Genomic DNA, 57,671 nt, shown 5'->3' on the forward strand with positions numbered 1-57,671 from the left:
AAGATCGGCGAGTGCAGCGACGCTCTTCTTGATTGAATCGTTCCAAAGCCCTTGGCGCAGTCGTTGAAGATTGGCTTCGTGTATCGAGATGGCTTTCTCCTCGAAAGGATTGGCCTGTTCTTCTAACAGAATGTTGTATTGCTCCAGCGCATCGCCTTGGAGCTGTGCAGGGCGAGGGGAATCCAGCAAGGCACGACCGAAATCGCGATAGACCATCCCGATTTCATAGGTTGCGGCTGTCGTGACGTTTGCATATCCGTAGCTCGCTGCACGCTCGAAACTCGCAATCGCGACCTCAGTGGCACTCTTACGCTTAGGCAAGCTTTTATTAACCGGCATGCTCAAGGCCAGTGCACGTGCTTTTGCGGCAGCGATCTGACCGATTTCAAGATTGGCCTGTGCTGCCATTTGCTTCGATACATCAGTGCGCGCTGCTGCGGAGGTATCCGCGTCAATCAGTTCACGCAGCCAGCGTTGATAGAGCGCATCGTCGCGGCTGTTGGTGTGTGCGAGATCGGCAAGACGGCGACGTGCTGTCATTGCACGATCCAGCGGCTGCGGGAAGTTGCTGACGTAATACTCATAGGCGCGAGCAGTTGGCGCTGTGGCGTTTGCCTTGTCGCTTAACTGTGCAGCGAGCCATGCGGCGTCACGACGGGTGTCTGCGGACTCGGTGCTGCGTGCGGCAATGCGTGCATAGGCTTCAGATGCTTGCAGTGGCCGGTTGTCTTTTTGATAGGCAAACGCCAGCTTCTTGTCAGCATCCGCAGCTAAAGCGTTCTTTGGATAACGCGACAGGAAAGTTTCGAGCGTGGATTCGGCGTTCTTCCAGTCTTGCAAGTTGATGAATGCGGCGGCTGCGTCATAGTCGGAGTTGGCTTGGATGCTGGTTCCGGGCGCTATACGAGCAACACGCTGAAAGTGATTGGCGGCAGCGCGCAGATCGCCTGCTTCACGAGCGGCTTCGCCTTGTTTGTAAATTGAGGCTGCAAGCTGTTCGTTGGCTACAGAGCGTTTTGCATCCGTGGTTTCGAGCAGTGGCAGCAGTGCTGTATATGCTATTTCAGCTTGTGGATATTGCTGTTGCGCGAAATAGGCATCAGCCAGAACGCCCTGTGTTTCTCGACGCAATTCTGTCGCCATCGACTTCTGCATCGCGCGTTGCGCAACGACGATAACCTGCGGATAGTCTTTGATTGCGTAAAGATCATTAGCAGCGCGCGCCAATACCGCTGAGAGCTTCGGATGCTGTGGGAATGTATCGGCGAGTTTCAGGCTGGCCGCAATGGACTGAAGCAGCGCAGGGGTTTGTGCAGTTTCTGGTACTTCACGCGCCAAACGTTGCCATGCCTGAACGCCTGCATAAGCCGCTTCTGCTGCTTTGGGATTGCCAGTATTTGTATAGGCGGTGACGGCATATTGCTGAGCTGCGGCTTCAGTTTGGCCGCCGTCATACAAAGCATCGGCGTAGAGCATGCTCGTTGCCGCAACCTGAGGAGCATCAGGGAATGCTTCAATTGTTTTTTTGTACCAGCTGGCGGCCTTTGAGAAATCAGCTTGACGCGAAGCCGTTTCGGTTAAAGGCGTTTTCTGTGCTCTGGCGTGGTAGTAACTGCCAAGGTCGCTGAGGTCCTGTCTCACTTCTGCAAGAACTTTCGCAGGAGGTGCAGTTTTCCCCCAGTAGGCGGAGCCTGGCGCATAAAGATTGACGTAAGTTTCCTTCGCGGAAATTGTCAGCTCATTAAAGCCACCTTTGCGATAAGCAGCGATAACTTGAGTTTGGAAGTCTGGTGCCAAGGTGTGTTTCGGATAACGCGCTATGAATGAGGCGTAGGTTTCAGCGGCGTCTGTATAGCGCTGGCGATCCATCAACATGCTGCCGAGATCGCTGTAGAGCAGGGCGTAGTAACGCGGATCGCGGCCGGATTTGGCAAAGTAATCGTTGATTGCTTTGCCCCCACCAAGTGCTGCGAAAGACAGGCTGGTGACGCGTAGTGTTTCTGCGACGTACGGGCTGCCTTTTACTGTTGGCGCAGCTTGGAGGCTAGTGGAATCGGTCAACTCTCCTGCAGGAAGATCGCGATCCAATATCGGGATAAAAATAGCCAGAGCCTGCTCGTATTTGCTCTGCTTGTAGAGCGTCCAGCCATATTTGTATTCGCCGGTGCGATAGAGCGGGTTTTCTTTTCCGAGGTTGAACACGGCTCTGTATAAAGGTTCGGCCTGATCGTACTTGCCGCTAGCGAAGAGCAATTCCGCAGAGCGAAAAGCGGCGTCACCAATACGCAAGGAATCTGGATAGCTTGCGACCAATGTCTTCAGGGAGTTGATTGCAGATTCGTTATCGCCAGCCAACTGATAAGCGCGCGCGAGCTGGTACAGCACCCGATCATTGTGTTGGTAAGTCGGAATCTCGCTCAGCAATCTCTTGTAGTTGAAGATTGCTTTGCGCAGCTCTGCTTCATTGAAGTCGCCGGAGGCATCGATCATCTGCACACGTAAATCAGCCGATCGGCGCAAGGCTTCAGCGAGAATCACGGGATCTGGATTCAGCTCAATAAGGCGGTCATATTGGATGAGCGCTTCACGTGGGTTTGGGGGCAATGGTTTCGACGTCGTAACGCGCAGAATCGTCGGCGTCGCGATTTGAAGTACGCCGTTGCTGTTCAATCCGTTGTTGTGAGTGATGCTTCCAACTGTTGAAGGCTTGTTATCGGCCGCGCTGCTGACGACGCACTGCAGGGCGAGGATTGCTGCTGCTGAATACTTTAGTAGGCCGGCTTGTTTCATTGTGCTGACGCCAGTTCAGGGCGATCGTAGATGGTCGCCAGTGCGAAGCGGGCTTCGATCAAATATTTATCGAGCTGTTTCTTTTGTGCAGTCAGATTGGTAACGGCAATGCTTTCAAGTTGCGTGCGTTGTCCAGCAATCGCAGCAGAAAGGCGACTGTGCAGCTCATCGTTGGAATTCTTGATGGCACCGTCAGCCAGCATCAGGTTTCGATAGGCCTGCAATGCTTCGGCAAAATCGTTGCTGAGTAACAGACGCTCAAAGTAAAAAGTGTCAGTAACGTTTTTCGGTGTCTCAGGCGTATCACCCTGCCACCAACGAGCGCGCGCTGGTGGTAGAGAGGCGTTTACTTGGGCCCATCCACTGTCATTGACAGCGTCTCTGGCATTGATCGCCGCGATCATGCCGCCACTGCGGATGCTCGCAATGGCGTTGTCATACCATCCACGAACCTTGTCGAATTGGTCTGCTGCACGGTTGTAGTCGACTTGTGCCTGCGCATATGCACCAAAGTGATACAGCGTCCATGCGATCGCGAGCATGCCTTCTTGCACTGTCGGATCGGTTGGATCGCGGCCAATGAGTTCTGTCCAAGGTACTAGTGCTTTGCGTAGAGCAGTTTGCTGAAACTTGCTGGCAGAAGGCACGCGCGGTGCTTGTTCTCTCTGAAGCGCGACGATGTCCGCGGTGAGACGCGGAGTCACAATCGTCGGATATCTTGCAGTGGTGATTGGGCTGGCAACACCTTCGCGATTGACTGGAAGAAGTAATGCCCAGCCCAAGCCAAGCAGACCGCCATTGGAATACGGCCCTGGGCTACGAATGCGTTCGAATACCGGAATGGCTTTGTCGCCCTGACTTTGATTCAGAAAGTAGTAAGCCAACACTAAATTCGCTTGATCACGCAGCGTTAGCGCAGATGATTCTGTGACTTCTGAGAGCCCAATAGCATCTAGCTCTGTCGTCGCTTCAAATCCTTTGCCCTGTTGAATCAGCAACAACGCTTGGTTGAAGCGAATCGTCAGTGGATCACTACCGATTTGTGTAGATTCAATGGCCTGCAATCCCAAGGCTGCGCGGCATACGCTGAGTCGTTTATTAATTGCTTCGACAAGCGTGGCGTCCTGGTTGTTTGCCATTAAACGCATCAGGACTGATGCTGCTGAAAAATACTCGCCGTCAGTCATCATGAAATCGACTGCACTTAATTGGTTCCCTAAGGTGCCAGCCGTTGATTCGCGAATTGAAACATCAAACGACGCATCGTTGATGAGGGTCGCCTTGCTCAGCGTCAGTACCAGCGTGACGCCAGATGAACCACTGCTAAAGCTCTTTGTTAGCTGGCCCTGTTTGAATACTTTGATGCCTTTATCCGAGGCAGTGGCCGTATGAAAATCAGCACGCAGTTGATTAACGCCTTCTTTGATTCCGCTAAGCGTTACTTGATATTGAGCGTTGCGTTGTAGTGCGCGTGATTCTGAGTCACTGAACTCGTAGCGAACCGGCGCGCTGTCATTAAGGCGCAGCGTGATGTCGCGTATGAAAGGAGCCTCAGCTGTGCTGCCGATATAGGCCTGTGCACGAGTGATATCAGTGCTCGTGTTCGTGCGAACAGCAGCAGCGTCTACAGTGAGCGCTTCGTTGATTAAGACGGCTGAGCTACTCGTTTGTTGCGCCTGCACGCCAGATGCAGCCATGAACATCAGGCTCGCCAATATCCATCTTCGCTGCATTCTCATATGTCTCAGCGCCTCCGTTGACGAGTCAAACGGTTTTCCTTGAGCCAAAAAAAAGTCCACGCCATCGGGTGGATTCGATGGCGTGGACGTCGTTGTCCGTATGTTCTGATCTTCGTCGATCAGGTGGAGTGCTCTTTAAAGGAGCAGTCTTGGGTTTAATTAAGCAAACGCCATGCCATGTTGAGTTCGCGACGGGGGCGCCTAAATTTCAAAACGTCATATTCAATCACTAGGATGCCGGGTTATTTAGGCCTCGCAGATGATTTGAGGGCGTGCTTTGAAGCGTTTTCTGTTTTTAATCGTGGCCCTAGTCGGCCTGGGGATCGCCTGGCTGAAGTGGCCGCAGGCATCGGTGCTTGATGCGGTGTTGCCTGCTGAGTCAACGATGCAGCCATCACCTGTTGCTGTACGCGAGCAATTGCGACATCTCGACGGGTGGTTGGTGGATCGCCAGGGCAGGGTCGTGATCCTGCATGGCGTTAACGCGGTTTGGAAAATTGCGCCGTATTCGCCTCCCGATTCTGCACAGGGTTTTACGGCACAAGACGCCGACTGGCTTGTCGCACACGGATTCAATGTGGTTCGACTCGGCGTGTTGTTTGCCGGAGTGATGCCAGACAAAGGTCAGATCAATCAGGATTATCTCGACAAGATTGATCGTATCGTGAAACTTCTGGCATCACGCAAAATTTATGTGATGCTGGATTTTCATCAGGATCTCTACGGCAGCGCTTATCTGGGCGAAGGGTTTCCTGCGTGGACGGTGAGGCCCTCGCGCTTTGATGATGTGCTGAAGGCGGGCTTTCCACTCGGGTATGTCACCCCGCGTGTCAGCATTGCTTTCGACAGATTCTGGAATAACGAAGACGGCATGCACGATCATTTTCGTGATGCATGGATGGCTGTTGCTACGCGCTGGAAAGATCAGGATTACTTGATGGGTTACGACATCATCAATGAGCCATGGAGCGGCAGTGTGTGGCCTGTTTGTGCAAGACCGATGGGCTGCGCTGATTTTGAAAATAACAAGTTGCAGCCATTTTATGAGCATGTGCTCAAAGGCATACGCGAAGTAGACCCATACAACATTGTTTGGATTGAACCGCAGGTGCTGTTTGAATTTGGCGCGCAATCGCATTTGGGTAGCCGACCCATTGCGGATGAACAGCTCGGCTTGTCATGGCATAACTACTGTATCGCCGCGCCGATGATGAAAGCGTATGGCATTAAAGCAGCAACTTGCGCGCGGCTGGGTGAGCGCGTGGACAAGAATGCGGTAAAGCTTGCTGCACGTCTGCGCTCTGCAACGCTGCTGAGTGAATTCGGCGCGAGCGACGACACCGTCGAGATTGCACGCATCACAGCGAATGCAGATCGTAATTTGGTTGGGTGGACTTATTGGTCCTATAAAAATTGGGGCGATCCAACCACGCAAGCGCAAGGCTCCGGCGCTCAAAGCATCTTCACGAGCGATGTGGACTTTAACTCCGCTAAAAACGCGAAGCTTTCGATATTGGAGCGTCCGTATCCGCAGGCAGTTGCAGGCGTTCCCATTGCGTTTAATTTTGATGCTGCGGAACGTGTGTTCACGCTGACCTATTCAACAACAATGCTCACAGGCATCGCTTCGCCAACTGCAGTGCTGACGCAAATTTATGTGCCGACACTGCATTTCCCTAGAGGTTACGTCGTCGATATTCAGGGAGGACGCGTGGTCTCTGAGGCGAATGCGGCGCGCTTGTTGATTGCGGCGGAGGCGGGCGCTGATCAAGTTGAGGTGCGTATCTCAGAACTTGAGACGGAACAGGTTCTGGAAAATTAATTTGGTTTCAACTGTCACAAATCCAACATAAGAAATTCACAGAGAACTTGTGTATCACTGTTTCTATGTTGTGCATAAGGTATAAAAAACCATGTTGAATCAGTGCGCTTCTGTAGATTGATTAAATAATAATCGGCGCGGTTATCGCTGTATATTTTATGAGCAATACGCGCTCGCGCAGCGCAAATACTGCTTGCATTTGCCGCAGAAGTTTTTACTTCTGGATGTTTTTATTGTTGATGTTGTCACTCGACGGATAAATGATCGGGCCGGCCTCATCCCAAAGTCGCAGCCACTCATCTGCATATTGCTGCGCGATCTTGGGCTCTCCGCGAATCACGATCACGTTTTCTGCATTGCGCTTCGCGGCTGATGCGGTGAAGTTGAAGCTGCCGGTTTCGACGGTGTCAGTTCCGATCACGATGAACTTGTTGTGCATGATGGCGTAACGGTCGGCAAACCGAATGGGAATGCCTGCTGCAATGAGGCGTTGAGTCACATGGTTGCGGCGATTCGATTTTTCATCCGCAACGATACGAACATCCGCGCCGCGGTGATGAGCAGCGATCAATGCAGCCTCGATCGGTTTCGACGTCAGCCCGTAGGCGGCCATCCACAAGCGCTGGCGCGGTTTGGTTTGATCAATCGCTTGCAGAACCAAATCCAAGGCGCAGACGCGGCCTTCCCAGCAAGGCGAGAAACCGATTTGGTGCTTGAGCGGTTCAGCTGCCGTCGAGGCCGCGCTCAACAAAAGCGCAGCAAGGATCAGCGGTATCCGAGGTGACATAGCCTTCCTTGGCTAGATTTTTTGAGCCCTTTAACTCTTTGGCTTCAAAGCATCCAGTAGTGCCGCGCCGAGTGAACCCGTGACTGGCGCGCGTTCGTTGCGTCCTTTGGCAGGCGGTGGCGCGCTACGTGGCTTTTGACGATCAGTATCTGAGCGTGCTGCAACGGGCGGGCGCGGTGCGGAATCTTCTTTACGCATGGTCAGTGCAATGCGTTTGCGCTTGGCGTCGACATCGACCACACGCACTTTGACGACGTCGCCAGCTTTGACCACTTCGTAGGGATTCTTGATGAACTTGTCGGCGAGCTGCGAGACGTGAACCAAGCCGTCTTGATGTACGCCGATATCAACGAATGCGCCGAATGCCGCGACGTTGGTGACGGTGCCTTCGAGAATCATGCCAGGTTTCAGGTCAGCGATTTCATTCACGCCATCGGCAAAAGTTGCCGTGCGGAATTCTGGGCGCGGATCGCGGCCAGGCTTTTCGAGTTCAGCAATGATGTCTTTGACGGTAGGCAGACCAAAGCGGTCATCAACGAATTGCTTCGCATCAACCGACTTCAGCAGTGCGCTATTGCCCATCAGTGTGCGCAAATCGCGGCCACAGGCTGTCACGATCTTGGCGGCAACATCGTAGGCTTCTGGGTGAACGGATGAAGCGTCTAGCGGCTCGATGCCATCGCGAATGCGCAGGAAGCCGGCGCACTGCTCAAATGCTTTGGGGCCGAGGCGGGGAACGCTGAGTAGGTCCTTGCGTGATTTGAACGGACCGTTCTGATCGCGATGCAGCAGGATCGCATTTGCCAACGAACCACCGAGACCGGAGACGCGCGAGAGCAGTGAAGCGGACGCCATGTTCACATCAACGCCGACAGCGTTCACTGCATCTTCAACCACGGCATCGAGCGCGCGTGCCATGCGGTATTTATCAACGTCGTGCTGATACTGGCCAACGCCAATCGCTTTGGGCTCGATCTTCACCAACTCAGCCAGCGGGTCTTGCAGACGGCGTGCGATAGAGACTGCACCGCGCAATGACACATCAAGATTCGGGAATTCCTGTGCAGCAGTTTCAGATGCGGAGTAAACCGAGGCGCCAGCTTCGCTGACGACAACGCGTGTCGGTTTGTTCGAAGGCAGCGCAGCAATCACTTCTGCAACAAGCTGATCGGTTTCGCGGCTGGCAGTACCGTTGCCGATAGCGATCAGTTCGACATTGTGTTGCTTGATCAGGCGAACCAACTCAGCTTGCGAACCACGCACATCATTGCGTGGTTGGAAAGGGTAGATCGTTGCGGTTTCCAACAGCTTGCCCGTGCCATCAACCACAGCGGCTTTAACGCCGGTGCGAATGCCCGGATCAAGGCCCAGCGTTGTGCGCGAACCTGCAGGTGCAGCCAGCAGCAAATCTTTGAGGTTGCGCGCAAAAACCTGAATCGCTTCTTCTTCCGAGCGTTGACGCAGTTCCATCATCAAATCGACAGAAAGCGACAGTGAAAATTTAACGCGCCAGGTCCAGCGTGCAACGTCGAGCAGCCATGCGTCAGCAGCGCCTGCTTGACCGGTGATGCCATAAGCATCAGCCACCATTTTCTCAGCAGGTTTGATGGCGGAGAGATCTTCCGTGTCCACTTCGATGTCGAGCATCAAAATGTCTTCGTTGCGTCCGCGCATCATCGCGAGTGCGCGGTGGCCAGGTACGGTAGACCAGCGTTCGTGGTGGGCAAAATAATCTGAGAACTTAGCGCCCTCAGCTTCTTTGCCTGTTGCGACAGTTGAGCGCAGTACGGCATTGCGGCGCATGTATTCGCGCAGGCGGCCGATCAGTTCCGCGTTTTCAGCGAAGCCTTCCATCAAAATGTCGCGTGCGCCTTCGAGGGCGGTTTTGACGTCGAGTACTTCTTCAGTGATGTAGGCGGCCGCCGCATCCGTGGGGACGAGCTTGCGATCCGTCATCAAGGCTTCGGCGAGTGGCCCCAAACCTTTCTCACGCGCAATCTCAGCACGGGTGCGGCGTTTGGGCTTGAAAGGAAGATAAAGATCTTCCAGCTCGGCCTTGGTTGCGACCGTGGCAATTTTTTGTTCCAGATCGTCTGTCAACTTGCCTTGTTCGCGAATGGATTCGAGCACCGCAGCGCGGCGCGCTTCCAGTTCGCGCAGATAGCCCAGACGCTCTTCCAGATTTCGCAGTTGAGTGTCGTCCAAGCCGCCGGTGACTTCCTTGCGATAGCGCGCGATGAAGGGAACGGTGGCGCCTTCGTCCAATAAATCAATCGCGGTCAGCACCTGTTGAGGCTTGGCTGCGATTTCAGAAGCAATAAGGGTGGCAATGCGATTGGCGACAGAGGACATGTGCGGAAACGAAAAAGGTTGGGCGGCGACCTTAACCAAAAGATCGTTGATTGCCAACGTAGATAATGCGCTCTAAAACTGGTAGCGGGTTTGGGTTTTGAATATGTACTTTACTTATTCAAGTTTGGAAGGTTCGGGACTTGTGACGGTGCCCTTGCGTTCCAGCTTGCCCCAGCCGACCAGTGCGCCAGCGCCCGCAGAGAAGATGGACTTCAACACGACGTAATAGAGAATCTGTCGATAGCCGAAGCGTTGCAGGGCAACCAGCAATAGCAAACCCCATTCCTCACGTTTCTCCATTGCAAAGGCAATAGCGACTGTCGCGGTATCCAGCGCCATGAACGCGATGAAGTAGATCGTCGTGAGATAGAGATTGCTTGGATCAAATTGGTCGCGATGCTGAATGTAGTCGAGGCCGGTTTTGAAGATCTGGAAGAACAGACAGAGATCGAGCAGTGGTGAAATCACCGCCAGTACAATCTGGAACAGCACGACCTGTGGCAGCGCAATAAAGCCCAGCGTGCCATAGCGTCGCGCGAACAAGGCATCGCGATGTTTCCACAGACACTGCAAAGTGCCGAAGGCCCAACGGAATCTTTGTTTGACCAAGCCTTGAACGGTGTCAGGTGCTTCGGTCCAAGCAATGGCTTCGCTGTCGTACAAGACTTTGTAGCGCGCTTTTTGAACGGCGATGGTGAGGTCCTGATCTTCTGCCAGCGTGTTGTCAGGATAGCCGCCGAGTTCATCCAGCAAGGAGCGGCGCCAAGCGCCAACAGCGCCGGGCACAACGGTGATGCAACCCAATAGATCTAGTGCGCGGCGCTCGAGATTTTGTGCGCTGACGTATTCCAGCGCCTGCCAGTTGGTAATCGTGTTGACGCGATTACCGACCTTGGCATTGCCGGCAACAGCGCCGACTTTCTCATCAACAAACCAGCGGGCGAGATAGCTGATGGTTTCGGTTTCAAACTGTGTATCCGCATCCAGCGCAACAACGATGCTGCCGCTCGCTTTCTTCAATCCGATGTTGAGTGCTTTAGCTTTGCCGCCGTTGGGCACCGTAATAAGCGTGACGGATTTATTCGCGCTGAAATTCTCATTGACCAAAGCGCTGGTTTCATCCGCGGAACCATCATCAATCACGATGACTTCCAACTTGGGATAGTCACTGCTCAAGATGCGATGTATCGAAGCCACGATCACTTTGGCTTCGTTGTGCGCGGGGATCAGTACCGAGAGCAGTGGTGGATCGGCACTCAACACGGGGCGTACGAGCCGCAGCTCGCGCCATTTATGAATGAGGCCAAGAATGCATAGAAACGCTACGCGTGCCAGACCGAGTGCAATCGCGACCAAGAACAAGAGATGTGTAACGGAGCCGATTTGCCCTAGCGCCAGAAATACCGGCGCCGCAAATTTTTGTAACACAGAGCCTGCAGGCAGCGGCGGCATGACTTGATCTGGTGTTAAGCCAGCAAGCTCGGACACGGGCACGAGCTCGTAGCCTTTGGCGCGCAGGGTGTCGATCAGAATCGGTAATGCAGCAACGGTTTGTGAGCGATCGCCGCCAGAGTCGTGCAGCAGCACGATGTGACCGGTGACATCTTCGTCCGTGCTTTCGATTTCCTTGAGCGTTGTGTCGATGATGGCTTGCACGCCGGGCTGTTGCCAGTCATCAGGATCAATACGCAAGCCGACCGTGATAAAGCCCATGCTCTGCGCGATGCGCACGGGTTCAATCTGGTCGTACGTGGTTGGATCAGCGTCGCCAAGATAAGGCGGGCGCACCAAGCGCATGGAGCGATTGGTGATCGACTCAAATAGTTTGCGCGTGGTGTCCAGCTCTAGCTTGACCAGCGATTCCGGCAAGATCGACAGGTTGGGGTGAGTGAAGGTGTGATTGCCAACGTCGTGATGTTCAGCGACTTCACGACGCACGAGATCGGGATTGCTACCGGCGTTTTCACCAATGATGAAGAACGAGGCGCGCACGCCTTTTTGCTTGAGCACGTCGAGAATCTTCGGCGTCCAGATTGGATCCGGACCGTCGTCAAACGTCAGTGCGATTTTTTTAGGCACCGCACCAAAACGTTGGATGGTGTAGGCCATCGGCATAGTGGTGTAGTTCTGATCGACGACGTCGCCGGTTTGCGGATCGATCTCCAGCGTGCGCTGGCCTTCTGAAGGCGTCGAGGCTACACGCAGGATTTCGCCTTGACCTTGGAAGTCGACATCGTGTCCGCCACCAATCGTGCGCAGACCATCAAGCACAGCGGCATTGTAAGGACGGCCCATCACGGACCAGATTGACGGATCTTCCGAGCCCAGACGCCACAGCGCATAGCCAAATGGCTTGTAGATATCAGCAGCGTGAATTTGATTGAAGCTGGTGACGGCATCTAGGAACCAGACGTCGTGCTTTACGCCTGCTTCGGTATAAGTGAAGTGCGGGTTTTCGGCGTCTTCATCAAAATCGATATCGGCTTCGGAATCCTGTGCGGCCTGAATGGCTTCTTGGAACGTCAGATCATCGGCCGGTTTGCCGTTTGCCCAGTTGTAGCCATAGTTGCCGATGGCAATGATGGTTTGCTCTGGATCGAGTTCTTTCATCCGCTTGTCGAGCAGACTCTCGAACCAGTCTTGTCCTGCAATGCTGCCGGGCGTGCCTTCTTCCCAGTGCTGGTCGTAGGCCATCAGTACGACAAAATCAGCGACATCGGCGACGGCTTTGTAATTCCATGCAGGGTCGTCGAAAGGTACGCAGACCAGCAACGCCCAGTTGTGCTTGTCGAACTCTGCGGAAATTTCGCCGAGGAAGGTCAGTAGATTTTTTTGTGCGGCGGGCGGCACAGTTTCAAAGTCGATCGTCAGACCTTGCATCTTGTTGGTCTGCAGAAAGGTGACGATTTCTTTCAGGCGTGTGGCGCGTTTGACTGGGTCTGCCAGAAAGCGTTCGAGACCGGCGCCATCCCATGAGCCTTCCACCGAGTTTTGGATCATCGGCAGAACCGGAATGCCCGGTTTGATCTGCTTGATGGCCTCGACGGCCAGCGTATTGAGTTCCGAGTGCATGGCCATATCCGGCCCTTGCAGGTTCAACCATGCAGGAATGACCCAATCCAGATGCGGCAGCGCGCGCTTAAGCGAGGGCAGGCTGTTGTCATCCCAGTTGGCGTAAAAGCCCATGCTGAGTGCGCGTCCGGGCGTGGGTGCCAGCCATGCTGGGGCAGGTTTGCCGCGCGTTTCGTGGATGCGGGCGGCGTTCTTTTCTCTCCCCATTTCGCGCTCGCGAGCACGGAGTTCGGCGGCGACGCGTTGGCTGGTTCTTGGGGCGACCTTGTCAAAAGAGGCGCCGCCCATCGGCAAATTGAATAGCGCAGCCGCGCGCCCGCTCAGGTCTGCATGGCTGGGGGTGCTGATCACCAACAGATAGACGACAAACGACACCAGAATGACAGCTGTTGTCGACAGCAAAACGCGGCGGGTACGGCGCATGCGTTGTGCGCGCTTGCCTGTGGGGTCAAAAAAGATCGGCTTTTGGCTCATACGATTTCAGTAAAATTTTTAAGAAAGCCCAGTTCTTGGCAAGCAGAAAGAGCGTCATGGCCTCACAATTAGCGATTAGCGCTCAGTCTGGGGCGCAAATTTACCATTAGGTGTGTCTGTGGAAGCTAAACCGTTCTCAACTTTATCGCTGAAACCTGAGTTGTTGCAGGCGTTGGACTCTCTGGATTTCAAGCTGATGACGCCGATTCAGGCCGCCAGCCTGCCACCGATCCTTGAGGGTCGCGATGTGATTGGCCAGGCGCGGACGGGTAGCGGCAAGACCGCAGCCTACGGTTTGGGCCTGCTGTCCCGTATCGACCCACTTCAGACCAAGACGCAGGCGCTGGTGCTGTGCCCGACGCGCGAACTGGCGGATCAGATTTCCAAAGAGATTCGCCGACTGGCGCGCTGCATGCCCAACGTCAAACTCTCGGTGCTGAGCGGCGGCATTGCCAAGCGCCCACAGTTGGCATCGCTGGAATATGACCCGCATATCGTCGTCGGCATGGCCGGACGCGTGTTGGAGCACATTGAGTTGGGCACGCTCAAGCTCGATGACCTTCGAGTTTTGGTGCTGGATGAAGCGGATCGCATGCTCGATTCCGACTTTGAAGACGTCAGCCGCGCGATTGTCGACAAGACGCCGCGTTCGCGCCAAACCCTGTTCTTTTCTGCGACGTTCCCGGATGCCGTGCGTGGCGTGAGCCGCAAGCTGCAGAAACAGCCGGAGGAAATCTCCATCGACAACGAAGTGTCCGCATCGACTGTCGAGCAGACCTTTTTTGAAGTGGATTCCAATCGCCGTATGGATGCCTTGGCGCATCTGTTGACTCAGCATCGCCCTGAATCGGCACTGGTGTTCTGCCACACCAAAAAAGACGCGCAGGAAGTTGAGTCACAACTGGCGGCGCGTGGTTATTCGGTGCTGGGCTTGCACGGCAATATCGAACAGCGCGAGCGTGATGAAGTGTTGGTGCGGTTTACCAATGGCAGCTGTCGCGTGCTTGTAGCCACTGACGTCGCTGCGCGTGGTCTCGATATTAAAGAGCTGGCCGCCGTCATCAGTTATGAATTGCCAGAAGATGCCGATCTTCATGTTCATCGCGTCGGCCGTACCGGCCGTGCAGGGCGCAGTGGTTTGGCGCTGCATTTGTTCACTCCGCGTGAGCGCAGCCGTTTAACCGAGATTGAACAGCGTTTGGGTATCAAAGCGCAGATTGGAAAAATCCCGATGACTGCCTTGCTGCCGGATCGTCCAGTGCAGCCTTTTGCAGTGACGCTCTGTGTTGACGGCGGTCGTAGCGACAAGCTGCGTCCCGGCGATTTGCTCGGTGCTTTGACAGGTGACGTCGGCGTGATCAAAGAGGCCGTCGGAAAAATCAGCACTTTTGATACGCGCACTTATTTCGCCATTGATAAAAAGCTCGCCAAACACGTGTTGCAGCGTCTGCGTGAGTGCAAGATCAAGGGCAAGAAATTCCGAGTACGCGAGATCGATTAAGTTCGTTTGCGGGCCTTGGTGATGGGTAGGTAGGTAAAGGGTAGGGTTTGCCTTGCTCGGGTAGGGCATGCTTCGGCATGCTGAAAAGCTGCCGTCCTATTGCCAAGGAGTGAGAGATGAGACTGCTGCGTTACGACCGTGGGTTTTCGCGTCGCAAGTTTATGGCTGACGCAGCCAAGGGCATTTTCGGTGCCGGTGTTTTAATGCCGACATGGGAAGCAATTGCCGCCGACGGTGATGCCAGCAAGGCTTATCCCGATGAGTTGCTCTCCATCGAGGGTTACACCAAGGGTCGTATCAAGACGGGCGACTACATCACCGCCGCCAACGTCGAACTCGTGAAGGATTTGCTGGAGCCGGTGCGCTACGAGCAGATTCTGAAAATGGGCAGACGACTCAAGGTCGTCAAAACCACTAAAGACATTATGCGTTTGTCGCCTTGGGAATATCTCGAAGCGACGCTCAAGAATGCCGGCAAGGCGGGCTTTGATGCCAAGGGCAACGTTGTCAATAAAGCCGATGGCAAGCCGTGGATTGGTGGCAACCCATTTCCAAATCCTAAGACAGGCGTCGAACTGTTTGCCGCGCAGACGCTGAGTTGGGGCCGACACGACGCTTCGTTCTACGCCATGAAAATGTACAGCTCCGACGTTAACGGCGGCGGCACGGTGAAGTTCAACTATTCCGGCGGCTGGGCAGAATTGGCACCCGTTGCACGCGTCAGCATGAATCCCAAACCGTACTGGCCCGGGCATGACGACAAGCTGCGTTACCAGAGCGTGTTCTTCCTCAAGCCGCAGAATTTTCGCGGTACTTCATTTCTAAATATCTGGGACTACGACCACAGCACATTCCCTACGTTGTATGGCTATGTGCCGGAATTTCGTCGTATTCGTCAGTTCCCAACGGATCAACGCTTTGAGCCTTTGGTGCCGGGCTTGTCCTTATTCCTGTCTGACGCTTGGGCCGCAGGCGATCCTTTGTACACCTGGGGCAATTACAAAATTGTTGGACGCGGACCTTTCCTTGCTGGTCTTTCAGAAAGCTGGAATTCCGGTCACGAGAATTGGGAGCACACCACGCATGGTGGCGCTCAAGGAAAACTGTTTTGGGATGCGACGGTGGAGTTGGTTCCTGAAGCGATCATCGTGGAAGCAGAGCCAGTCAAATTTCCACGCGCGCCAGTTTCCAAGAAGCGAGTCTGGTTTGATGCACGCACGCAGGCCGTGATCGGCATGGTGACGTTTGATCGTCGCGGCGCGCCATATCGCTCATTTGACGGTGCGTACACGCTCTATGAAAACGGCAGCAAGAAAGTGATGGACGGCAAGCATCCGTACTGGAGCTGGGCGCACGTCACTTCATCGGATATTCAGACCGGCAGCGTGACGCGTCTTGAACAGGTTCGCGTGCTTGAGGGTAAGCATTTTAGCGGCGCCAATGATCCCTCGATCTATGACAAGTATCTGACGCATGTCGCCTTGATGAGCTTGGGCGCGGCATAAGTCTTATCAAAATAATAAAGGGATAGAACTTGTACTCCTTGCGTTTACGCCTTGCTCAATGGGTGCTGGCGCACCGTGGATTTTCTTTTGCGTTTTTTATCGTCGTCACCGCATTTTTTGCTGCGGGTTTGCACAAGGTAGAACTGCGCACGATTTTTTCTGATCTGTTGCCGACAGATGATCCTTTTGTGCAGGTGTATCAGGATCATCCGAACTTTGGCAGTCCGTTGACGATGATGGTGATGATTCGCCGCACTGACGGCGATATTTTTAATACCGAAACCTTGGGCAAGGTTTGGAAATTCACCCGCGATATCGATCTGACGCCCGGCGTCGATCACGAGCAGATTCTGTCGATCACTACGGAAAAAGCGCGTTATTCAGAGGCCACGCCTTTCGGTATCGACATGCGTCCTTTGATGTCAGATCGGCCGCCACAGACGCCAGAAGAAGTTGCGGATTTCCGCACTCGCGTGGGCAAGGCGTCTAACGTCCGCACATTCCTGATTTCACCTGACGACAAGTCGACCATCATCATGGCGACCTTTATCGAGCAGAAGGTCGACTACGGCGTCGCGTTTGAATATGTGCAGGGCTTGGTCAATCAGGCGCGTGATGGGCATCACGAGGTTTATTTAACGGGTCAACCTGCACTGATCGGCTGGGTCTATCGCCACGAATGGGAAATGGTCGGCATCTTCGCGGTGACGATGGCGATCCTGATCCTCACGCTGACTTTGTATATGCGTAATCTGGTTGGCGTGCTGACGCCGATCATTACGAGCGCAGTCGCAGGCATTTGGGCGTTTGGCTTTGTCGGCTGGCTGAATATCTCGATTGAGCCTTTGCTGATGGTGGTGCCGCTGCTGCTGACGGCGCGTTCTTTCTCGCATAGCGTTCAATTCACTGAGCGCTTTTATGAGGTCTACGCGCAGGTCGGTGATCGTCGCAAAGCTGCTGAGATCACGATGAGCGTGATGATGGCACCCAGCGTTCTCGGCATTCTCACCGATATTCTCGGCATCATTGTGGTGGTTGCTGCGCCGATACCCGCGATGGTGCGCCACGCCGTTTTCTGCGGCATGTGGGCGGTGTGGTTGATCCCAACGGGTGTCGTGCTGATTTCGCTGCTGCTAGCAACTTTGCCTGCGCCGAAGAATATTCATCAGCTGGTGGGCGAGGGCCGCGAAAACGGGGTGCACCGAAAATTCCAAGCCATGCTGGAAAAATTAGCGAGTCTTAGTAGTGGGCCTAAGGCGCGGTGGACGACGATTGTGGTTGTGGTGCTGTCCGCTTTAACCATCTATACCTCCTCGCAAATCAAAATCGGCAATCCGGTCGAAGGCACCAATCTGCTGTGGTACGACTCCGAGTTCAACACGGCGGTGCGAAAGATCAATGCTAATTTCCCTGGGGTAAATACCTTGGAAATTGTGTTGGAGGCCAAGAATCAGGACAGCGAGGACTGGGTATCGCAGCGCGCTGATACCGTGATGACCGAACTAAAGTTGCAACGGCTGATGGAAGCCGGCACCGCGCCACCGCGTGCGACGTTGTCGTTTGCGGATTATTTATCAGAGGCGAATCGACTCTTTAGCGGAGGGGACCCGCGGTGGTCGCCGCTAGATCCACGTGATCGCGCGATTAGCGCAGCAGCCGTCGGCGCGATGATGGGCTCTAGCACCAAGAACTTTGGCCATGTTGTCGATGGAGGCCTGCAGAACTCCACTGTATCGCTGTGGTACGCCGACAATAAGCAAGAGACTGTCGATGCGGCCTTGGAGGCAGCGCGAAAGGCCGTCGAACAAGTGGGCGTTGATCACAAGGAGTTCATCGTTCGTCTGGGCACCGGCACCATTGCGCTGCAAGAAGCTGTTAACCGAGTCATCAAGCGCTATCAGTGGGTTGTGATCGTTGCGGTTGATCTCTTGGTATTCATCTTGTGCAGCCTGGCTTACCGCTCATTTGTAGCGGGAATTTTGTTGCTGATTCCGGTCAATCTGGCAAACGAAGCTTTGATTGCGGCCATGCACTTGCTCGGTGTTGGCTTAGACGTGAATTCGATGATTGTTGCTGCGATTGGTGTCGGCGTCGGTATCGACTATGGGATTTACCTGCTCTCGCGCATTTGCGAGGAGTTGCAAGGTAATGGCGGTGATTGGCAGGCGGCAATTACCGCCTCGCTGCGCACCACCGGTAAGGCGATCATGTTCACGGCGGCCATCATGACGTTGGGGATCGTGCCTTGGTATGCGATGTCAGGGCTGAAATTTGTTGCGGATATGGGTTTGCTGCTGATGGCGATCATGGCGATTAATATGACGCTGTCGCTCGTGGTGTTGCCCTTGCTAGTCTGGTGGGTCAAACCTTCCTTCGCCTTGCGTCACAATAGGTGGGTGGGCGAGAGTGTCGACCTCACAAAATTTTCCGCACATTAAATAGGGAGTGCTTTCTTGAGTCCGTCTTTCGCAGCGCGTATCGCGCAAATGAATGCCATGTACCGTCTGCCGCAGAACGCAGCGCCAACGATTCCTGCTGATGTGGCGGATCGTCTGAAGAAGTTCAAGGCGACCTTGTCGGATGAAGTCAGCGAGATTGATGAGATCGTCGCTTCTGCAGAAGCGGGTGCATCTCAGTTGGATATCGCCGTGGCGATTGCCGATTTGTTGGGCGACGTCATCGTCTATTGCCGCTCTGAGGCGCTGAAGTACGGTCTGCCACTGGAAGATGTTCTTGGGCTGATCATGGACAGCAACGAGAGCAAGCTGGGCGCTGATGGCAACCCCATCTACGACGCCAACGGCAAATTCCTCAAGGGCCCTAACTATTGGAAGCCTGAGCCCAAGATTCGCGAGTTGCTGCAAAAGCTGCAAACACCTTAAGCAGAACTGATTGGTGATAACGGAGCGGATGGATCATTTCTATCCGCTCCTTTTTTATGTGCGCTTCAAGTTGATGCGTACAGCATCAATTTTCGTCACTGGTTCACTTTTACTACAAGCCGTGCGTATTAAAAGCTTTGAGAGTCGGCTTGAACCTCATTCAAGTACTAAATCTCCTGCGTAAACCTAGTCTTTCCTGCTTCTAGTTGATGGCCGTTTGAACGATCTCGCTGCTGGTTTATCCACAGTGCAGAGGGTGCCTTTAACGATTGTGACGCATACCTCACTTCCCAATACTTCGCCGCATTAATTCTGTGGCTAGCTCAATTCCATATCACAGCAAATATGGATTTTGCTTAGCTTACCGGTTAGGCCGATGTGCTGAGGATTTGTGGTCAAACACAAGCATAAAATTTTGCGTGCGGATAAAGCTTGGCGCGTTGCCAATCTTGCACTGAGAGGGCTGACGCTAGCGTTTGCGTTGCTGCTCTGTGCCTGCAGCGAAACCGATGCCGACCGCTCGCCAGCGGCCGTAATGGCAAAGAATCTTGGTCGACCTGAACGATTGCTAATAGGTTTGGGCACCACCGATATTCGCGATATCAAGGCGCAGAAACTGAGCTTGGATATTCTTGATCAGTATCTGGTTGGCGTAGGCAAATCATCTTGGCCGTACTGGAATAGCCCGCGAGGCGATTACATCCGCATATTCACCGATCAGGCGGACTCGATCGGTGCTGTGCCGATGTTTACGCTTTATCAGATGGCTAGTAATGGCGACGGAAATCTATCCGGATTAAGCGATCGCACATTCATGAAGGAATACTGGGACAACGTCACGTTGTTGTTCATTAAGCTGGGGCAATACGACAAACCAGTGATCGTTAATCTAGAGCCAGACTTTTGGGGTTATGCGCAAAAGGAGTCTCCTAATGGCGATCCAACAGCGCTGGCGGCTTGGGTTTCGATCAATCCAGAATGCGCAGATTTGCCAGATAACGTTGCCGGAATCGCCGCTTGCCATCTGCGTAGTGCGCGTAAATATGCACCCCGTGCATTGCTGGGATTTCCGGTATCTGACTGGGGCGGGCGCACTCCAGAAGACGTCACGCAATTTATGAAGCGTCTTGGCGCTGATCAAGCGGATCTGATTGTTTTTCCGTCTTTGGATCGCGATGCCGGTTGCTTCGAGCAAGTGCCACAGCCTGAAGGTTGCGAGCGCGCGGGCAGCGGTTGGTATTGGGATGAATCCAATATCACGAGTCCCAATTTCCGAGATTACCTAGGCGTTGTGCAGTCTTATCACGAGGCGATGAATGGTTTGCCCGTGCTCTGGTGGCAGACGCCGCTGGGTGTTCCGTCTGATATTCCGGGTGGGCAGCCCGGGCAATATCGCGACAATCGCGCGCGCTATTTTCTGACTCACCCAGAGGAATTGATCGCTGCGGGTGGTGTTGGCGTCGTGTTTAGCGCAGGCAAAACGGGGCAAACTGACATCACAACTGATGGTGGACAGTTCCGAATTTTGTCGCGTCAATACTTAGATTCCCCAGCTACGCTGCGGTAAAAAGCGTAAATCCTCTAGGTAGCCTTAGCCTTGATTGCAAGTTTTGTCCAGCTTAAAGACGTTTTTCACTTCTAAAATAAAGTTTGCAACGACAGCCTCACTTCGCGTTAGGATAGAGGTGTCCATATGGGCGCTTATCTACGTGGGGGAACGCATCATGGCGAAAGCCGGCAAGAAGAAGCCAGCAGCTAAGAAAGCTGTTGCAAAGAAGAAACCAGCAGCGAAGAAAGCTGTTGCCAAGAAGGCTGCTCCGAAGAAAGCAGCTGCTAAAAAAGCTGCTCCTAAGAAAGCTGTTGCTAAGAAAGCCGCTCCTAAAAAAGCTGCTCCTAAGAAAGCAAAAGCTAAGCGTAAGCCTAGTGCTGCGCTGATGAAGCCAATGACTCCGAGTGCAACCCTGGCTGAAGTAGTAGGCGCTAAGCCTATTCCTCGTGGCCAGATCACGAAGAATCTGTGGGCTTACATCAAGAAGAATGGTCTGCAGGATCAGAAGAACAGACGCCAGATCAACGCTGATGACAAGCTGAAGAAAATCTTTGGCGGCAAAGCTAGCGTCAACATGTTTGAAATGACCAAACTGGTCAGCAAGCACATTAGCTAAGCTAAGCATGTCCCAACACTGCGGCGCAGGTTTTCTGCGCCGCTAGTGTTTAATTCTGAGGCGAGGTTTGCTGATGAATCAAAGCCCGCTCCGCGGGCTTTTTTTTATGTACAGGAAGTACGGTACCTCCGCGGGCGCACGGATGCGCAGGAGCGGAGGTGTTCGTGCAGAGATGCTATCTCTTAATGGCAACGCGCAGGAGCGTAGGCGTTCGCGCAGAGACGCCATCTCTTAAAGGAAGTACTTGTGCAGAGATGCTCTCATCCAAAGACACATTCGCAGAATCAAGATTGTTCAGCCCGAGATGCAATATCTCAAGAGCTTCTGAAGCTCCACATCCCAAGCGGCATTCTCCCCACAGTCACCCCACGCTGTCGCTAGAGTCATTGAGCTCTGATCCAGACGTTCTACGATGGCGCCACATCGAGAAATACATTGTAAACTGACACAATCGTTAAAGAGATTCTGTCGATCAGAACAGCTTGAGGAGTGACATGACGCCACAACAGCATGTGAAGTCCGGTGATGTTGAACTTGCCGTTTATACTTGGGGAAAGGCTGGGAAAAAGCCGACTATTGTCTTGGTGCACGGCTATCCTGATTCCGCCAGCGTGTGGAAAAACTGCGCTGAAATACTGGCTGAGCAATATCACGTCATTGCTTATGACGTGCGCGGTGCGGGGCATTCATCGAGTCCTGGGCGCGTTGCAGACTATGGTCTCGACTATCTCGTCCGCGATCTGGCTGCGGTGCTGGATGTGGTGAGTCCGAAAAAGCCAGTGCATCTGGTTGCGCATGACTGGGGCTCCATCCAGTCATGGGAAGCGGTCACCACCGAACGTTTGCAGGGACGCATTGCGTCCTACACCTCTATGTCTGGCCCTAGCCTTGATCACGCAGGGCATTGGATCAAGCAGCGACTCAAGAGCGGTTCGCTCAAGCAGATGGGGCAGGTTGCGCGTCAGCTCGGACACTCTTGGTATATCGCGATGTTCCACCTGCCGGTGCTCGCGCCAACCTTGTGGAAGAACGGATTGGATAAGCGTTGGCCCAAAATTTTGCAGAAGGTTGAAGGCTTTCGCGCTGAGGTCAACGAGACGCAGGCGCAGGACGGTAGTTATGGCGTCAATTTATATCGCGCCAATTTTTCCAAGCGTGTGCTCAAGCCACGTCAACGCCATACCGATATCCCAGTGCAGTTGATCGTGCCGACGCGCGACAAATTCATGGTGCGTGAAATCTGGGACGACCTTGGACAATGGGTTCCTAATCTCTGGCGTCGTGATCTCGATGCAGGGCATTGGCTGCAGTTGAGTCATCCCGAACTGCTTGCAGATTGGGTGTCGGAGTTCGTCGATTTTATTGAGAGTGGTGAAGAGCCCAGCGCATTGCAGGATGCGCGTTTGAGGAGCGCAGCATGAGTCCTACTTCTATTTTGAAGCGCAAAAAATCTGTGAAGTCAGCGTCCAACACAGAAGGACGTTTGGTTCCACGCAAAGTCGCGTTCGATTGGTCGCAGACACCGTTGGAGTGGATTCCCGGACAGCCTTTTGCGAGCCACTTCATCAACGAGATCAACCTGCTTTTACCTGCGGGCGAGTTCTGGTTTTGCCGTCTCTACAACAAGGCGCTGCCTTTGGTGACAGACGAAAAGCTGCGTGATGACGTGCAGATGTTTGTGCGTCAGGAAGCTATGCACGCGCGCGCGCATGGCAGTGCGCTTGTCGACTATCTGCACACGCACGGCATCGAGACGGAGAGCAACACGCGTCGCGAGGACTGGTTATTCGAAACGCTGTTGTCCGATGATCTCTTTGGACGTAAAACGCCAAAGTTTCTGGAGCGACGCTGGTTGGTGTTCCGCCTCGGTATCATCGCTGCGATTGAGCACATGACTTGCGTGCTGGGCAATTACGCACTGGATAACAAAGAGTGGGAGAAGGGCGATCCAGTGTTGTTGGATCTCCTGCGCTGGCATGGCGCGGAAGAAGTTGAGCACCGCAGCGTCGCGTTCGATCTATACAAGCATCTCGGTGGCGGTTATCCCTCGCGTTACTACCTCGCCACGATTGTGATGCCGATGATCTTTGGCCTCTGGGTCGAGGGCGCTGCGCACATCATGCGTCAGGATCCGCGTTTCAAAGCCAAGAAGCCTAGCGTGTTCCGGCCATGGGTCTGGCTCGAATGGCAGCGGGTGGCCAAAACCGGCCAGTTGCCGTCTTTGTTCTGGCTGCTCAAGAGCCAGTTGCCGTTCTTTAGCCCTTGGTACAACCCTGTGCATGAGGGGTCAACCGAGCAGGCTTTGGCCTATCTCAACAGCTCCCCAGCCGCCGCTCGGGCCCGTGAGTTCAAGGCCGCAGCCTGAGCTAGGAGTTGCCGCCGTCCGTCATCGTTCAAGCGCCACTGACTTTGTTACAGACTATTAATTGAAATCGTCGGTAATAAATATATAATAACAGTCAGTAGAGGTGTGTTGGCGGTTGCGGGCGGTGAGCCTGAAAGCACTTTAAGTGCGGCTAGTAAGGCATTGCTGTTACTGAGCTAATCACTGTGCGCTATCGTCATGGCATCATATGTCGATGTACGACGAGCGCCCGTAGCTCAGTTGGATAGAGCACCCGCCTTCTAAGTGGGTGGTCACAGGTTCGAATCCTGTCGGGCGCGCCATATTTGTTGAATTGGCCAGTAAAGGATTGCCTAGCAAGTGATAGTTCATTCTTCAGCTATTCGGTCATCGCGCAAACTTAATTTTGCGCTCGCTACGATCTTGTCGATTGTGCTGACCATTTGCTGCGTGCCCGCTCATGCTGAGCAGGCAAAGAAGACTTCGACGTCAAACTCCACGAGCAAAGCCGCCAAGGCCAAAAAAGTTAGCAAGGCCACTCAAGCGAACAAGACCGCAAAGGTCAGCAAGGTTCGTAAGACCGTCAAGGTTAAAAAAGTCAGAGCTACAAAAACGCAAATGCGTAGAGCGCAGGCGCGTAAAAAATCAGCTCGCGGCCGTGTCTATTCAACGACGCCACGCAGATATGCAGCTGTTCGCAATGCTCAGCCCGCACGCACGTTTATGGAAGCCAACGCTGGCAGCTTGATGTTGATGTCGCATGCGGCGTTTGTTGTGGATCAAGACAGTGGCGAAACATTGGTAACGAAGAATTCGGATATTGAAATGCCGATTGCGTCGCTGACCAAGTTGATGACCGCGCTGGTCGTGGTTGAAGCTAAGCTGCCGATGGACGAGATTTTGGAAATCGGCAACGAAGATGTCGACAGAGAAAAAAATACGCACTCGCGCCTCACCGTAGGCACCGAACTCACGCGCAGCCAGATGTTGCTGCTTGCGCTGATGTCCTCAGAGAATCGCGCAGCAATGTCTTTGAGCCGCCACTATCCTGGTGGTCGCACAGCATTTATCGCCAAGATGAACGCCAAGGCCAAGGCTTTGGGTATGGTCTCTTCGCACTTTGCGGACCCAGCAGGCTTGTCTAGCCAGAGCGTATCTACGGCCCGTGATTTACACCGTCTGGTCAGTGCCGCGGATGCGCAGCCGCTGATCCGTGAGTACTCCACGCACGAAGAAAGCAATGTGCAGGTGGGACGTCGTACGCTCAAATTTATTAACAGCAATCGTCTGGTACGTGGCGGCGGCGACTGGGATATCGGTTTGCAGAAAACCGGATTCACCAACGAAGCCGGACGTTGCTTGGTAATGCAAGTCACCTTGCAAGGGCGTCGCATTGCGATGGTTTTCCTAGATTCCTTTGGCCAGCTCACGCGCTATGCCGATGCGATGCGTGTGCGTCAGCAGTTGGAGCGCAGGGTCAATATGCAGCCGCGCTTGATCACGACAAGCGCAGGGATTTCCCCCTAATTACCGCGCGCCCGCTCTAGCCTGTAGGTCTAGCTGCGATTTGCCCGAATTGAAATTCGCTTTCCACGATTCGGTTGCGCCCACCATTTTTTGCTCGATATAAGGCACTGTCTGCGACTAGCAACAAAGAGTCGACGTCAGGCGGCGCTTCATATGTCACCGCAGCGCCAATGCTGACAGTGATCGAGAGCTGAAAATTATTGTTGAGATCAATCGGCGTTTCAGCAATGGTCTGGCGTATGCGCTCTGCAATAGCTTGTACATCGGCGCGCAAACAGTCTGGCAACAGCACCGCAAATTCTTCACCGCCAAGGCGACCAAAGACGTCAGAGCTGCGCAAACACGCGCTTGCGCTGCGAGAAAAATTGATCAGCGCTTGATCGCCAGCCGCATGGCCATAAGTGTCGTTGACCGTTTTGAAATGATCGATATCAATCATCAAAAGCGAAGCGGATTTGCCGTCAATGACCAACTGAGGTAACAGCGTGTTGCAGCGCTCTCTGAATGCGTGTCTGTTCAAAAGGCCCGTTAGCTGGTCATGAGAAGCGATGTCCAGCAGGCGGCGCAGTAGTTCATTGCGCGATTGCATCACAACGGCTAGCGTGATTGGCGCAAGCGTTACCAGCGTCACACCAATGCGAATCGACATTTCAGCATCAATCATGCTGCCCGCAATGGCGAGATCAATGACTTGCGTTGAGATGGCAATAAGCGTCCACACGCTAAAGCCCAAGGTAAGTACGGCCATCGTGAATACGCTATAGGTGACCGAGCACCACAGCAGCGCAGGCACTGGAAACGCTACAGCGCCAGGGCCGCCAATAAGCACGCTCAAGATGCACGATAAAACAACAGCGAATATCGGCGCCGAATGACTCAGGTCAATGTGCATTGAGCTTTGTTTGCGTCTCTCCAGCCAGCGCCAAGAAAATTTTGGCGCAGAAAAGACGACTGGCAAAATCGCCATGTAGTTAACAACTTCTGTAACAAACCAAAATGACCAGCCTCGCAGCGGCGTGCCATTGAACAGAAACGGATCGATGAAGGCGCCGAGCACACCGGCCACGGCACCAGCGACCGCGACGTTGACAACCATCACTAAGATCGACTGCGAGCGCTTTAAGTTGCGAATGCCTTCGTCATAACGTGCATACATCCAATATCCGGTGACAACGCTCAACAGATTCGCAGCAGTGAGTAAGAAAATTTTGATCGGCGCGCTGCTGCCGGTGAAAAGATCGGCGGCGACATAGCCTAAAACTGCAGCGATCCAGCCTGCGGGCGAGGCAAATCGCGGCGAGCGCACAAGCAACCCCAGAAGTAGCGCGTTGGCGGGCCAAAATGCTGCCAAGTTATTGTCGGGGCGCGTGACAATGCCGAACCACGATGAAAGGAATACGAGAGCGCCAACGATCAGCGCGGTATGAAGTTCATCGCTAAATACGGGTTCTTGTCGGCCGCTCATCGTGACGGGCCGAGTTGAAGCTTGCGATGTCTTTTTATTGATGTCAGTCATGGCTTAGTGAGAAATGCCGAATGCCAAGAATGATTTCTGATGATCGGACAAAAGGTGGGAATCCATTGTTAAACATGGCGCGAGGCAATTTGCGCGACCTCTTAAATACGACGACATTAGCCTTTGGATGCAGTCCCGGAGACGCTAGGATGAATTAAGGTCTTAACCGAAGCTTGTTACTGACTGTCTACAGTCAGAAGGACCTTATTCGGCGCTGTCATTATTTACTTTATTGTACCGCTCGATGCCCCCTTCGATCGGGTAGGTTCATATGCTTGAGGGTGGCTTTAATTACCCATCATCAAACGCGTCAGCAAAATCTAACTTGCTGCATTTGCCCAAGCCGTCGTGGTCTCCCACAAACGTTCAGAGATCTTTGCATCCTGGCTGTCCGGGCTCGATGAGGTCGGTCGGCATTTTTGGTAATAGAGCCCGCCGTTGAGCCCACTTTTGGTCGCACAGTGAATCTGTGTTTGGGCGCCTTCTTCAGGCGTCAGCAGAAAGAAGCGCTCAATCGGGGCCATTGTTTTGCGAATGGTTCCAAGCATCGGATTTCCGGCCAAGCCCTTGTCCGCAATATTCGTAAAAACCGCGCCGGGGTGCAGGCAGTAAGACTGAACATGATCGCTGGCAGCATAGCGACGCTGAAGTTCATAAGTGGCATGTACGAGGGCGAGTTTTGAAGTGCCGTAAGCCGTCCAGGAGTTGTAAGGCACGACAGGAGCAAACAGCGCGGCATTGATGCCTTTGGTATGTAACTGCGAAACCACAGTTACGATGCGTGCATCACCGCGATCGCGCCCAGCGTTTTGCAGCAGTGGTAGCAGGGCGTGAGTCAGATGCATCGTGCCCAGATAATTCGTACGCCACTGGATCTCAAAACCATCCGCAGACAGATGCGGCTCTTTCCGCTGCGAGAGCAGGTCCAGATGGATGCCGGCGTTGTTGATCAAGATATCGAGATATTCGCCGTGCGTTGCTCGATACCAGCTTGCGAACGAGGATACGGAACTCGCCACAGAAAGATCGAGTGGATGAGAGTCGATGGTTGCCGTGCAATCTTCAAGCGCGAATTCTTCGCCAATGCGTGTGGCAATGATTTCTGGATTGGATCTTGTTGTCACAATCACCTTTGCGCCCCAGCGTGCGAGCGTGCGCGCAGTTTCATAGCCGATGGAGTTCGGCGCGGTTCCAGTGACGATCGCCGTCTTGCCGCGTAGATCCGTGCGTTCGGCATAAGGCGCTGAGATCAATGAACGACGGATGGCGCTGAGTGGCGATTGAGTTTTCGTTGGCATAACGCGCGGTCTCAGGCTTCGAAATCAAAAATCTGTACAGCTTGGCTCACGCCATCCCATTCATCGGTAGCTTTAAGGCCTGCAGCGAAACCATCGAGGACAACGGGTGCAGCTTCGATCAGTTCAAGCAGCACGCCGGGTGACTGTGGTGATTCCATGTAAGCAACGCGCACCACGCCGTTGCTAGCCGTAAACGCGGTGCTCAAGCCGCGCTGTTGGGCGCGGCTGACGTCGCCATCCAGATCGCTGGAGTGCCAAGCGATATGGTGCATGCCAATCAATGGCCGCCCATTGGCATCTTGATAGGGCGAGGGTGTTCTACTGAGAACTTGGATCAACTCAATTTGCATGCCGTCCTGGTAAGACAGGCCGACATTCATTTTTACCTTCGTTGAAAGCCCGCGGCAGTCGCCAGTCATGGTCGTGTTCTTGAAAACGGACCATGGGCCCACGCCGGTCAGCTTGATCCACTGCTGGATGCTGGCGTCGATATCGGTCACCACATAGGCGATCTGCTTGATTGGGCCAAACAGTTTATGGCTCATGGACGCTCCAATTGATGAACTAATTAATTGATTTAATTAGATTACAGGAGGAGTGGCTTGCTCCGAATGGATGAGCTTCGCCCAAAAGAAAAAAGGCCGCTTTAGGCGGCCTTCTATCTACAGATGATGGTGGTCGTCCCGGACTCGAACCGGGAACCTACTGATTAAGAGTCAGCCCAGTTGTCTTTATGCGGCTACCGCTTATCGAGTTTACCTAGGTAAATAGGAACATAGGTGGCAAAATGGCATCCAGAGTTTGTCTACTGGTTGTCTACTGGAATCTGTCATGCCCACTCTCAAGCTGTCTGAGCAATCGGTTAAGTCGTTGCTGCCTCTTGTTGGTAAGGACACCTTCTATTACGACTCGGAACTCACCGGCTTTGGTGTGAAGGTTGCTGCTAGTGGTAGCCGTAGCTACTTCATCGAGACACGCATTCAGAAGGGCAGACCGGCCAAGCGTAAGAAGCTGGGCGGCTGTGACCGTATGAAGGCCAGCGAGGCGCGAGAGCAAGCACGTAGGGACTTGGCCCAGATGGTTATGGGTTTTGATCCTGTGTCGCAGCGTAAGGATGTAGAGAAGGCCAAGGTGACACTGCGCACAGCATTAGAGGGGCGCATCGAGTCGCGTAGCCTGAAACCTAAGACCGCCTACGACTATCGCCAGATAGGTGCTAGGGCGTTGGGCGATTGGATGGACAGACCGTTATCAACCATCACGGAACAGATGGCTGTAGATCGACACAGCGAACTGGCGTTGAAGAACGGCCCAGCCTATTCAAACCTTGCTATGCGTATTCTCTCTGCTGCTCACGGTCACGCTGTCGGTGTATCCGGGTTGCAGTCTACTAACCCTGTTGCGCGGTTACGTAAGGGTCAGTTGTTCAAGAAGGTGAAGGGGCGCACCACCTACATTAAAGAAGCGCACCTGCGTGTAATGCTGTTGAAGCTACGCAAGATGGAAGAGGCAAACGCGTTGGACTACGTTGGATCAGCAGACATGATCAGAGTGTTTCTGCTCACTGGCTTTCGATTGAACGAAGTGCAGGGCTTGCGGTGGGATCAGGTGGACATCAAGGGTAAGACCATCACGCTAGGTGAAGCTGCAACAAAGAACGGCAAGGTATTGGTGATGCCATGCTGCGAGGCGCTGATGCTGCTGCTGGCGAAGCGCAAGCGTAGTGCCACCACTGAGTGGGTCTTTCCAAACAAAGGCGGCACAGGCCACTACACGAACCTAGGGCGGTGGGACATTCCTGCATTGTCCAAGGCTGTAGCAGAGGCGCTACCAGAGGTTAAGGGCTGGGACTTCTCGGCGCATGATCTACGTAGAACCTTCGCAACTTATCTACGCAGCATGGGCCAGCCTGAGTTGGTTATCGCTGGCTTGCTCAACCACTCTAAGCAAAGTGTTACGCAGGGTTATGCCTTGTCCGTTACCTCGGCACTGCATCGACTGTTGAACGAGTACCAAGCGTTTCTAGAGGCTTTGCTTACACCACCAAAGCAGAGAGGCGGGTTCATCGGGCCGAACCGTGGCAGTAGAAGCTTAGAACTGCTGTCGGGTGTCGAGCAGCCATACACAAGTAGGGCCTAATTGTTGCGCAACATGCTGGTTAAAGTCTAATCCATTTGAGTAAATAGTCTTATTAAACAATTGGATAGAATTCTTCTGTTGCATTGATACTGTTAGATAGTGTGTTATAATGAGGGTAGTTCAGTTTGTATTGACATGATCACTAATTAGTGGTATACTAAGATTGAAGCCCCCGAGTGGCTTTGGCATTTGAGTAGACCGTGTTGAGACATCCTCAACATTCGCTGTGGCTTCTCATCTCTTCTTGCCGCCTAACCAAGGCACCCCACCAACTATCGCCATTCTCGCGCCCTAACCAAGGGTGCGAGTTGCGGCGTGGAATCGAGAATGAAAAACAAACCAGCAGCACAACGCTTCACCCACATCACCGACCCAGTAGCACGCAAACGCCTGCTCACAACCTTCGCACCGCAGGATGCAAAAACGCTTGAGCCATTCAAGCCAACAGAGCGCGGTGAGATTCGATTCGTTTCGCGGCAAGAATCTGTCGATGAAGGCTACAGCCACTACACCAGCGAACGCCTTTGCGAGTTCTCAAAGGTCTATCGCTGTGATGACGGCAGGCTTGTTGTTCTTAGGCGAGTGGCCACGGGTAACAGCTTCGGCGCAGACCGCGCATACAACTCAACCGCTGTACCGGCGTAAGGGGAAAACAATCATGACAACTAACGTACCAAAAGAAGTAATCGAAGCAGCCAAAGCAGCCGTGATAAAGGAACTGCTTGCCACGAAGTGGAAAGGCCGCGAGAACATGGTGCCGTACCTCGTTCGCACACAGGACGACTACATGAAATACCGCACTGCATTGAAGGTGAAAGAGTGGACTGGCGCAACAGATGCAGGCATCGACGCTGAGGCGCTCAAGAACGCTGTGGCAACGTCGTTCGCAGGTGGCTTCACTAAGCGTGATGGCACAGCATCAGCGGGCACAGGTGCAGTGGCACAGCCCAAGACCGTTGCAGGCTCAGGTGTGTGGCGTGAGTACGACCAGCTCAAGGTGATCAATAGCATCGACGGCACGATCATGACTAAGGCTGGCGCAAAGAAACTCGGTTACATCGAAGAGGCCAAAGCATGAGCCGGGCCACGGTGGTAGACGGTGAAGTTTCCGAAGACATCAACGTGGATGCTTGGCACAGATTCACGCACGGTGACTGGGTTGGCTACGATTTCATTAGCCTACTCAAAGCCGGACTGATCAAGCGTGATGAGACTTGGGCTCAGTTTTATGTCTGCACAAAGCTTGGCGAAAAGTACACTGTTGCAGCAATAAGGGGCGGGCATACAAAGTCCATCTACACCCGCCAAGCAATGGAACGTGCAGCTACGCAGAAGCAGGCGCAGCCATGAGCTATAAAACTGATAGGGCGTGGGGTGACTTGCTCATCAAAGAAGCTGTGCGCCTCATTGCGCCACACATCATTGTGGTGGCACCGGACATAGTAGATCGCAGCCACGCATCAGACCTTGTGGTGCTCGACTCAGCCAGGGGCGGCATTGCTTATAGATGCCGTCGCACCAACTCATGGTCTAGTCGCTATCAATCGCAGTTCACGTTGCGCTACTGGCGTGCATCTGGTGCTGCGACTGAATTCAAAAAGATCATGGACGGTTATGCGGCTTGGATGTTCTATTCATGGTCGGACGGCGAGCACTTCACCCGCTGGTTCTTACTTGATCTAAACGTTTTACGAGCGACACTAGAAGGTGTTGATGAAGAGCGGCTAGACATCACGATCAACAAAGATGGTAAGAGCAGCTTCGTTGCCTTCAACCTTGAAGACTTCCCGCCAGAGATGGTGATAGATGAGTACACAGAAGAGGCCAGCTATGAACAGCTTGCAGCGTAGGCCGTTGTCGCTGTCTCGCCTTGAGGTACACAGCGATGCTGCTCATGGTCTGGTTGTTGTCGAGGGCGAACCCGTGAGCTTTAAACCCCTAACGGCTGAGCACTTCGAGGCGTTGCTGGTCTATCTGTCGCCCGAGGTGGCACGGGCACGCGAGTTCCTTCTCGAAGGCTCGACGGGCTGGACTGGTGGCGGTCAATGCCTCATCCCGGTGTACCGTATTGGGTGGTCTGATGGCCCAAAGCTGACAGTAAACGGGGCCAAGGCGTGCGTGGCCGCGCTTCGGCTCTACTACCCCCTTCGGGATCGTGAGGATGAGGCTGAATCCAGTGGATTTGAGCCAGTGGCAGAGGGCCAGAAGGTGGTTTCGATACAGCAAAACGCCATGTTTGAGATGAAACATTGGAATGAGAGGCGGAACCAGTAAGAATTATTAGACATAAGCGAAGTGCCTGACCATACGCCATGCACGATGGTATGTAACTCATTGTATTTATTTAAATAGGCGATGTTTCTACCACTCAAAGTGCTGGAAATAAACTGGCTATTGGGTAGCAGTAGTAGGAATTATCTACAGGGGTGTTAGTGCTATTTCGGTAGACTATTCTTGCAGGCAACATGGGTTGGACGCCCTCACAGTCCCCGCCAATTACCGGCGATAGCAGCAGGTAAGTAGTACCAACGCCGCGACGGTGCGGCCTAGTCTGGTCAGAAATGACACTGCGGTATGCAGGCCCGGACGCCCCCCGATAATGTCGAAGCTAGGGGGGATAAAGAACCACGCATGTAGGGGGATGGTTTACCTACGGCGGCAGCGAGATAGCTGTCAGCTCGGTTTATAATTGTGTTCGTCACGTGATACCCCAACAACCCCGGGGCTTACGGTAAAACGCCGAAGGCTAGTAAGCCTGCGCCGATCCAAGGGTTACTGTATCTCGAGAACGCGAAGCGTTCACCGGCTGTCCTGACGGCCAGCCAACCGTGAAAGATTTTTCATGGGTGGATGGGTGGACAGCCACTAGCGCAGCGGAAACGCTGCCTAGCCAGCGGCACTGCTGAGCCGCTGGGGGTAGCTGCACCACAGGTGCAGAGAGCCACAATGAAAGGATGGAACATCCACTGTTTCTTTCTGTCGCTCGCCCAGCTCGCTCCGTTCCTCGCTGTGCTCGTCACGCTAGTGCAGCAGTTCAAAGCTGCTGCCTAGATCAGCGGCGATTGATAAGCCGCTGCTAGTGGCTTGCTTCCTTCCAATGTAAGCAACCCACAGTTGCCACTAGCGTATTGTGTAGCTGCTGGATAACGAGACAGGTGGACAGTGAAAGCAACAGTGTTCTTGATTATGTTTGTGGTCAGTTTGTCTAGCGTGGCTTGGGGCTATGACAACGGGCCTCAAACGATTGGTTGCGATTACAAGCAAGGTAAGGCGACAGGCACCAGCACATGCCTGATTGTCGGCAGTGGAATGAATCAAGGCATCTCATGGCTTGTGTTCGAGGTGAACGGTAAGCGGTGGCGATACACCGATGCTTCCAGAGAGATTGAGTTGGTCAATGCAACTGGCGCGACCATCAAGCAATACACCGTAAGCCACTCAAGCAGTCAGTGTCGTCCCGGTGGTAAACCCGCTGATGTCTACACGTTTCCCAATGGCAACCATGTCTGCTTGTACTGGTAGCCGCTGAGTAGATTATTTGCGTGGGTGCTTTTGGGCTCGCTGCTGACCGACCCATCTGCCAAGTCGATGAGCTAGTGTCTCTTCATCATCATGGATGCGTGCATTTCTTTCTTCGTAACGAGTTAATGCACTATCTATCGCCACAGCCCTAACGACATCTTGCGGATCGAACTGATGGTTGCAGAAGCGACATACCTGTGCCGCAGCTTTGATCTGTTCTGCGCATCTTGGGCAGATCTTCGATCCTTGAGCACCGGTCGCAGTTTGAGATTTACGTTGTTCGTACGTTACGGACAGCACCCCGTCCGGCTTTACGATCAACATGTAGATAAGAATCAAAATCCCGATGATCGCGAAGCACAGGATCAGAGCCAAGATAAATGACCCACATCCATAGGAGCCGGGTGCATAGCTTTGAGAGGTGGGTACGTATCCCTTTAATCCCATCGTCGCGGCATCTCTTTTGAATGCTCGCGCCGCCCCATCTTGGCTCCCACGGTACGTCTTAACAACGACAGGATGCTCAGCCATGTTTCTTCCTAAAATTGAACCGTCTAGTAGCGGTGACTAATGCCGGGTTTCGACGATTTTCATCGGGCGGTTTATCAACAAGGCCCTGATTTCTTATGATTGTCTTGGCACTATCGCCGGATTAAACCAAAAATTCAATGTCTGCACATCGGGTGGATCGTAGGCGCAGCCCGACGCCTTTGGGCTGAGATGTAGCCAGCCTGTGGTGATCGACCTCACATCAATTCCAGCATTCAACTGTCAGGAATTATGGTGAAATTTTAAGACGGGTGTCGAAGCTGTATAGCGCGAGGGTCGGCCCCCTGCTGGCCCCTCTGATGAGGCCGCTGCTTTTTGACCCCCCCCGATACTTCTGGCGTCTGTCGCGATTAGCTCAGTTGTTAGAGCAGCAGACAGAGCGAAGCGACAACACTTAATCAGTGTCGCATTCAATGTTGGTCTACTAGTTGTCTACTGGAATAAAAAAAGACCTAGGCTTTTGGCCTAAGTCCTTGATTAGATGGTGGGTCGTCCCGGACTCGAACCGGGAACCTACTGATTAAGAGTCAGCTGCTCTACCAATTGAGCTAACAACCCATCTGTTTCAACGATTAAAAACTGGGGTGATCGACGGGGCTCGAACCCGCGACAACCAGAATCACAATCTGGGACTCTACCAACTGAGCTACGACCACCGTTGAGGGCGCGGATCATAACAAAAACCTGCCGGAGGCAACAGAGGATTGCCGATTATTTCGAACAAAACGGCTTAATTAAGCCGCTTGTTTGATCGGAGCCATGTTGCCAACGGTGTTTTTGTTAGCGTGAGGCGCGTTTGCCTTGGGGCTTGGCCAGTGCTTCCAGCTCATGCAGTGCTTCGCCGGTGTAAACCGCCAAACGCTGCATATGCGGCAGCGTGTCGCGGCAACCGGTGAAGCCAAAGTTAAGCGTGCCGGCGTACGACAAGCAAGTAATGTTCAGCGCGCCGCCGTGAGCAATCAGCGAGACCGGATACATGGCCTCCAGTCGCGCGCCGTTGAAATACAGCGGCTGATCAGGGCCCGGAACGTTAGAGATGGTGACGTTAAACACCGGACGCACGCGACCGCCGAGGCCGCTGATCAGCTGGAGCATATAAGGCGCCATCAGCATCACGGTGTATTTCATCAGCGCATCGCGTGGCAGCGTTTGCAGATGTTCTTTGGCTTTCTCAGTCGAGATTTTGATCGCTTCTAAGCGGCTCACTGGGTCTGCGATATCCGTTCCCAAGTTGGCGATGATGAAGCTGATCGCATTGCCGGTGCCTTGGTCATCCTTGGGGCGCACATTGACCGGAATGCCGGTGATCAATGGTTTCTTGGGCAGTGTGTTGGACTCTTCCATAAAGCGACGCAGCGCGGTCGAGGAGAGATACAACACGATGTCATTGAGCGAGCACTCAAAGTGCTTGGCCAGATTTTTGAGCGTGGTCAGATCGTACTGCTGTGTCGCAAAACGACGCTGACCGGTGACGCGATGATTCAGGACCGAGATTGGTCCGCTGAACGGCGCCGTCAGGCCGTTTTCCCCAGGCTTGGAGCCACGCATGATGCGCGTGAACGCCTTGATGACCTGTGGCACGGAACTGCCGCTTTTAACGTGCAGCGTCTTGGCCGCAACTTGTTCCACTGACTGCGCTGTTTCTTCTTTCGGGCTGCTGCGATCAGGTTGCACAGTCCACGGCGCAGGCATCACCAGATCATTCGGATCACGCGAAAGAATGCGTTGCAGCAAACGCACGCCACTAACACCGTCGATCAGTGAATGGTGCATCTTGGTATAGAGCGCGAAGCGATTGTTCTCCAAGCCTTCGATTACATGGCATTCCCATAGCGGGCGCTTGAAGTCGAGCTGATGGCTATGCAGGCGTGAAATCAAAACACCGAGTTCGCGCTCGCCACCGGGTGCGGGCAGGGCGGAGTGACGCACGTGATAGTCGAGATCGAGATTGTTATCGACCTTCCACGTGGCGAGGAAGCCACCCATCTTTGGGCTGCGCAGTTTCAGGTTCCAAGGCGATGAGTAGTTACGCTCTGACTTGATACGCGCCAGCATCTGTCCGAGGAAATCGCTGGGAGCGTTCTTCGGCAGTGAAAAAATCTGAAGATTGCCAACGTGCATCGGCGTGTCGTGTGACTCGACAGACAGCCAAGATGCATCCAAAGGATTCAGGCGTTTCATCAATGGTCTCCCCCAGTGACTGGGTATAGTTTTATGTTTTGTTATGTAGCCAGCTACAAGCTGATCGAGCATCCTAACGCCGGGCCGTTGAAAAACGAAATAGCCCTGATATAGGTGGTTTGGCTGGTGTGGGAACCATTATCCAAGAGTTGCGTCTCAAGGACTCTGCGCCAGTGCACATAAATGTTTGCTTACACTCTATTGAGCGCATGGCTGGTAACGTATACAAAGTCCCCTTATTTTGAATTCTATGTGCCGAATCGCCCACGGGGTTGGCACCTAGCGACGGAGAGCTGCATTGCAAGAGATTTCACCACGCCGAGGCCGTCGAGCCTTGGCCGTTCGGTTGTTGAGTGTTGCGGTTATGGGTTTGAGCCTGCCTGCCTTTGCCGACTGGCAAGCCTTGGGAGCTTTGGAGCGCAGTGGCGCTCGCATCACCGCCAATGCGGTTGATCTGGATTCCGGCAACATCATTCAGCAGCTCAACGCCGATGATCGCCTCAGTCCGGCCTCGCTGACCAAAATGGTGGTGGCTGCGGCAGCGCTCGACACGTGGGCCGCCGACAAAACTTTCCAGACTCGTTTGCTTGGCACGGGTTCGCTGAAGAATGGCGTCATCAGCGGCAACCTGATCATGAGCGGTGGCGGCGATGCCACGCTCGAACATCAAGCGCTGTGGAAGCTCGCTGTGCAGCTCAAAGCTGCGGGTATCACGAGCGTCAATGGTGGATTGATCGTCAACACTTCGCCGCTGGGCGAAATGAAATGTGAAACACAGGATCGCTGCGACGCCATGACGCGCAGCGCAACCGCATATAACGCTCCGATTGCGGCGGTCGGCGTGGACTTTGGTAACTGGTGCATCGATGTGCGCGCTGCAGAAGTCGGTGCGGACGCGATTGTGGTCGGCTGCAGCGTTGCCCAGCTACCGGTGCCAGTGCAGGGCAATATTAAAACCACGAAAGCGAATGTTCGCTCGACGCTTTGGGTAGAGCGCTTCACCGAGCCCGGCATCGGCGACGTGATTCGTGTTGGTGGCACCATGCCTGCGGGTTCGGGACAAAGCGTGTATCGCGCCATGTCTGATCCGGCGCTAGGCACCGGCTTATTGATGGCTGAAACCTTGCGCGAAATTGGCATCGCCATGAATGGGCCGGTGAGTGTGAGTCATGCTGCTTTGCAGAAAGACGCTTATGTGATGGCCGCAGTCGATGGCCTTTCGCTCAAGGAACAACTTGGCCGCATGCTGCGTTTTTCCAATAACTACATCGCAGACGTGCTGACGCTCAACATCGCAACGGTTGGCAATCAAACGCCAGAAACTTTGGCGGATGCTGGCACGACCTTGTCCAATTACATTGCGCGCGTGCAGAAGAATGGCAAGCGCGCCAAAGTTTCACCGCCACGCATTTACAGTGGTAGCGGACTGACGCCAGAGAATGAATTTTCAGCAGATGAACTCACGGCTGTCTTGGCGAATCAGTACTACAACACGCGCAACTTCCCCGCGTTCTACGGCGGCCTTGTAGTTCCACGTCAAGCGCCATTCGCGTTTCTGCGTTTAGGTAGTGCTGCGTGGCTCGATCGCGTTGCACTCAAGACCGGCACCATGAACGAGCCTTATTCGGTCTGCGGTGTCTCGGGTTACATCCGCAAGAAAAATGGTGGCTGGATTGCCTTCACCACCATCGTCAACGGCAGCCCGCGCGTGAAAAAAGTACCGCTCTATAAAGCGATGGAAGCGATTCGTGCGGATATTGATGATTTGCTAGAGCGGTACTAGCTGATTACTTGTAGGGTGGGTAGAGCGTAGCGAAACCCACCGCTATCACATGCTACAGAGATGGTGGGTTTCGCTGCGCTCTACCCACCCTACGGTTTGGTTACGCTTGAGGTTGTGGCGCCTGATTCCGCATCCAATCCGCAGTCGCCGTGAACGATTGATCGAGCTGCAAGCGCAAATCCTGCGGCACCTCGCACTGATCCATGGCCATAAACATGCACGCCAACCATTGGTCACGTTCAACGATGCCGATAGAGAAGGGCAAATGACGCGCACGCAGGCGCGGATGGCCGAAGCGTTCGATGAAATGATTCGGGCCGCCCATCCAGCCGCAGAGAAACCAAAATAGTTTGTCACGCGAGCCGGACATGTCCGGCGGATGCAGAATGCGGATCGCGACGAATTCTGGCTGTGTCGCCATCAGGTCATAGAAACGATCAACCAATTTGCGGATCGCTGCTTCGCCGCCTAGGGCTTCGTACAAGGTATCGGGCACGTTCAATTCATTCGAGGGTTCTAAGGCGCTAGGATAACGGCAATATGGATCACACAGATCACATCAAAACGCTGTTGGAAGAATATTTTGATAACGGCGCTGCCATTGCGCTGGATCAAGCCTGTGTGGCAGCCAAAAGTAGCTCAACGGATATCGCAGAGTTATTGCGCTGGTTGCAGTCCGATGCAGTGGCAGAACCGGAGGCTCTAGATTTGGCCACGCGCAGAGTGCGTCACGCTCTCAACTTACAGATGATGCCCGGCGCAGTTTGCCGTCCCACTCCAAAGTTTTAATGCCATGAATGAATCCAATGGCCAAGGCGTGCGTCTCGACAAATGGTTGTGGGCCGCACGTTTCTACAAGACCCGCAGCCTTGCTAAAGAAGCGATTGAAGGCGGCAAGGTGCGTTACGACGGTGATCACAGCAAGGTGGGCCGCGACGTGAAAATTGGCGCATTAATTCGTGTGCGCCAAGGTTATGAAGAGTTAGAAGTGCAGGTGCTTGCCTTGTCGGATCAGCGGGGCGCCGCGCCGCAAGCGCGTTTGCTTTATGAAGAAACGCCTGTGAGCAAAGAGCAACGTGAACGCGCCGCGCTTGAACGGCGCGGCGCTAATGCACTGGTGAGTCACGAGCGCCCGAGCAAACAGCAGCGGCGAATGATTCACCGCTTCAAGCGCCAGCTATCAGAGTGAGCTTGTCGGGCTAAAACCCGAAAGCTTTTCCTAAGCCGCGCAGTGCATCCAGTTCTGTGAAGTGTTCTACCTGTCGTTGCAGAATTTCCGCGATGGCCTCTGGCGACAAATCTATAGGGACATCCAGACCTGGGATCGGTGGTGTTTGCACAGGGATGGGTAATGGAATCGGCGGTATCGGCAAGCCCGGCAACGGCACGCCAATAATGTGACCAATCCCTGCGGTGGGAAGACACAAGCCACCAAACGGACCCTGCGGCACATTGAAATCTGGCGTGCTCGCGTCAGGCTGATTTTTAAAATCCAAAGCCAGCGCAATGTTATTGGAAGTAGCGCGTGCGCCTAGCGGCTCAAAGCCAAAACGCCAAGCCAGCATGTTGAGAATGGAGTTGGGATCAAACTGCAAATGCTCAACATGACCACGCTTCACGCGCGGGCCAATCAGCACGCAAGGCACGCGACCGCCTAAGCGACCATCATTACCCGTAGCGGCTTTTTCTTCTGGCGTGATCGGCGCGAACGGGGGCACGACGTGATCGTAAAAGCCGCCCCATTCGTCGTAGTTGATGATCAGCAGCGTTTTTTCCCAGCTCGGATGTTTGCGCAGCGCGTTATAAACGTTGTCGAGAAACGCCTGACCGTTACGGATATCGGAATAGGGGTGATCGTCATAAGAGATCGCGCCGCCTTCATTGATCGTGGTGCCAACGTTATCAACGAACATCAGACTCGGCAGAGGAGTCGAGGCAATCTCATCTGCGAATGCATGGGGCTCATACTTCTTGGAAAAGCTTCTGTACTTATTGCCCCAAAATGAGGTGTAAGAGACATCGGCATAAAAGTACTTAACGCTTTCACCAACACTCTGCATGCGATCCCAGATGGTGGGGAGCGTGGAGATGTCGACAGAGTTGACGCCGCGATCGGTCTGACCCGCGTGCATGTAGATGCGGTTGGGCGTGGTGAGCGAGAGGATGCCGCTGAAGTAGCGATCACAGATCGTCCAGTTTTCTGCGCAGCCTTTGTAGAAAGGCAGGCTGTCTGCGGTGTAGTAACCGATCGGAAAATCGTCACCTTCCGGCGCGGTTTTTAGGAAGCCATCCATCTTGCCGTCGTTGACCTGCGTGCGACCGCCTTCGTAGCTGTGATCGGGGTCGGCGAGATTGCAGTTCTGGTAGTTCGGTGCCAAGTCGCGCGATTGATACACCGTGCCATTCGGCGACTTCTGTCGGACGCCTGCTTGCACGCCATCTGCGCCCGGAACCCATCCGAGAAAGTGATCAAAAGAGCGGTTTTCCATCATCACCACAACCACATGGTCGATGCCGGATTTAGCGGGGTCAGGTAGACCAGCGCCGAGGATAGCGGCCGTCGAAGGAGCATCGCTGCGTCCACACCCGGGCAGAATCAAGCTGCCTGCAGCCGCGGCAGCGACCGTGGTAATGAACTGGCGGCGGCCGGGACTAGCCGGCTGGCCGCTATTACGGCCTTTGTTCTTGTCTTTACTCACAAACTCTCTCCTTGGGCACTATCGTTTCATATGCTGCTTTGTCTGCTTTAAAGGCAGATCTGCTCGCATCATAGCGTCTGTTGGCGCCTTGATGACGGTAATAAGACATAGACTGCTTTGCCACCCTTGGGTGTCGCTCCGGCGCTTGCAGCGAGGCGCGCGAAAGGCGACATTGCTGCATCAAAAACAACTAAAACTTCAGGAAACGCGATGAGCTCTTCCACGCAGCGCAATAACCATGGAATCGATGCATGAGCAGTGACAACCACACCGTTGGCCTGCGTGATATTGCCCGTGGCGTTTTCCGCAGCTTGCCGGAGATGTTCACTGTTCAAAAAGGCGTATTGAATCTGCTGCTGGCCAAGCCAGATCGTCACGCCTCCATCGGTTTGTTGGTGGAACAACACGCGGCTCGCACACCATCTCATCCCGCTTTGTTGTTTGAAGATCAGAGCTGGACCTATGCCGAGTTCAACGCTTGGTCCAATCGCATTGCCTCGGTGCTGCGCGCACATGGCGTGAAGTCCGGCGATGCAGTTGCGGTGCTGATGGAGAATCGTCCTGAAGCGCTGGCCTGTATCACCGCCATCGTCAAGCTCGGCGCAGTCGCCGGCATGATCAACACCAATCAACGTGCAGACGTCCTCACGCACAGTCTCAATCTGACCAAGGCCAGAGTTGTAATCGTTGGCGACGAATGTCTTGAATCGCTTGAGTCCACAGATTGCCATCCAGACAAAGACAAAAGCCGCATCTATTTGTGGGAAGGCCCGGGCCGCGCGCTTGGCGGTTATCGCAATCTGCGCGCTGAAAGCAAAACGGCATCCGGCGCCAATCCGCCAGAGACGCAAACGATTCAACTGCGTCAACCTTGTTTCTACATCTTTACCTCCGGCACCACTGGTTTGCCGAAAGCATCGGTGATGACGCATTACCGCTGGCTGCGCGGCATGGCCGGGCTTGGGCAGATGGTGCTGCGCATGCGTAGCGAAGATGTTTTGTATTGCTGCTTGCCGCTGTATCACAACAACGCGCTGACGGTGTCGTGGAGCTCGGTGTTGGGAGCCGGCGCAACGCTTGCGCTTGGACGCAAATTCTCGGCGACAAAATTCTGGTCAGAGATTCGTCGCTACGACGCCACGGCGTTTTGCTACATCGGCGAGCTGTGCCGCTATTTGTTGAATCGCCCCAAGACTTCACGCGATCTCGATCATCGCGTCCGCGTGATTGTCGGCAATGGTCTGCGTCCTGAAATATGGGATGAGTTCCAGACTCGCTTTGGTATTGAACGCATTAGCGAGTTCTACGGCGCCAGCGAATCCAATCTCGCTTTTGCCAATGGTTTTGATTTGAGCAAGACCGCAGGCTTCTGTCCGCTGCCTTTTGCCATCGTTGAATTTGACGCTGAGCAAGAAGTGCCGGTGCGCGATGGCCGTGGCTTTATGAGCAAAGTCGCCAAGGGCGGCGTCGGTCTTTTGATTACAGAAGTCACCGATCGCACACCGTTCGATGGGTACACCGACAAGAAAGCTAGCGACGCCAAACTGTTGCGCAACGTATTCAAAAAGAACGACTGCTGGTTTAACAGCGGCGATCTCGTGCGTGATCAGGGCTGGCGTCATATCCAGTTTGTGGATCGCGTTGGCGACACCTTCCGTTGGAAAGGCGAGAACGTTGCTACCACAGAAGTGGAGGGCGCACTCAATCGTTTTGAAGGTATCGAGCAAGCCGTGGTTTATGGCGTGCAAGTGCCCGGCACCGATGGCCGCGCCGGAATGGCGGCGCTGAGTGTGGTCGGCCAGAAGTTGGATGGGCTCAAGCTGGCGCAACATCTTTGTGCGGAACTTCCTGCTTATGCCGTGCCCTTGTTCCTGCGTTTGCGTGAAGTCCAAGAAGTCACAGGCACCTTCAAATATCGCAAGGTCGAATTGAAGCGCGAAGGCTTCGATCCAACCAGCGTCGATGAGCCTTTGTTTGTTTTGGCGGACCGCGAGCGTGGCTATGAAGTGCTGAATGCTTCGTTGTTTGAGCGTATAAAAAATGGTGCAGTGCGATTGTAGGCGCTGTTCTTTTCTGATTGACCGCGGAGCCGTTTGCGATTTGTAGCTACGGCCATAGTCGGCTTTGCTGCGTGGTGAGAATCTAGTCCTAACTCCAGAGTAATGAGATTAGGAAATGAAGGTTTCCATCGCGATTGAACGCAGCATTGAAATTCCCGCGCCGGTAGCTAAGGTGCAAACGCTTTTCAAAGATCTTGAAGGCACCATCAGTCGATTCCCCAAGCTACGCAAGCTCACCAAGCTGGCGGATGACACCTATCTGTGGGAGATGGGAACGATCGGTTCATCGATTGCCAACATCGCACACGAAGTCAGCTACGCCGCGAAGTACAACATCGATCTGAAAAGCAATCAGCTCACTTGGCAGCCGGTTCCCAAGAAGGGCAACGCCAACATCGAAGGCGCTTTCAAACTCGCAGAGCGCGGCGATAAAACTCAGCTCACTTTCAAAGTGCGTGGCGATCTCTACGATGTTCCAGTGCCACTGATGTATCGCTTGCTGGCGCCGCCGTTTATTCAAGGCAAGTTCACGCGACTCGTTGATATTTTTCTGGAACGCACGAGTGAGGCGCTGATGCAGGCTCCGGCACCCGCCGCTAAGCGCAAGGCCAAGTGAGGGCATCAAGATGAATTTAGGGCGCGATGTGATGGGATTTGGCTTGCGGCTTCTTAATCGATTTGCAGGCGCACCGGTGGTCGACAAGCTCGGTCTGCGCAAGTCATCCGAAAAAGCGATTTACCAAGCCAGCAAGTTAGGCTTTCGTACAGCAACTGCTGCAGCACGCAGCTTTAGCGCAGCGCAGAAGTTGGTGCGCCCAGCGCGCCTCGCAAAAAACACATCCAGCGGTTTGTTTGACCTCACGCCTAGCGAAGAGCAGTTGATGCTGCGCGATGCGGCGCAGAGTTTTGCGCTGGAGCGTTTGCGTCCTGCAGCCGCAGCGGCTGATACCGCTTGTGCAGCGCCAGCCGACTTGCTGAAAGAGAGCGCAGATCTCGGCATCGCCTTGATCGGTATTTCTGAAGAACTCGGTGGTGCTGGTAGCGAACGCTCCGCCATGACCAATGTGCTGGTGGCAGAAGCGATGGCACAAGGCGATATGGGTTTGGCCGTGGCATGCCTTGCGCCAGCGGCAGTCAGCACTGCGCTGTCGTTGTGGGGCAATGAACAACAGCAGGCGGCTTATTTGCCTGCATTCACCGGCGACAACTCGCCTGTTGCCGCGCTAGCGATTCAAGAAGCACGTCCGTTATTCGATCCTTTCTTGTTGCAGACGCAAGCTAAACGCGTTGGAGATAGTTTCGTTCTCCAAGGCGTGAAGTCACTCGTGCCACGCGCAGCAGAAGCCGAACTCTTTATCATCGCCGCGCAGCTTGAAGGCTCTGGCCCAGCATTGTTCATTGTCGAATCGTCGACGCCCGGCATCAGTATTGAAGCTGAACCTGCGATGGGTTTGCGTGCAGCATCCACTGCTCGTGTCGTGCTCAAAGACGTCAAGATTCCCGCCACCGCATTAATGGGCGAGGGCAGTGCAGAGGTTTATGCCGAATGCATTCAGCTGTCACGCATCGCTTGGTGCGCACTCGCGACCGGCACCGCACAAGCAGTTCTCGATTACGTAATTCCGTACGTGAATGAGCGCGTGGCCTTCGGCGAGCCGATCAGCCATCGCCAATCAGTTGCCTTCAGCATCGCCAACATCGGCATCGAACTCGACGGCATGCGTTTGCTCACCTGGCAGGCTGCAAGTCGTGCAGAGCGTGGCGAAGCGTTTGATGTGCCAGCCGCATTGGCGCGTCGTCTCTGCGCAGATAAAGGCGTCGTCATTGGTAGCGACGGCGTACAACTCCTCGGCGGTCACGGCTTCATCAAAGAACACCCGGTAGAGCGCTGGTATCGCGATCTACGTGCGGCGGGAATGATGGAAGGCGTGGTACTAGTTTGAGGATGACGAAATGATCAATCTAGAAAACCCCAAGAAATTCCGCGCGCTGGTTGAGCAGGCTAACCACGTTGCCAAAGAAATCTTCCGTCCCAACTCGCGTAAATACGATTTGGCCGAGCACGCCTATCCCAAAGAGCTCGACATGCTCGCGGCGCTGCTCGATGGCATGAATGCTGGCGGTGGCTCTGAAGGCGCCGGTGCTGCTGGCGTCCGCCGCGACGCAACCAAAGATGAAGGCAATCGCAACAGCAGCAATCTCTCCACCGTGCTCGGTGTGATGGAACTTTGCTGGGGCGACGTCGGTTTGCTACTCAGCATGCCGCGCCAAGGCCTAGGCAATTCCGCAATCGCATCAGTTGCCAGCGATGAACAGCTCAAACGCTTTGATGGCCGCTGGGCTGCAATGGCGATCACTGAACCACACTGTGGTTCTGACTCTGCCGCGATCCGCACCACGGCAAAGCTTGATGGCGATCACTACGTGCTCAACGGCGAAAAGATTTTCGTCACCTCCGGTGAGCGCGCTGATCTCGTCGTGGTCTGGGCCACGCTAGACAAAAACGCAGGCCGCGCTGCAATCAAATCTTTCGTAGTCGAAAAAGGCACGCCCGGCTTCGACCTGATTCGCCTCGAACACAAACTCGGTATCCGGGCATCAGACACCGCGCAGTTCGCTCTCGTGAATTGCCGCGTGCCTAAAGAAAATCTGTTGGGTGATCCGGAAGTGAATGTGGAGAAAGGTTTTGCAGGCGTCATGCAAACCTTCGACAACACACGTCCTCTGGTTGCTGGCATGGCAGTCGGCTTAACGCGCGCCTGCTTAGAAGAAACCCGCAAACTGCTGGAACTCGCTGGCGTCACTATCGACTACGCCAAACCCGCGTACTCGCAAAGCGCAGCTGCAGCCGACTTCCTGAAAATGGAAGCCGACTACGAAGCCTCACGTTTGCTAACCCTGCAAGCCGCGTGGATGGCCGACAACCGCAAGCCCAACTCTCTGCAAGCCAGCATGGCTAAAGCCAAAGCAGGCCGTACTTGCGTAGATGTTTCGCTCAAATGCGTAGAGCTCTGCGGCAGCCTCGGCTACAGCGAACACTCACTACTAGAAAAGTGGGCACGCGACGCCAAGATCCTCGACATCTTCGAAGGCACGCAGCAGATTCAGTTGCTGATTGTGGCTAGACGATTGTTGGGTAAGTCGTCGAACGAGCTGAAATAAATATGTCGCAAGCGACCTCTTTAACCGCAGCAGACCTTAAGAAATTTTCGGTCGAGCAGTCGCTGGAATTATTTCTTCAGTTAGAAGCCCCCGCCATGTCAGAAATGAATGGCGAATACCCTGCTACGTTGCTGCAACAGCCTTCGTTGCTGGCCACACTAGCGGGTCAGGTTTCGGTGAGAAACCCACTCGTGCCTTGGTTGTGTAAGGCATTTCGTCCTGTAGATGTCGAGAATGGACGTGGCTACAACACTTTTCGAACGATGGGTCGCATCGTTCAGCGTTTCCCAATGCAAACAGTAATCGCGCCCTCACGTTATGACGGCAAGCCTGCATATCAATTGGTTTACCGCGCCTACAATTCAATGTGTGGTGACATTCATATGGTCGATGAGGTCCGACGTGTTTCGTCGAATCTTTATCTCGGGATCGGCACGTGGGGATTTACCAATAGACAACGGCAGGTTGCGCTGCCATTTATGCTGGAAGGACCGACAGCACCCTATCGTGGCGACATTGGCACACCCCGAAAAGGTTTTGCGCTGAGCAAGGAAGTCCCTGCGCTTAGAAACTAAAACTTGAGTGGCGAGAGAAAGTCGCCAAATAAATTGAAGCGGTTGATTCCAGAAAGCTCCGGTGACGGGGCTTTTTTTGTTTTTAAAGCATGGATTGTATGATCGAACGAATAGGTTCAAGACGAGCGAAGACGGAAGCAAGAAATGAAGAATCTCATTCTGATTGGCGCATTGATTGCAGGTGCCTACTTCTGGTTTGGTGAAGGAAATCACCAAGGAACTTCTACTGAAAGCGAAACGCAGTCGCTTTCAGGGCCTTCCTCTTTTGGGCAGGCTGACAGCAATCGCCAAGTGCAAGGCGAGGGTGTTGTTGTGAAGGTACTTCCCGATGATAACGAAGGAAGCAGACATCAAAAGTTTATCCTTGAGCTATCGTCTGGCCAGACAATTCTCGTTGCCCATAACATAGATTTGGCCCCGCGGATTTCATCCATTTCTCAGGGCGACACCATCGCGTTCAATGGTGAGTACGAGTGGAACGAAAAAGGTGGCGTCGTGCATTGGACCCATCATGATCCAGGTGGCAGGCATGAAGCAGGCTGGTTGAAAGCTGGCGGCAAAACGTATCAATGAATACGTAGGCTGGATTGAAGCGCAGCGAAACCCAGCGAAGCCCTAGCCGACAAGATGCTGGGTTTGGCTTCGCGGCAACCCAGCCTACGAGTTGTCATCCCGAACGAAGTGAGGGATCTTGCTTTGAGAGCTACAGCAAGATCCCTCACTGCGTTCGGAATGACACGGTCCTGTTGCGACTAACGAATGAGCTGATCTGCCGCAATTCCCAAGACCAAAATGCTGAAGCGGTTACCTGTTTCTCGCGTGAGAATTTAGGTTGCATAGGTATCAGGCCTGTTCCACATCGCCGCACAAGTGGATTGAGGTGCTTTCTTTGGTTACTTTCTTTGCACCAGCAAAGAAAGTAACCCGCACTACAGTGCGGAACACGTCATTTCATTGAGAACAGGTAGTAGCCCGCGAAGCGCGTAAAAAGCTTGCCCCTCACCCTCAATCCCTCTCCCCATAAAAAGCATGGGGAGAGGGAGGCTAGAAGAACTGGATACCCGCCTTCGCGGGTATGACGGGTGTGATTGGTGATGGGATATAGCTCATGTTTAAAACAGTATCGCGGCGCTAACACCTCCGCTCCTGCGCATCCATGCGCCCGCGGAGGTACCGTACATCCTGTACATAAAAAAGGCGGTGAAGCCAGAAGCTTCACCGCCTTTGCTTTTCTGCTTAAAACTTAGCGACTACGAGCCTTACGCTTCAAGTTCGCTGGATCAAAGTAAGCATCTTCAAACTTCTGTTCGAAGTCGGTCGTTGCATCTTCGTTGATCATGGTCGTTGCAAAGTAGCGGTGTGACTGCAGATCGTAGATCAACTCAGGAATACCGGTAACCGTTGGGATGAACGGAGCGGTCAACAGATGAGCTTCCTGTACTTTCCACAGCGTGCCACGGCCGTCGTAGCAATCTTCTGCTGCAATTGCCCAGCTATCTTCGTCGACGTAGAACACGCGCTTGGCGAAGTTGTGACGCATGCCAGGCTTGAGCGAGGCTTCAACAACCCATACGCGGTGCAGTTCATAGCGTGCGAATTCTGGGTTGATGTTGTATGGCGTCAGGATGTCTTTGTACTTCAACAGCGGGCTGTTCATCTTGTAGGAGTTGTACGCGATGTACATTTCCTTCTTGCCGATCAGTTTCCAGTTGTAACGATCAAGCGCGCCGTTGAAGACGTCGATCTGGTCGGTGAACTGTTCGTTGTCGGTGCCGACAGCTGGGTTGTCGTAGCCAACGTCTGGTGCGCGGTTTACGCGACCCAGGCCTGGGCTGTAAATCCAAGCCGAACGGCTCTTACCTTCGCCGCCAGCGGTTTCATGAACCAGCGTGATCTGGCCAGCAACGCGTGGTGGTGAAACTGCTTCTGACAAGTAGAAGCCAAACAGCTTGTCCTTGTTGTCGCCTTGTTCTTTCAGATTGGCGTATTTGAACTTCACGTCTTCGATCAGCTTGGTGATCGTGTAAGTGCCGTCTGGTTTAACAATCGCTTGGTTGTTGTAGCGACGAACAGCGGAGCCACGGAACTTGAGTTTGTGGTTCCAGATGACTTCTGCGCCGGTCTTTGGGATCGGGAATGGGAAGCCCAGCTTGGCGCCGGAGATGACGTCGGTGCCGGTGAGCGAAGCGCTGGTCGCATTGGCGACAGTTGCTTTGTAGATCGCATCTGGGAAGAACGCGGTACGTACGCTCTTGTAGACGTTCATCTTGAAGTTGGGGTTGCCCTTCAACATAGCCTTCTGGCCTTCAGTCAGCTTGTCGGCGTACTGAGCCATATTTGCTTTGGTCACCGTGAACAAGATTTTCATCTTTTCCGGGCCAGCTTGTTTAGCAAACAGATCTTCGATTTCTTTAGGACGGCTCTTGCGCAGCTCTTCGAGTTTGGCGTGCGTGTAGGTCTTTTGTTCTTCGGAGAAATTGGATGGGCCGGTCCACTCAGGGATGGTGCCATCTTTGTTGCCAGCTTTTACTGCGCCGACACAGGTCAGTTCATTGCAGAGCTTGGCGGCTTCAGCAGCGGTTGCAGTGGCGTGCGCGTTAAACGCAAAAGTGGATAGCGCAAGCGCCAGTGCCGTGCTTGATATTTTTAGTGACATAAAGCCTCCTCAGGCTCAACTGCAACAAAAGTAAAAATCGGGCTGAACAGTGCCCGATCGCGGCAATTTATTTCGTGACGACGTTAACAGCCATGGCTGTCAATCTTAATCGGCTTGTCTCTCCGGTCAAGCCGGTTGATCTTCTTTGGTCGGTTTGTGTTCAACACTGCCATCGCGGCGACCTTCGCGATATTGCACGGGCGTCATGCCAGACCAGCGCTTAAAGGCACGATAGAACGTGCTGGGCTCTGAGAAACCGGTCAGATAAACAATATTTTCAATCGGCTCTTCGGTTCGGCTTAGCAGGCGACGCGCTAACGCAAAACGGAAGCCCGAGAGTAGGTCGCTAAAGCTGGTGCCGGCGCGAGTGAGCTCAAAGCGCAGGCGGCGAGGGGCCATGCCGAGTTCGCGAGCAACATCTTCAAGATCGCATTGATCCAGCTCAAGGCGCTGCGAGAACAACAGGCGAATGCGTTCGATCAAATCCTGACGAACCAGATTCGATAAGCGTTTCTCTGCGAGTTCTTCATGCAGCGATAGAAGATCGGGGTCCCAATGCGGCGAGCGATATTCCAGAATTGCCGGATCAATCCAGATTTCGCCTAGCTTGCCGTCAAAAGTGACGGGGCAGTCAAAAACCTTTTCGTACTGCTCAATATCTGAGCGACGGCTGCAGCGCAGTTGCACGCGCAGCGGTTTAAACGCGCCAGCAGAAACCGATTTGGCGAACTGAATCAGTTCATAGGCCACACAAATTTCAGTGTGGCGCAGTTGCGGTGCTTCGGATGTGGTGCCGATGACACTGATATGGGTGCCGGTTTCGTCTTGGATCAGGCGTACATCAATGGCGTCACTGACCAAGCGCAGGTATTTCACCGTGCGGGCAATGCCTTCACCAAAGGTGGGGCTGCTGAACATCAGGTATTCCAGCACTTCGCCACGATAGACCGGCATGTGCGGGCACAGGTGCAGGCCGATATCGGCGTCGCCGGTGACGGCTTCAACGGTCGTCCAGAAAAAAGCCTGCTGCTGATGCGGTGTGCGCAGATCGCGCAGGGACAGCTTTTCAGCGTCATAACCGAGTTTTGTGTAAATAGCAGTCACGTCGACGCCCGCCTTAACCATGGCTTCGTGTGTGACTTGCAACATCTGACCTGAATCGCGCATGTTTTATATATTTATAGACGCTTGTATAGGTGTTTGATTTGCCGAAGGGACAGGGACACGTGCCGATTTTGTCATTGCCCTTGCCATCGTGCACTGTTACGGTAATTCAATCGGACTATATAGTAGCTGCACCATATAAGGAATGCGGTTTAAAGGGCACATCGAAGGCCCGCCGTCGCACGCTGTAGATAAGATAAGAATAGTGGCCAAAGAGCCGCGGCTGGATTCTAAGGGAGCTATCAGGGCTTAAGAGGCCACCCGCAGAACAGTTGCCTAAGACTGAGGAGAATTCGATGCTGCGTGCAAAATGGTTGGTGTCTATCACCGTGGCTTTGCTATTGGCGGCTTGTTCGCCGAGCAAGGCGACCGTAGAAAACTATCAAAAGCTTGATTGGACGATGACGCGTGAGCAGGTTTATGGCGTGCTGGGTGAGCCGAACGAAACCAAAGGTCGTGAAACAGATGCTGATGCCACGACAACCATCGAATCTTGGAACGGGAAAGATCAAGATCTCATCACAGTTACATTTGTTGACGGAAAAGTTGCGATGAAGTCGATGCGTAGTAACGGCAAAGATTATTAATAATGCGCGCGTTGAAGTCGGGGTCGGTATCAATGCCGAGTAAAAGAACTAAGGAGAGTCGTATGCGGAAAATCGGATTATTTGCCAGTGGTTTACTGCTGCTCAGTGGCAGTGCACAGGCTCTCGAATATCAGTGGGATGATTTCACCTTTACGCTCGCTAACCGCATATCTGCCGGTGCGACGATGCGCATGCAGGCGCAAAGCAACGATCTGCTCGGCAAGATGAATGTGCCCGGACAACAGGATTTATGCGAACAGGACGATTGCATTTCGTTTCTGAATAACCCTGCGCCGAACCAGCGCTTGGTTGATGCCAAGGGTGCTTTCTCAGGCACCAATAGCGATAACGGCGACCTGAATTACAAGAAGCACGACATTGTTGCTGCAACGACGCTGCTGGATACCGATTTCAAGGCGGCTTACGGCGACTTTTTGCTGCGTGTTCGCGCACTGGGCTTCTACGATCCGGCGAATGCTAATCGCCGCGACAGACACAACTCGACGGTCTATCGCGGTGTCGAGCTTCAAGCGGCGCGCACGGATCGCAGCCCACGTACCACCAACATCTATGCGAGCAACATTCTGCTGCAAGATGTTTACCTGCAATACAGCTTCGCGCTGGACGGACACAACGGTACTTTCTCTGTAGGCCAGCAGAACATCCGTTGGGGTGAGAGCACCTTGCTGGCGATCAACAGCCTGAACGAAATCAATCCGCCCAACTCGCAGCTTTTGCATGTGCCAGGCGGACAGATTCGCTCAGTGTTTCAGCCAGTGCCGATGGCACTATTGTCTTTTGACGTGATGGATGGTGTCAGCGCAGATCTCGTTTATCAATTGCGCTGGAAGCCCGTGCAACCTGACGCGTCAGGCAGTTTCTTCTCGACCAGTGATATCGCTGGCGGTGGTGAATATGCAGTGATTGGTCTGGGCCAGTTCCCAGAAGATCCGTTCCAGAAATTGAAGCCAGCTGGTTCAATCAATGTCGCCGATCCTTTAAGTTCTTCAGTGCTGGGTTTGATTTCTTCGACTGCGTTTTCGACGCGTATCTTGCCGGACTCGCACGGCGAACCAAAGAACAGCGGTCAGTACGGCATTAAGATTGGCTACAACGCCGATTGGCTCAATGGCGGCACTGATCTGGGTTTCTACTACCTCAACTATCACAGCCGGTTTCCCTACGCGAGTGTGATTTCAACTAATGATTCCTGTGCGCGTAATTCCACAGTCTTAACTGCAACGTTGGATTGCATGGGATTTAATGGCGCTATAAACGTGACTGGTTTAGGTAAAGAACCTGCGCCGATTGATACGCTCAAAGTTTTCTTGGATTACCCAGAAAACATTCACATGTTCGGTGTGAGCTTCAATACCAACGTCGGCGCATGGTCGCTGGCGGGTGAATATTCTTTCCGCCCCAATATGCCTTTGCAGGTCCAGTTGACCGATGTGGTCTTTGCCGGCCTTCAGCCTGCACTGCCCAAGCAACCGATCAATGTCGGTGTTGACACTATTACAGACCTTCTCGGACTCCCAAGCACGGGGCTGAATGTCATTGCACTTCCGTCGTCACAGCTGGCTTTTCCCGATTACTTGATGACGCAGTATCGCAAGCAGGCTGTTGGGCCCAATCAGTACATCCCGGGCTATCAGCGTTTCAAGGTGGGGCAACTTGATCTGACGGCAATCAAAGCGTTCTCCAGCAATCCTTTCGGTGCAGATCAGATTCTCTGGATCATGGAAGCCGGTTTCACGCATATCTATAACTTGCCATCGCTTGATCAATTGCAGATCGAAGGTGGCAGTCTCAACAACACGCACCACAGCCCGGGTGCTGATGGCACGGGCAATAATGGTGTTCCAGATACTAGGCACTTCAACCCAACGCAACAGAACTCTGGTTTTGCAACCAAGTTCTCATGGGGTCTGCGCTCCATCATCCAGATGGAATACAACGACGTGATGTTTGGCTGGGCGTTCAAGCCGCAAATCGTGTTGTTGCACGACATGACCGGTGTTGCGCCTTCACCTAACCAGAACTTTATTGCGGGTCGTTCGCAGGCTCAGGTCGGTACGGATATCAACTTCAACCAGAGCCTGACCGGCCACTTCCACTACGAGTGGTATTGGGGCGGTGAGAAATATATGAATGCTCTGAAAGATCGCGACAACGCATCAGTCAGCATCGCTTACTCGTTCTAGTTTTTGCGTTTCAAAAACAGCCGGCACCACGATGAGTGGTGTCGGCTGTTATGCTTTATGCGAACAGAATTTGGAATCCCAACATATGACTGACAGCCAAGCGCGCGCCGGTTATCGGCACTTTCAAAACATCACCACACGCTGGAAGGACAACGACGTTTACGGGCATGTAAACAACGTCGAGTACTACAGCTATTTCGATACCGTGATTAACACTTGGCTGATTCGCGAAGGCGGATTGGATATTCACGCCGGTGACACGATTGGCCTCTGCGCAGAATCGCATTGCAAATTCATGGGGCCGTTCGCGTTCCCTGAAGTTGTGCAAGCTGGATTACGCGTTGTGCATCTCGGACGCTCCAGCGTGCGTTACGAAATTGGTTTGTTCCGCGAGAACGATGACAAGCCATCTGCCGAAGGTTGGTTCGTGCACGTGTTTGTGAATCGTGAAAGCCGTCGTTCACAAGAAATTCCGCAGGGCCTGCGTTTAGCGCTAGAGCGTTTGCAGATCGACAATGGAGTATTGCCATGAAAATTCGCGCTGCAGTTTTGCGTGAAATGGGTTTGCCCGCGCCATACGCGCAATCGCAACCTTTGAAATTCGAAACCTTGGAACTTGATCCGCCAGGACCCGGTGAATTGCTGGTGCGTGTTCGCGCCGCAGGTTTGTGTCACTCCGATCTCTCAGTGATTGATGGTTCGCGTCCGCGCGTGATGCCAATGGTGCTCGGCCATGAAGCCGCAGGCGAAGTTGTACAGATCGGCGCCGATACTGAAGGCTTCAGCGTTGGTGATCAGGTCGTGTTTTCTTTCGTGCCATCTTGTGGTCATTGCGCGCCTTGCGCCAGTGGTCGCGCTGCGCTGTGCGAGCCCGGCGCCAAATCCAACACCGCGGGTGCGCTGCTTTCTGGTGCGCGTCGCTGGCATCAAAATGACACAAGCGAGTTGCATCATCACCTCGGTGTTTCTGCGTTTGCAGAAATGACCGTCGTGTCCGCTCGCTCAGCGGTGCGTGTGGATCGTGATCTGCCACCCGAGATTGCTGCGTTGTTTGGTTGCGCAGTGATGACCGGTGTTGGCGCTGTGGTGAACACCGCAAAAGTTGGCGTTGGTGAAAGTGTCGCCATCTTTGGTTTGGGTGGCGTAGGTCTTGCATCGTTATTAGGTGCCCGCGCTGCTGGCGCTTATCCGATCGTGGCGATTGATGTGTTGCAGTCCAAGCTTGATCTAGCGAAAGAGCTGGGCGCTTCTCACACCGTCCTTGTGAGTGATGGTGATGTGGTGGCAGCTGTTCGCGAAGCAACGAAGGGTGGGGCGCAATACACGTTTGAAACCGTCGGCAGTGAGCAGGTGCTAGCGCAGGCTTATGCCGCAACGCAACGCGGCGGTACAACCGTGACGATGGGCTTGCCGCATCCGCAGAAAATGTTTTCAGTACCCGCCGTGAGTTTGGTTGCTGAAGAGCGCACGGTGAAAGGTTCGTATATGGGTTCGGCGGTTCCGTCTCGCGATATTCCGCGCTTCGTTGCGCTGTATAAATCAGGACGTCTGCCGGTAGACAAGTTGCTAACGCATCGCTTGAAGTTGGAAGACATCAATGCAGCATTTGATCGTCTCGCTCGCGGCGAAGCAGTTCGACAGGTGGTTGTATTTTGATGAGTGTGCGTCGAGGTATGAGCAAGTCAAAAATGAAAGAAGAACCTGCAGAACGTTCAATCGCTGATCGGTTTGTGTGGATCCTCGATTTTGTCAAAGGCCTTGCCGATTTGGAATTTCGCAGCCTGATGACGCCGCGCATGATGCCCGCGCTTTATCTGCTCGGGATTCTCGCCAGTGCTTGGGCCGTGGTGGCTTACGCTATCGAAGGTTTCACGATTTCCCATTCACAAGGATTGGTGCGCGCGATCCTGATTGCGCCAGTTGGATTTGTGGTGCTGGTGACGCTGATGCGCGTGGCGCTTGAGCTGTGCATGGTGATCTTCCGTATCGCCGTTCATATCAACAAGATGGCCGGGCACACGGAAGAGATTGCTGGTGGTTTTCCTAAGATTACTTTTTGGAAAAGCTTCAAGCGCAAGGACGAGTAGCTTTGCATTAAGTGGAGCTTTAAACATCGAAGCCACTGAAGTTGAATATTCTCGACTGCCGCTAGGGCCAATGCCTGTCAATCAGGTAGCTAGCGCGATCCAATAGAGGAACTTGCAGGCAGTTACATTTAAAGCGCAACATGGCCCGATGCCGCGCTTGCAACGAAAGAACTTTTCAAAGCCCGATCAGGTTCGGCAATTTCCTGCTGGCCGTTGCGATATCGTCACTCTTGATGAGATGTCTGTAGGCCGCTTCGTGTTTCTCCCTGGCTGGCGGTGGTCAAAGGACGTCGCGCCTATCGTAGGGACAAGTTCGTGTCAGTTCCGTCACCTCGGATACACGATTTCCGGGTTCATGGAAGTGTGCATGGATGACGGCACGACTCTTGTCATTGGGCCTGGCGAAGCTTACGAGATACCGCCTGGTCATGACGCTTGGGTGGTTGGAGATGAAGCCTGGTGCTCAGTCGAGTTCGCCAGCGCCCACCTGTATGGTGTTCCTCCCGCAGATATCGGAGAGAGGATACTGGCGACGATTCTGTTCAGCGACATCGTTGCCTCGACAGCTACTCTCGAGCGGATCGGAGACCATGCTTGGTCTCAGCTTGTGCATGAACACAATATGAGAATTCGCGCTGCCATTGACAGGTACGGCGGCCGCGAAATGGACTCGGCAGGCGACGGGTTCATGGCACTCTTCAACGGAGCTACAAAAGCAGCGCATGCCGCGATTCTTATGGACACATCTGTCGCCGAGCTTGGCGTCAGGGTGCGTGTTGGCATTCACACGGGCGAAGTAGAAATCGTTGGCGGACGCGCGCGTGGCATCGCAGTTCATGCTGCGGCACGCATCGCATCCCTTGCCAGTGCTGGAGAGGTGCTTGTCTCCGGTGCGACGCACGACATGCTCGACGGATCAGGGCTAACTTTCACGTCGTTCGGCGAACACGAACTAAAAGGCCTCAGCGGTGCTCGTCCTGTTTTTGCGCTGCAGCGCTAGTTCATTGATGTCTATCTGAACCATGGCTAGCTGAAGCATATAAGCGCTTCGGGCTGGTTTGTACTGCCCCACTGTTCCGACAAAATAGAATTGCCGTATGCAGTCGTCCATACGCTGCCACGTTCTCTATATATCGCGATTCAGGCAGAATCGCGCCGCACTCATTTACTAGTGGTCTTTCCATGGCACAGCCCAGTCTGCTGAACCTCGCGGTCACGCGTATCAATCATTTGCCGGCTGCGTTTCGCCGTCCGCTGATTAGCTCGATTTTTGGTTTTGCCGTGCGCTTTGCGGGCACTGGTGGCGTGCGCTTTGAACGGCTTGATGAGCTTTGCGCGATTCTGCATATGAGTAATCGCCGCAAGGTGCGGAATCACATTGGGGGTATTCACGCTGCGGCGATGGCCTTGTTGGCTGAGTCTGCAACTGGCGCGGTGTTTGGACTCAATCTGCCAGCGGGCAAATTGCCGCTGCTTAAGACCATGCATATCGACTACGTCCGTCGCGCCCATGGCGATCTGCGTGCCGAGGCGACGCTGGAAGTCGAGCAGCGCATGCTGATGCAGAACGAAGAGCGTGGCGACGTGACCGTGGCCGTGCGCGTTACCGATGCCAACGGCGAAGAACCCATAACCTGTCGCATGGTTTGGGCCTGGATCCCCGAAAAGCCCAAGACCTGATCGCAAAGCTACTGCGCTCGGCATTTTGCGTCCGTCCGGTGCTCGGAATGCTCATTGAGCTTCGAGTCAACTGCGCTTCCTGCGCTCCGGGCGGACGCAAACTGCCTTCGCTCGCTACGCTTTGCGATTAGGTCTTCTTATTGGGCACTGGCGCTGTTGACAGGCCAGCCCGGCCCGTCAGCCACGGAAAAGTAGATTGTCTGCGCCTATTCTTGCGCACCTTTTACAGCCGCCACCAAGAGCGCCGTAGATCATGCAGATTGCTGTCGAGATCACCGACAAGTTTCATGTCAGTTCTGACCTGAAGACTTCTTATGCCTTATTGGCCGATGTGCCGCGTTCGGTCAGCCATTTCCCTGATATGCAAAAGCTGCAGGACGAGGGCAAGGGTCGTTACTGCTGGTACCTCAAGCCGCTGGGCGCTGCGGGCATTAGCCATCAAGTGGTTTACGCCTGCGTCTACGTGGTCGATGAGAAGAAATCGACCGTGACCTGGACGCCGGTTGCTGGCGTTGGCAACGGCGTGATTCGTGGCCAGTGGCGTCTGACGGCACAGGGGCAGGGTACGCAGATTGAATTTGAAACCACCGGTGATCTGGAAGTGCCGATCCCGATGTTGCTCCGTGCCGCCGCCAAGCCTATCGTGCAGGGCCTGTTCCAGAATCAGGTTCGTGGCTATCTCAAGAACATTAAAACCGCGCTGGGCCAGTAAGACTCGGCGCGAACACAGTTTTCGTTTTTAACTTTAAGAGGGTTTATCCATGACCAAAGCTCGCAAAGTCGCCATCATCGGTGGCAGCCGCATTCCCTTCGCACGTAACAACACCGCGTATGCCACCCGTAGCAACC

At 53.8% G+C, this 57,671-nt stretch carries 49 protein-coding genes and 3 tRNA genes (2 of these 52 running past the window's edge); 36 read left to right on the top strand and 16 right to left on the bottom strand.

From position 1 onward, the window contains the following. Both CJD38_RS11585 and CJD38_RS11590 read right to left on the bottom strand, forming a co-directional pair. On the bottom strand, positions 1 to 2,790 hold the 5' portion of the coding sequence (locus tag CJD38_RS11585) for a tetratricopeptide repeat protein (RefSeq protein WP_107940525.1). The gene continues 60 nt to the left of window position 1, outside the view; the window shows 2,790 of its 2,850 coding nt (coding positions 1–2,790); it begins with the start codon at positions 2,788 to 2,790; its stop codon lies beyond the left edge, outside the window. Then, on the bottom strand, positions 2,787 to 4,523 hold the full coding sequence (locus CJD38_RS11590; protein ID WP_161554222.1) for a hypothetical protein: 1,737 nt from the start codon (positions 4,521 to 4,523) through the stop codon (positions 2,787 to 2,789). Before CJD38_RS11590 ends, CJD38_RS11585 begins: the two co-directional genes overlap by 4 nt. A 283-nt stretch (positions 4,524 to 4,806) precedes the next feature. Here CJD38_RS11590 and CJD38_RS11595 point away from each other — a divergent pair, with 283 nt between their 5' ends. Next, entirely contained in the window at positions 4,807 to 6,351 is a 1,545-nt protein-coding gene (locus CJD38_RS11595; RefSeq protein ID WP_107940527.1) for a cellulase family glycosylhydrolase, read from the top strand. Positions 6,352 to 6,565: 214 nt separating this feature from the next. On the opposite strand, the gene CJD38_RS11600 is transcribed toward CJD38_RS11595, so the two are convergent. From CJD38_RS11600 to CJD38_RS11610, 3 genes are all read right to left on the bottom strand, one after another. Then, positions 6,566 to 7,138 carry a phospholipase D family nuclease gene (locus tag CJD38_RS11600; RefSeq protein ID WP_107940528.1) on the bottom strand — a complete coding sequence of 191 codons (573 nt, stop codon included), beginning with the start codon at positions 7,136 to 7,138 and terminating at the stop codon, positions 6,566 to 6,568. Positions 7,139 to 7,168: 30 nt separating this feature from the next. Beyond that, entirely contained in the window at positions 7,169 to 9,490 is a 2,322-nt protein-coding gene (locus tag CJD38_RS11605; protein WP_107940765.1) for a Tex family protein, read from the bottom strand. Between the two features lie 114 nt (positions 9,491 to 9,604). Then, positions 9,605 to 13,036: a polysaccharide deacetylase family protein gene (locus CJD38_RS11610; RefSeq protein WP_107940529.1), complete on the bottom strand. Its 3,432-nt coding sequence runs from the start codon at positions 13,034 to 13,036 to the stop codon at positions 9,605 to 9,607. 118 nt (positions 13,037 to 13,154) lie between these two features. Between CJD38_RS11610 and dbpA the strand changes: the two genes are divergently transcribed. The 10 genes from dbpA (at position 13,155) to pbpG (ending at position 24,960) form a co-directional block, all read left to right on the top strand. Continuing rightward, positions 13,155 to 14,537: an ATP-dependent RNA helicase DbpA gene (gene dbpA / locus CJD38_RS11615; RefSeq protein WP_107940766.1), complete on the top strand. Its 1,383-nt coding sequence runs from the start codon at positions 13,155 to 13,157 to the stop codon at positions 14,535 to 14,537. Between the two features lie 116 nt (positions 14,538 to 14,653). Beyond that, on the top strand, positions 14,654 to 16,042 hold the full coding sequence (locus CJD38_RS11620) for a DUF1329 domain-containing protein (protein ID WP_107940530.1): 1,389 nt from the start codon (positions 14,654 to 14,656) through the stop codon (positions 16,040 to 16,042). 29 nt (positions 16,043 to 16,071) lie between these two features. Beyond that, positions 16,072 to 18,480, top strand: a complete 2,409-nt coding sequence (locus tag CJD38_RS11625; RefSeq protein WP_107940531.1) for an efflux RND transporter permease subunit — start codon at positions 16,072 to 16,074, stop codon at positions 18,478 to 18,480. 57 nt (positions 18,481 to 18,537) lie between these two features. Continuing rightward, positions 18,538 to 18,924 carry a nucleoside triphosphate pyrophosphohydrolase family protein gene (locus tag CJD38_RS11630; protein WP_107940767.1) on the top strand — a complete coding sequence of 129 codons (387 nt, stop codon included), beginning with the start codon at positions 18,538 to 18,540 and terminating at the stop codon, positions 18,922 to 18,924. A gap of 391 nt (positions 18,925 to 19,315) precedes the next feature. Next, positions 19,316 to 20,491, top strand: a complete 1,176-nt coding sequence (locus tag CJD38_RS11635) for a hypothetical protein (RefSeq protein WP_206362972.1) — start codon at positions 19,316 to 19,318, stop codon at positions 20,489 to 20,491. A 157-nt stretch (positions 20,492 to 20,648) separates the two neighbouring features. After that, entirely contained in the window at positions 20,649 to 21,089 is a 441-nt protein-coding gene (locus tag CJD38_RS11640; protein WP_107940532.1) for an SWIB/MDM2 domain-containing protein, read from the top strand. Positions 21,090 to 21,583: 494 nt separating this feature from the next. After that, a complete protein-coding gene (locus tag CJD38_RS11645) occupies positions 21,584 to 22,510 on the top strand; it encodes an alpha/beta fold hydrolase (RefSeq protein ID WP_107940533.1) in 927 nt (308 codons plus the stop codon). Beyond that, positions 22,507 to 23,454: a metal-dependent hydrolase gene (locus tag CJD38_RS11650; RefSeq protein ID WP_107940534.1), complete on the top strand. Its 948-nt coding sequence runs from the start codon at positions 22,507 to 22,509 to the stop codon at positions 23,452 to 23,454. Before CJD38_RS11645 ends, CJD38_RS11650 begins: the two co-directional genes overlap by 4 nt. 225 nt (positions 23,455 to 23,679) lie before the next feature. Next, positions 23,680 to 23,756: transfer RNA gene (locus CJD38_RS11655), tRNA-Arg, on the top strand. Positions 23,757 to 23,793: 37 nt separating this feature from the next. Continuing rightward, entirely contained in the window at positions 23,794 to 24,960 is a 1,167-nt protein-coding gene (pbpG, locus tag CJD38_RS11660; protein ID WP_206362973.1) for a D-alanyl-D-alanine endopeptidase, read from the top strand. A gap of 16 nt (positions 24,961 to 24,976) precedes the next feature. On the opposite strand, the gene CJD38_RS11665 is transcribed toward pbpG, so the two are convergent. From CJD38_RS11665 to CJD38_RS11675, 3 genes are all read right to left on the bottom strand, one after another. Beyond that, the gene (locus CJD38_RS11665) at positions 24,977 to 26,476 is read right to left on the bottom strand and encodes a GGDEF domain-containing protein (protein ID WP_107940535.1); all 1,500 of its coding nucleotides are present in this window, start codon (positions 26,474 to 26,476) and stop codon (positions 24,977 to 24,979) included. A 320-nt stretch (positions 26,477 to 26,796) separates the two neighbouring features. Then, positions 26,797 to 27,774: an SDR family NAD(P)-dependent oxidoreductase gene (locus tag CJD38_RS11670; RefSeq protein ID WP_107940536.1), complete on the bottom strand. Its 978-nt coding sequence runs from the start codon at positions 27,772 to 27,774 to the stop codon at positions 26,797 to 26,799. 11 nt (positions 27,775 to 27,785) lie between these two features. After that, positions 27,786 to 28,319, bottom strand: a complete 534-nt coding sequence (locus tag CJD38_RS11675) for a VOC family protein (RefSeq protein ID WP_107940537.1) — start codon at positions 28,317 to 28,319, stop codon at positions 27,786 to 27,788. Positions 28,320 to 28,605: 286 nt separating this feature from the next. On the opposite strand from CJD38_RS11675, the gene CJD38_RS11680 reads away from it, so the two are divergent. The 7 genes from CJD38_RS11680 (at position 28,606) to CJD38_RS11715 (ending at position 33,435) form a co-directional block, all read left to right on the top strand. Beyond that, positions 28,606 to 29,913, top strand: a complete 1,308-nt coding sequence (locus CJD38_RS11680) for a tyrosine-type recombinase/integrase (RefSeq protein ID WP_107940538.1) — start codon at positions 28,606 to 28,608, stop codon at positions 29,911 to 29,913. A 327-nt stretch (positions 29,914 to 30,240) separates the two neighbouring features. Continuing rightward, positions 30,241 to 30,558: a hypothetical protein gene (locus CJD38_RS11685; RefSeq protein ID WP_107940539.1), complete on the top strand. Its 318-nt coding sequence runs from the start codon at positions 30,241 to 30,243 to the stop codon at positions 30,556 to 30,558. A gap of 13 nt (positions 30,559 to 30,571) precedes the next feature. Beyond that, entirely contained in the window at positions 30,572 to 30,991 is a 420-nt protein-coding gene (locus CJD38_RS11690; protein ID WP_107940540.1) for a hypothetical protein, read from the top strand. After that, entirely contained in the window at positions 30,988 to 31,263 is a 276-nt protein-coding gene (locus tag CJD38_RS11695; RefSeq protein WP_107940541.1) for a hypothetical protein, read from the top strand. The genes CJD38_RS11690 and CJD38_RS11695 overlap by 4 nt, the downstream gene beginning before the upstream one ends. Beyond that, complete coding sequence (locus CJD38_RS11700; protein ID WP_107940542.1) at positions 31,260 to 31,763, top strand: hypothetical protein; 504 nt, start codon at positions 31,260 to 31,262, stop codon at positions 31,761 to 31,763. The genes CJD38_RS11695 and CJD38_RS11700 overlap by 4 nt, the downstream gene beginning before the upstream one ends. Then, a complete protein-coding gene (locus tag CJD38_RS11705; protein ID WP_107940543.1) occupies positions 31,744 to 32,187 on the top strand; it encodes a hypothetical protein in 444 nt (147 codons plus the stop codon). Before CJD38_RS11700 ends, CJD38_RS11705 begins: the two co-directional genes overlap by 20 nt. Positions 32,188 to 33,075: 888 nt before the next feature. Beyond that, positions 33,076 to 33,435: a hypothetical protein gene (locus tag CJD38_RS11715; RefSeq protein WP_107940545.1), complete on the top strand. Its 360-nt coding sequence runs from the start codon at positions 33,076 to 33,078 to the stop codon at positions 33,433 to 33,435. A gap of 12 nt (positions 33,436 to 33,447) precedes the next feature. Here CJD38_RS11715 and CJD38_RS11720 read toward each other — a convergent pair whose 3' ends face one another. The 4 genes from CJD38_RS11720 to CJD38_RS11735 form a co-directional block, all read right to left on the bottom strand. Next, a complete protein-coding gene (locus CJD38_RS11720) occupies positions 33,448 to 33,966 on the bottom strand; it encodes a zinc ribbon domain-containing protein (protein WP_107940546.1) in 519 nt (172 codons plus the stop codon). A gap of 500 nt (positions 33,967 to 34,466) precedes the next feature. Then, positions 34,467 to 34,542, bottom strand: a tRNA-Lys gene (locus CJD38_RS11725). Positions 34,543 to 34,564: 22 nt separating this feature from the next. After that, positions 34,565 to 34,640: transfer RNA gene (locus CJD38_RS11730), tRNA-His, on the bottom strand. Positions 34,641 to 34,764: 124 nt separating this feature from the next. Then, positions 34,765 to 36,165 (bottom strand): WS/DGAT/MGAT family O-acyltransferase, encoded by a 1,401-nt coding sequence (locus CJD38_RS11735; protein WP_107940547.1) that lies wholly within the window; start codon positions 36,163 to 36,165, stop codon positions 34,765 to 34,767. A 298-nt stretch (positions 36,166 to 36,463) separates the two neighbouring features. Here CJD38_RS11735 and dacB point away from each other — a divergent pair, with 298 nt between their 5' ends. After that, a complete protein-coding gene (dacB, locus tag CJD38_RS11740; RefSeq protein WP_146165978.1) occupies positions 36,464 to 37,948 on the top strand; it encodes a D-alanyl-D-alanine carboxypeptidase/D-alanyl-D-alanine endopeptidase in 1,485 nt (494 codons plus the stop codon). Positions 37,949 to 38,048: 100 nt separating this feature from the next. Here dacB and CJD38_RS11745 read toward each other — a convergent pair whose 3' ends face one another. Next, on the bottom strand, positions 38,049 to 38,450 hold the full coding sequence (locus tag CJD38_RS11745) for a group II truncated hemoglobin (protein ID WP_107940549.1): 402 nt from the start codon (positions 38,448 to 38,450) through the stop codon (positions 38,049 to 38,051). Positions 38,451 to 38,488: 38 nt separating this feature from the next. Here CJD38_RS11745 and CJD38_RS11750 point away from each other — a divergent pair, with 38 nt between their 5' ends. Both CJD38_RS11750 and CJD38_RS11755 read left to right on the top strand, forming a co-directional pair. Beyond that, positions 38,489 to 38,737 carry a hypothetical protein gene (locus CJD38_RS11750; RefSeq protein WP_107940550.1) on the top strand — a complete coding sequence of 83 codons (249 nt, stop codon included), beginning with the start codon at positions 38,489 to 38,491 and terminating at the stop codon, positions 38,735 to 38,737. Positions 38,738 to 38,741: 4 nt separating this feature from the next. Beyond that, a complete protein-coding gene (locus tag CJD38_RS11755) occupies positions 38,742 to 39,137 on the top strand; it encodes an RNA-binding S4 domain-containing protein (RefSeq protein WP_107940551.1) in 396 nt (131 codons plus the stop codon). A gap of 10 nt (positions 39,138 to 39,147) precedes the next feature. Here the strand turns inward: CJD38_RS11755 and CJD38_RS11760 are convergent, their stop codons facing one another. Continuing rightward, on the bottom strand, positions 39,148 to 40,647 hold the full coding sequence (locus tag CJD38_RS11760; protein WP_107940552.1) for an alkaline phosphatase family protein: 1,500 nt from the start codon (positions 40,645 to 40,647) through the stop codon (positions 39,148 to 39,150). A 251-nt stretch (positions 40,648 to 40,898) separates the two neighbouring features. On the opposite strand from CJD38_RS11760, the gene CJD38_RS11765 reads away from it, so the two are divergent. From CJD38_RS11765 to CJD38_RS11790, 6 genes are all read left to right on the top strand, one after another. Next, positions 40,899 to 42,707 carry a long-chain-acyl-CoA synthetase gene (locus tag CJD38_RS11765; protein ID WP_107940553.1) on the top strand — a complete coding sequence of 603 codons (1,809 nt, stop codon included), beginning with the start codon at positions 40,899 to 40,901 and terminating at the stop codon, positions 42,705 to 42,707. 115 nt (positions 42,708 to 42,822) lie between these two features. Beyond that, on the top strand, positions 42,823 to 43,323 hold the full coding sequence (locus tag CJD38_RS11770; RefSeq protein WP_107940554.1) for an SRPBCC family protein: 501 nt from the start codon (positions 42,823 to 42,825) through the stop codon (positions 43,321 to 43,323). A 10-nt stretch (positions 43,324 to 43,333) separates the two neighbouring features. Then, the gene (locus tag CJD38_RS11775; protein ID WP_206362975.1) at positions 43,334 to 44,650 is read left to right on the top strand and encodes an acyl-CoA dehydrogenase family protein; all 1,317 of its coding nucleotides are present in this window, start codon (positions 43,334 to 43,336) and stop codon (positions 44,648 to 44,650) included. Between the two features lie 10 nt (positions 44,651 to 44,660). Then, positions 44,661 to 45,869: an acyl-CoA dehydrogenase family protein gene (locus tag CJD38_RS11780; RefSeq protein WP_107940555.1), complete on the top strand. Its 1,209-nt coding sequence runs from the start codon at positions 44,661 to 44,663 to the stop codon at positions 45,867 to 45,869. Between the two features lie 2 nt (positions 45,870 to 45,871). Then, positions 45,872 to 46,444, top strand: a complete 573-nt coding sequence (locus CJD38_RS11785; RefSeq protein WP_107940556.1) for a hypothetical protein — start codon at positions 45,872 to 45,874, stop codon at positions 46,442 to 46,444. A gap of 144 nt (positions 46,445 to 46,588) precedes the next feature. Continuing rightward, positions 46,589 to 47,017 carry a DUF3465 domain-containing protein gene (locus CJD38_RS11790; protein ID WP_107940557.1) on the top strand — a complete coding sequence of 143 codons (429 nt, stop codon included), beginning with the start codon at positions 46,589 to 46,591 and terminating at the stop codon, positions 47,015 to 47,017. 670 nt (positions 47,018 to 47,687) lie between these two features. Here the strand turns inward: CJD38_RS11790 and CJD38_RS11795 are convergent. Beyond that, complete coding sequence (locus CJD38_RS11795) at positions 47,688 to 49,100, bottom strand: DUF1329 domain-containing protein (protein ID WP_107940558.1); 1,413 nt, start codon at positions 49,098 to 49,100, stop codon at positions 47,688 to 47,690. A 126-nt stretch (positions 49,101 to 49,226) separates the two neighbouring features. Beyond that, complete coding sequence (locus CJD38_RS11800; RefSeq protein ID WP_240783603.1) at positions 49,227 to 50,249, bottom strand: AraC family transcriptional regulator; 1,023 nt, start codon at positions 50,247 to 50,249, stop codon at positions 49,227 to 49,229. A gap of 311 nt (positions 50,250 to 50,560) precedes the next feature. Here CJD38_RS11800 and CJD38_RS11805 point away from each other — a divergent pair, with 311 nt between their 5' ends. The 9 genes from CJD38_RS11805 to CJD38_RS11845 all read left to right on the top strand — a co-directional run. Beyond that, positions 50,561 to 50,851 (top strand): hypothetical protein, encoded by a 291-nt coding sequence (locus tag CJD38_RS11805; protein WP_107940560.1) that lies wholly within the window; start codon positions 50,561 to 50,563, stop codon positions 50,849 to 50,851. 62 nt (positions 50,852 to 50,913) lie between these two features. Beyond that, entirely contained in the window at positions 50,914 to 53,055 is a 2,142-nt protein-coding gene (locus CJD38_RS11810) for a DUF1302 domain-containing protein (protein WP_161554223.1), read from the top strand. An 85-nt stretch (positions 53,056 to 53,140) separates the two neighbouring features. After that, the gene (locus CJD38_RS11815) at positions 53,141 to 53,587 is read left to right on the top strand and encodes an acyl-CoA thioesterase (RefSeq protein WP_107940562.1); all 447 of its coding nucleotides are present in this window, start codon (positions 53,141 to 53,143) and stop codon (positions 53,585 to 53,587) included. Beyond that, complete coding sequence (locus CJD38_RS11820) at positions 53,584 to 54,711, top strand: zinc-dependent alcohol dehydrogenase family protein (protein WP_107940563.1); 1,128 nt, start codon at positions 53,584 to 53,586, stop codon at positions 54,709 to 54,711. The genes CJD38_RS11815 and CJD38_RS11820 overlap by 4 nt, the downstream gene beginning before the upstream one ends. Before the next feature lie 17 nt (positions 54,712 to 54,728). Beyond that, positions 54,729 to 55,142, top strand: coding sequence for a DUF4282 domain-containing protein (locus tag CJD38_RS11825; protein WP_161554224.1), 414 nt, complete (start codon positions 54,729 to 54,731; stop codon positions 55,140 to 55,142). A gap of 367 nt (positions 55,143 to 55,509) precedes the next feature. Continuing rightward, positions 55,510 to 56,142 carry an adenylate/guanylate cyclase domain-containing protein gene (locus tag CJD38_RS18450; protein ID WP_206362976.1) on the top strand — a complete coding sequence of 211 codons (633 nt, stop codon included), beginning with the start codon at positions 55,510 to 55,512 and terminating at the stop codon, positions 56,140 to 56,142. A 182-nt stretch (positions 56,143 to 56,324) separates the two neighbouring features. After that, positions 56,325 to 56,822, top strand: a complete 498-nt coding sequence (locus CJD38_RS11835; RefSeq protein ID WP_107940565.1) for a DUF4442 domain-containing protein — start codon at positions 56,325 to 56,327, stop codon at positions 56,820 to 56,822. A gap of 253 nt (positions 56,823 to 57,075) precedes the next feature. Next, positions 57,076 to 57,534 carry an SRPBCC family protein gene (locus CJD38_RS11840; RefSeq protein WP_107940566.1) on the top strand — a complete coding sequence of 153 codons (459 nt, stop codon included), beginning with the start codon at positions 57,076 to 57,078 and terminating at the stop codon, positions 57,532 to 57,534. A 49-nt stretch (positions 57,535 to 57,583) separates the two neighbouring features. Continuing rightward, positions 57,584 to 57,671, top strand: the beginning of a protein-coding gene (locus CJD38_RS11845) for an acetyl-CoA C-acetyltransferase (protein ID WP_107940567.1). 1,193 nt of this gene lie beyond the right edge of the window; only the first 88 of its 1,281 coding nucleotides appear in the window; its start codon is at positions 57,584 to 57,586; the stop codon falls past the right edge of the window.

The organism is Stenotrophobium rhamnosiphilum (assembly GCF_003052265.1).
Classification (GTDB): Bacteria; Pseudomonadota; Gammaproteobacteria; order Nevskiales; family Nevskiaceae; genus Stenotrophobium; species Stenotrophobium rhamnosiphilum.

What these genes read in the sequence shown, in the direction of transcription:
- CJD38_RS11590 (WP_161554222.1), bottom strand. Translation starts at nt 4,523, where the DNA reads ATGCAGCGAAGATGGATATTGGCGAGCCTGATGTTCATGGCTGCATCT.
- CJD38_RS11600 (WP_107940528.1), bottom strand. Translation starts at nt 7,138, where the DNA reads ATGTCACCTCGGATACCGCTGATCCTTGCTGCGCTTTTGTTGAGCGCG.
- CJD38_RS11605 (WP_107940765.1), bottom strand. Translation starts at nt 9,490, where the DNA reads ATGTCCTCTGTCGCCAATCGCATTGCCACCCTTATTGCTTCTGAAATC.
- CJD38_RS11610 (WP_107940529.1), bottom strand. Translation starts at nt 13,036, where the DNA reads ATGAGCCAAAAGCCGATCTTTTTTGACCCCACAGGCAAGCGCGCACAA.
- CJD38_RS11620 (WP_107940530.1), top strand. Translation starts at nt 14,654, where the DNA reads ATGAGACTGCTGCGTTACGACCGTGGGTTTTCGCGTCGCAAGTTTATG.
- CJD38_RS11630 (WP_107940767.1), top strand. Translation starts at nt 18,538, where the DNA reads ATGTACCGTCTGCCGCAGAACGCAGCGCCAACGATTCCTGCTGATGTG.
- CJD38_RS11640 (WP_107940532.1), top strand. Translation starts at nt 20,649, where the DNA reads ATGGCGAAAGCCGGCAAGAAGAAGCCAGCAGCTAAGAAAGCTGTTGCA.
- CJD38_RS11645 (WP_107940533.1), top strand. Translation starts at nt 21,584, where the DNA reads ATGACGCCACAACAGCATGTGAAGTCCGGTGATGTTGAACTTGCCGTT.
- CJD38_RS11650 (WP_107940534.1), top strand. Translation starts at nt 22,507, where the DNA reads ATGAGTCCTACTTCTATTTTGAAGCGCAAAAAATCTGTGAAGTCAGCG.
- CJD38_RS11665 (WP_107940535.1), bottom strand. Translation starts at nt 26,476, where the DNA reads ATGACTGACATCAATAAAAAGACATCGCAAGCTTCAACTCGGCCCGTC.
- CJD38_RS11670 (WP_107940536.1), bottom strand. Translation starts at nt 27,774, where the DNA reads ATGCCAACGAAAACTCAATCGCCACTCAGCGCCATCCGTCGTTCATTG.
- CJD38_RS11675 (WP_107940537.1), bottom strand. Translation starts at nt 28,319, where the DNA reads ATGAGCCATAAACTGTTTGGCCCAATCAAGCAGATCGCCTATGTGGTG.
- CJD38_RS11680 (WP_107940538.1), top strand. Translation starts at nt 28,606, where the DNA reads ATGCCCACTCTCAAGCTGTCTGAGCAATCGGTTAAGTCGTTGCTGCCT.
- CJD38_RS11685 (WP_107940539.1), top strand. Translation starts at nt 30,241, where the DNA reads ATGAAAAACAAACCAGCAGCACAACGCTTCACCCACATCACCGACCCA.
- CJD38_RS11690 (WP_107940540.1), top strand. Translation starts at nt 30,572, where the DNA reads ATGACAACTAACGTACCAAAAGAAGTAATCGAAGCAGCCAAAGCAGCC.
- CJD38_RS11695 (WP_107940541.1), top strand. Translation starts at nt 30,988, where the DNA reads ATGAGCCGGGCCACGGTGGTAGACGGTGAAGTTTCCGAAGACATCAAC.
- CJD38_RS11700 (WP_107940542.1), top strand. Translation starts at nt 31,260, where the DNA reads ATGAGCTATAAAACTGATAGGGCGTGGGGTGACTTGCTCATCAAAGAA.
- CJD38_RS11705 (WP_107940543.1), top strand. Translation starts at nt 31,744, where the DNA reads ATGAACAGCTTGCAGCGTAGGCCGTTGTCGCTGTCTCGCCTTGAGGTA.
- CJD38_RS11720 (WP_107940546.1), bottom strand. Translation starts at nt 33,966, where the DNA reads ATGGCTGAGCATCCTGTCGTTGTTAAGACGTACCGTGGGAGCCAAGAT.
- CJD38_RS11735 (WP_107940547.1), bottom strand. Translation starts at nt 36,165, where the DNA reads ATGAAACGCCTGAATCCTTTGGATGCATCTTGGCTGTCTGTCGAGTCA.
- CJD38_RS11750 (WP_107940550.1), top strand. Translation starts at nt 38,489, where the DNA reads ATGGATCACACAGATCACATCAAAACGCTGTTGGAAGAATATTTTGAT.
- CJD38_RS11755 (WP_107940551.1), top strand. Translation starts at nt 38,742, where the DNA reads ATGAATGAATCCAATGGCCAAGGCGTGCGTCTCGACAAATGGTTGTGG.
- CJD38_RS11765 (WP_107940553.1), top strand. Translation starts at nt 40,899, where the DNA reads ATGAGCAGTGACAACCACACCGTTGGCCTGCGTGATATTGCCCGTGGC.
- CJD38_RS11770 (WP_107940554.1), top strand. Translation starts at nt 42,823, where the DNA reads ATGAAGGTTTCCATCGCGATTGAACGCAGCATTGAAATTCCCGCGCCG.
- CJD38_RS11775 (WP_206362975.1), top strand. Translation starts at nt 43,334, where the DNA reads ATGAATTTAGGGCGCGATGTGATGGGATTTGGCTTGCGGCTTCTTAAT.
- CJD38_RS11780 (WP_107940555.1), top strand. Translation starts at nt 44,661, where the DNA reads ATGATCAATCTAGAAAACCCCAAGAAATTCCGCGCGCTGGTTGAGCAG.
- CJD38_RS11785 (WP_107940556.1), top strand. Translation starts at nt 45,872, where the DNA reads ATGTCGCAAGCGACCTCTTTAACCGCAGCAGACCTTAAGAAATTTTCG.
- CJD38_RS11790 (WP_107940557.1), top strand. Translation starts at nt 46,589, where the DNA reads ATGAAGAATCTCATTCTGATTGGCGCATTGATTGCAGGTGCCTACTTC.
- CJD38_RS11795 (WP_107940558.1), bottom strand. Translation starts at nt 49,100, where the DNA reads ATGTCACTAAAAATATCAAGCACGGCACTGGCGCTTGCGCTATCCACT.
- CJD38_RS11800 (WP_240783603.1), bottom strand. Translation starts at nt 50,249, where the DNA reads ATGTTGCAAGTCACACACGAAGCCATGGTTAAGGCGGGCGTCGACGTG.
- CJD38_RS11805 (WP_107940560.1), top strand. Translation starts at nt 50,561, where the DNA reads ATGCTGCGTGCAAAATGGTTGGTGTCTATCACCGTGGCTTTGCTATTG.
- CJD38_RS11810 (WP_161554223.1), top strand. Translation starts at nt 50,914, where the DNA reads ATGCGGAAAATCGGATTATTTGCCAGTGGTTTACTGCTGCTCAGTGGC.
- CJD38_RS11815 (WP_107940562.1), top strand. Translation starts at nt 53,141, where the DNA reads ATGACTGACAGCCAAGCGCGCGCCGGTTATCGGCACTTTCAAAACATC.
- CJD38_RS11820 (WP_107940563.1), top strand. Translation starts at nt 53,584, where the DNA reads ATGAAAATTCGCGCTGCAGTTTTGCGTGAAATGGGTTTGCCCGCGCCA.
- CJD38_RS11825 (WP_161554224.1), top strand. Translation starts at nt 54,729, where the DNA reads ATGAGCAAGTCAAAAATGAAAGAAGAACCTGCAGAACGTTCAATCGCT.
- CJD38_RS18450 (WP_206362976.1), top strand. Translation starts at nt 55,510, where the DNA reads ATGGATGACGGCACGACTCTTGTCATTGGGCCTGGCGAAGCTTACGAG.
- CJD38_RS11835 (WP_107940565.1), top strand. Translation starts at nt 56,325, where the DNA reads ATGGCACAGCCCAGTCTGCTGAACCTCGCGGTCACGCGTATCAATCAT.
- CJD38_RS11840 (WP_107940566.1), top strand. Translation starts at nt 57,076, where the DNA reads ATGCAGATTGCTGTCGAGATCACCGACAAGTTTCATGTCAGTTCTGAC.